At 34.7% G+C, this 57,671-nt stretch carries 61 protein-coding genes, 3 tRNA genes and 1 pseudogene (2 of these 65 cut by a window edge); 25 read left to right on the top strand and 40 right to left on the bottom strand.

What is annotated here, in order from left to right; all coding sequences use genetic code 11:
- The 8 genes from LPC15_RS04730 to LPC15_RS04765 all read right to left on the bottom strand — a co-directional run.
- Positions 1-1,736, bottom strand: partial view of a DNA-directed RNA polymerase subunit A' gene (locus LPC15_RS04730; RefSeq protein WP_229234230.1) — the 5' portion only. It extends 931 nt beyond the left edge of the window; only the first 1,736 of its 2,667 coding nucleotides appear in the window; it begins with the start codon at positions 1,734-1,736; its stop codon lies off the left edge, out of view.
- Positions 1,737-1,755: 19 nt separating this feature from the next.
- Positions 1,756-5,094 carry a DNA-directed RNA polymerase subunit B gene (locus LPC15_RS04735; RefSeq protein ID WP_267496975.1) on the bottom strand — a complete coding sequence of 1,113 codons (3,339 nt, stop codon included), beginning with the start codon at positions 5,092-5,094 and terminating at the stop codon, positions 1,756-1,758.
- 13 nt (positions 5,095-5,107) lie between these two features.
- A complete protein-coding gene (locus LPC15_RS04740) occupies positions 5,108-5,344 on the bottom strand; it encodes a DNA-directed RNA polymerase subunit H (RefSeq protein WP_420709503.1) in 237 nt (78 codons plus the stop codon).
- Positions 5,345-5,366: 22 nt separating this feature from the next.
- Positions 5,367-5,443: transfer RNA gene (locus LPC15_RS04745), tRNA-Lys, on the bottom strand.
- 130 nt (positions 5,444-5,573) lie between these two features.
- Positions 5,574-7,814 (bottom strand): anaerobic ribonucleoside-triphosphate reductase, encoded by a 2,241-nt coding sequence (gene nrdD, locus LPC15_RS04750; RefSeq protein ID WP_229234232.1) that lies wholly within the window; start codon positions 7,812-7,814, stop codon positions 5,574-5,576.
- A 49-nt stretch (positions 7,815-7,863) separates the two neighbouring features.
- Positions 7,864-8,133, bottom strand: coding sequence for a glutaredoxin family protein (locus LPC15_RS04755; RefSeq protein WP_229234233.1), 270 nt, complete (start codon positions 8,131-8,133; stop codon positions 7,864-7,866).
- Positions 8,134-8,168: 35 nt separating this feature from the next.
- Positions 8,169-8,411 carry a PRC-barrel domain-containing protein gene (locus tag LPC15_RS04760; RefSeq protein WP_229234234.1) on the bottom strand — a complete coding sequence of 81 codons (243 nt, stop codon included), beginning with the start codon at positions 8,409-8,411 and terminating at the stop codon, positions 8,169-8,171.
- 59 nt (positions 8,412-8,470) lie between these two features.
- On the bottom strand, positions 8,471-10,723 hold the full coding sequence (locus LPC15_RS04765) for a CDC48 family AAA ATPase (RefSeq protein ID WP_229234235.1): 2,253 nt from the start codon (positions 10,721-10,723) through the stop codon (positions 8,471-8,473).
- Positions 10,724-10,907: 184 nt separating this feature from the next.
- Between LPC15_RS04765 and larC the strand changes: the two genes are divergently transcribed.
- The 6 genes from larC (at position 10,908) to pspAA (ending at position 15,576) form a co-directional block, all read left to right on the top strand.
- Entirely contained in the window at positions 10,908-12,125 is a 1,218-nt protein-coding gene (larC, locus tag LPC15_RS04770) for a nickel pincer cofactor biosynthesis protein LarC (RefSeq protein ID WP_229234236.1), read from the top strand.
- A complete protein-coding gene (radB, locus tag LPC15_RS04775; RefSeq protein ID WP_229234237.1) occupies positions 12,122-12,775 on the top strand; it encodes a DNA repair and recombination protein RadB in 654 nt (217 codons plus the stop codon). Before larC ends, radB begins: the two co-directional genes overlap by 4 nt.
- A gap of 116 nt (positions 12,776-12,891) precedes the next feature.
- A complete protein-coding gene (radA, locus tag LPC15_RS04780) occupies positions 12,892-13,863 on the top strand; it encodes a DNA repair and recombination protein RadA (RefSeq protein WP_229234238.1) in 972 nt (323 codons plus the stop codon).
- A gap of 10 nt (positions 13,864-13,873) precedes the next feature.
- Positions 13,874-14,524 (top strand): phosphoglycolate phosphatase, encoded by a 651-nt coding sequence (locus tag LPC15_RS04785; protein ID WP_267496976.1) that lies wholly within the window; start codon positions 13,874-13,876, stop codon positions 14,522-14,524.
- 88 nt (positions 14,525-14,612) lie between these two features.
- Positions 14,613-15,311 (top strand): PspA/IM30 family protein, encoded by a 699-nt coding sequence (locus tag LPC15_RS04790; protein ID WP_229234239.1) that lies wholly within the window; start codon positions 14,613-14,615, stop codon positions 15,309-15,311.
- Positions 15,301-15,576, top strand: a complete 276-nt coding sequence (gene pspAA / locus LPC15_RS04795; RefSeq protein WP_229234240.1) for a PspA-associated protein PspAA — start codon at positions 15,301-15,303, stop codon at positions 15,574-15,576. Before LPC15_RS04790 ends, pspAA begins: the two co-directional genes overlap by 11 nt.
- Here the strand turns inward: pspAA and pspAB are convergent.
- The 4 genes and pseudogenes from pspAB to LPC15_RS07055 form a co-directional block, all read right to left on the bottom strand.
- A complete protein-coding gene (gene pspAB / locus LPC15_RS04800) occupies positions 15,573-16,115 on the bottom strand; it encodes a PspA-associated protein PspAB (RefSeq protein ID WP_229234241.1) in 543 nt (180 codons plus the stop codon). The genes pspAA and pspAB overlap by 4 nt on opposite strands.
- Positions 16,112-16,981 (bottom strand): zinc metalloprotease HtpX, encoded by an 870-nt coding sequence (gene htpX / locus LPC15_RS04805; protein WP_229234242.1) that lies wholly within the window; start codon positions 16,979-16,981, stop codon positions 16,112-16,114. The genes pspAB and htpX overlap by 4 nt, the downstream gene beginning before the upstream one ends.
- 98 nt (positions 16,982-17,079) lie before the next feature.
- Positions 17,080-17,442 (bottom strand): DUF4064 domain-containing protein, encoded by a 363-nt coding sequence (locus LPC15_RS04810; protein WP_229234243.1) that lies wholly within the window; start codon positions 17,440-17,442, stop codon positions 17,080-17,082.
- Positions 17,443-17,537: 95 nt separating this feature from the next.
- Positions 17,538-17,702: pseudogene (locus tag LPC15_RS07055) on the bottom strand (hypothetical protein); the annotation flags it as partial.
- A 123-nt stretch (positions 17,703-17,825) separates the two neighbouring features.
- On the opposite strand from LPC15_RS07055, the gene pyrB reads away from it, so the two are divergent.
- From pyrB to LPC15_RS04830, 4 genes are all read left to right on the top strand, one after another.
- Positions 17,826-18,746 (top strand): aspartate carbamoyltransferase, encoded by a 921-nt coding sequence (gene pyrB, locus LPC15_RS04815; RefSeq protein WP_229234244.1) that lies wholly within the window; start codon positions 17,826-17,828, stop codon positions 18,744-18,746.
- Positions 18,747-18,756: 10 nt separating this feature from the next.
- Entirely contained in the window at positions 18,757-19,197 is a 441-nt protein-coding gene (gene pyrI / locus LPC15_RS04820; RefSeq protein WP_229234245.1) for an aspartate carbamoyltransferase regulatory subunit, read from the top strand.
- A gap of 317 nt (positions 19,198-19,514) precedes the next feature.
- The gene (locus tag LPC15_RS04825) at positions 19,515-19,916 is read left to right on the top strand and encodes an MBL fold metallo-hydrolase (RefSeq protein ID WP_267496977.1); all 402 of its coding nucleotides are present in this window, start codon (positions 19,515-19,517) and stop codon (positions 19,914-19,916) included.
- Between the two features lie 90 nt (positions 19,917-20,006).
- Positions 20,007-20,285: a hypothetical protein gene (locus tag LPC15_RS04830; RefSeq protein WP_229234247.1), complete on the top strand. Its 279-nt coding sequence runs from the start codon at positions 20,007-20,009 to the stop codon at positions 20,283-20,285.
- Positions 20,286-20,324: 39 nt separating this feature from the next.
- Here LPC15_RS04830 and LPC15_RS04835 read toward each other — a convergent pair whose 3' ends face one another.
- On the bottom strand, positions 20,325-22,967 hold the full coding sequence (locus LPC15_RS04835) for a valine--tRNA ligase (protein WP_229234248.1): 2,643 nt from the start codon (positions 22,965-22,967) through the stop codon (positions 20,325-20,327).
- Positions 22,968-23,422: 455 nt separating this feature from the next.
- Between LPC15_RS04835 and LPC15_RS04840 the strand changes: the two genes are divergently transcribed.
- Genes LPC15_RS04840 through LPC15_RS04850 form a run of 3 tightly spaced genes read left to right on the top strand, consistent with a single transcriptional unit; the run spans position 23,423 to position 26,166 of the window.
- Complete coding sequence (locus tag LPC15_RS04840) at positions 23,423-24,343, top strand: ATP-binding cassette domain-containing protein (protein ID WP_229234249.1); 921 nt, start codon at positions 23,423-23,425, stop codon at positions 24,341-24,343.
- A 19-nt stretch (positions 24,344-24,362) separates the two neighbouring features.
- A complete protein-coding gene (locus LPC15_RS04845) occupies positions 24,363-25,325 on the top strand; it encodes an ATP-binding cassette domain-containing protein (RefSeq protein WP_229234250.1) in 963 nt (320 codons plus the stop codon).
- A 4-nt stretch (positions 25,326-25,329) separates the two neighbouring features.
- Positions 25,330-26,166 (top strand): ABC transporter permease, encoded by an 837-nt coding sequence (locus tag LPC15_RS04850; protein WP_229234251.1) that lies wholly within the window; start codon positions 25,330-25,332, stop codon positions 26,164-26,166.
- A 131-nt stretch (positions 26,167-26,297) separates the two neighbouring features.
- Here the strand turns inward: LPC15_RS04850 and LPC15_RS04855 are convergent, their stop codons facing one another.
- From LPC15_RS04855 to LPC15_RS04865, 3 genes are read right to left on the bottom strand one after another with little or no spacing between them, the layout of a single operon-like run.
- Positions 26,298-27,308 carry a hypothetical protein gene (locus LPC15_RS04855; RefSeq protein WP_229234252.1) on the bottom strand — a complete coding sequence of 337 codons (1,011 nt, stop codon included), beginning with the start codon at positions 27,306-27,308 and terminating at the stop codon, positions 26,298-26,300.
- Between the two features lie 10 nt (positions 27,309-27,318).
- Complete coding sequence (locus tag LPC15_RS04860) at positions 27,319-28,371, bottom strand: polyprenyl synthetase family protein (RefSeq protein ID WP_229234253.1); 1,053 nt, start codon at positions 28,369-28,371, stop codon at positions 27,319-27,321.
- 1 nt (position 28,372) lies between these two features.
- Entirely contained in the window at positions 28,373-28,621 is a 249-nt protein-coding gene (locus LPC15_RS04865) for a hypothetical protein (RefSeq protein ID WP_229234254.1), read from the bottom strand.
- A 182-nt stretch (positions 28,622-28,803) separates the two neighbouring features.
- Here LPC15_RS04865 and LPC15_RS04870 point away from each other — a divergent pair, with 182 nt between their 5' ends.
- The 3 genes from LPC15_RS04870 (at position 28,804) to LPC15_RS04880 (ending at position 32,569) form a co-directional block, all read left to right on the top strand.
- Entirely contained in the window at positions 28,804-29,364 is a 561-nt protein-coding gene (locus LPC15_RS04870; RefSeq protein WP_229234255.1) for a GMP synthase subunit A, read from the top strand.
- A 22-nt stretch (positions 29,365-29,386) separates the two neighbouring features.
- On the top strand, positions 29,387-31,168 hold the full coding sequence (locus LPC15_RS04875; protein ID WP_420709468.1) for an ATP-dependent DNA ligase: 1,782 nt from the start codon (positions 29,387-29,389) through the stop codon (positions 31,166-31,168).
- A 132-nt stretch (positions 31,169-31,300) separates the two neighbouring features.
- Positions 31,301-32,569, top strand: a complete 1,269-nt coding sequence (locus LPC15_RS04880; protein WP_229234257.1) for a YcaO-related McrA-glycine thioamidation protein — start codon at positions 31,301-31,303, stop codon at positions 32,567-32,569.
- A gap of 327 nt (positions 32,570-32,896) precedes the next feature.
- Here LPC15_RS04880 and LPC15_RS04885 read toward each other — a convergent pair whose 3' ends face one another.
- The 3 genes from LPC15_RS04885 to LPC15_RS04895 all read right to left on the bottom strand — a co-directional run bounded on the left by LPC15_RS04885 (position 32,897) and on the right by LPC15_RS04895 (position 36,337).
- Positions 32,897-35,743 (bottom strand): DNA polymerase domain-containing protein, encoded by a 2,847-nt coding sequence (locus tag LPC15_RS04885; RefSeq protein WP_229234258.1) that lies wholly within the window; start codon positions 35,741-35,743, stop codon positions 32,897-32,899.
- A gap of 14 nt (positions 35,744-35,757) precedes the next feature.
- Entirely contained in the window at positions 35,758-36,189 is a 432-nt protein-coding gene (gene tsaA / locus LPC15_RS04890) for a tRNA (N6-threonylcarbamoyladenosine(37)-N6)-methyltransferase TrmO (RefSeq protein ID WP_229234259.1), read from the bottom strand.
- A 63-nt stretch (positions 36,190-36,252) separates the two neighbouring features.
- A tRNA-Ser gene (locus LPC15_RS04895) sits at positions 36,253-36,337 on the bottom strand.
- Between the two features lie 72 nt (positions 36,338-36,409).
- On the opposite strand from LPC15_RS04895, the gene LPC15_RS04900 reads away from it, so the two are divergent.
- A complete protein-coding gene (locus LPC15_RS04900; protein WP_229234260.1) occupies positions 36,410-36,895 on the top strand; it encodes an HIT family protein in 486 nt (161 codons plus the stop codon).
- An 8-nt stretch (positions 36,896-36,903) separates the two neighbouring features.
- Here the strand turns inward: LPC15_RS04900 and LPC15_RS04905 are convergent, their stop codons facing one another.
- The 4 genes from LPC15_RS04905 to dph5 are packed head-to-tail and all read right to left on the bottom strand — an operon-like array spanning position 36,904 to position 39,044.
- A complete protein-coding gene (locus tag LPC15_RS04905; RefSeq protein WP_229234261.1) occupies positions 36,904-37,119 on the bottom strand; it encodes a hypothetical protein in 216 nt (71 codons plus the stop codon).
- A 13-nt stretch (positions 37,120-37,132) separates the two neighbouring features.
- Entirely contained in the window at positions 37,133-37,912 is a 780-nt protein-coding gene (locus LPC15_RS04910) for an ATP/GTP-binding protein (RefSeq protein ID WP_229234262.1), read from the bottom strand.
- A 24-nt stretch (positions 37,913-37,936) separates the two neighbouring features.
- Positions 37,937-38,224 carry a DUF357 domain-containing protein gene (locus LPC15_RS04915; RefSeq protein WP_229234263.1) on the bottom strand — a complete coding sequence of 96 codons (288 nt, stop codon included), beginning with the start codon at positions 38,222-38,224 and terminating at the stop codon, positions 37,937-37,939.
- Positions 38,225-38,261: 37 nt separating this feature from the next.
- On the bottom strand, positions 38,262-39,044 hold the full coding sequence (gene dph5, locus LPC15_RS04920; RefSeq protein ID WP_420709504.1) for a diphthine synthase: 783 nt from the start codon (positions 39,042-39,044) through the stop codon (positions 38,262-38,264).
- Between the two features lie 89 nt (positions 39,045-39,133).
- Between dph5 and hjc the strand changes: the two genes are divergently transcribed.
- From hjc to LPC15_RS04935, 3 genes are all read left to right on the top strand, one after another.
- Positions 39,134-39,553, top strand: a complete 420-nt coding sequence (gene hjc / locus LPC15_RS04925) for a Holliday junction resolvase Hjc (protein ID WP_229234265.1) — start codon at positions 39,134-39,136, stop codon at positions 39,551-39,553.
- A gap of 105 nt (positions 39,554-39,658) precedes the next feature.
- Complete coding sequence (locus LPC15_RS04930) at positions 39,659-39,895, top strand: hypothetical protein (protein WP_229234266.1); 237 nt, start codon at positions 39,659-39,661, stop codon at positions 39,893-39,895.
- Positions 39,896-39,923: 28 nt separating this feature from the next.
- Entirely contained in the window at positions 39,924-40,193 is a 270-nt protein-coding gene (locus LPC15_RS04935; RefSeq protein ID WP_229234267.1) for a hypothetical protein, read from the top strand.
- A 230-nt stretch (positions 40,194-40,423) separates the two neighbouring features.
- Here LPC15_RS04935 and LPC15_RS04940 read toward each other — a convergent pair whose 3' ends face one another.
- The 8 genes from LPC15_RS04940 to LPC15_RS04975 all read right to left on the bottom strand — a co-directional run bounded on the left by LPC15_RS04940 (position 40,424) and on the right by LPC15_RS04975 (position 46,500).
- The gene (locus LPC15_RS04940) at positions 40,424-41,290 is read right to left on the bottom strand and encodes a hypothetical protein (protein ID WP_229234268.1); all 867 of its coding nucleotides are present in this window, start codon (positions 41,288-41,290) and stop codon (positions 40,424-40,426) included.
- Positions 41,291-41,722: 432 nt separating this feature from the next.
- Positions 41,723-42,139 carry a 6,7-dimethyl-8-ribityllumazine synthase gene (ribH, locus tag LPC15_RS04945; RefSeq protein WP_229234269.1) on the bottom strand — a complete coding sequence of 139 codons (417 nt, stop codon included), beginning with the start codon at positions 42,137-42,139 and terminating at the stop codon, positions 41,723-41,725.
- Between the two features lie 27 nt (positions 42,140-42,166).
- Complete coding sequence (ribC, locus tag LPC15_RS04950) at positions 42,167-42,631, bottom strand: riboflavin synthase (RefSeq protein WP_229234270.1); 465 nt, start codon at positions 42,629-42,631, stop codon at positions 42,167-42,169.
- A 19-nt stretch (positions 42,632-42,650) separates the two neighbouring features.
- A complete protein-coding gene (locus LPC15_RS04955; RefSeq protein ID WP_229234271.1) occupies positions 42,651-43,799 on the bottom strand; it encodes a pyridoxal-phosphate-dependent aminotransferase family protein in 1,149 nt (382 codons plus the stop codon).
- A 6-nt stretch (positions 43,800-43,805) separates the two neighbouring features.
- Positions 43,806-44,123: a 50S ribosomal protein P1 gene (rpl12p, locus tag LPC15_RS04960; protein WP_229234272.1), complete on the bottom strand. Its 318-nt coding sequence runs from the start codon at positions 44,121-44,123 to the stop codon at positions 43,806-43,808.
- The gene (locus LPC15_RS04965; RefSeq protein WP_229234273.1) at positions 44,124-45,023 is read right to left on the bottom strand and encodes a 50S ribosomal protein L10; all 900 of its coding nucleotides are present in this window, start codon (positions 45,021-45,023) and stop codon (positions 44,124-44,126) included.
- Between the two features lie 13 nt (positions 45,024-45,036).
- A complete protein-coding gene (locus LPC15_RS04970) occupies positions 45,037-45,672 on the bottom strand; it encodes a 50S ribosomal protein L1 (protein ID WP_229234274.1) in 636 nt (211 codons plus the stop codon).
- Positions 45,673-45,720: 48 nt separating this feature from the next.
- Complete coding sequence (locus tag LPC15_RS04975) at positions 45,721-46,500, bottom strand: SAM hydrolase/SAM-dependent halogenase family protein (RefSeq protein WP_229234275.1); 780 nt, start codon at positions 46,498-46,500, stop codon at positions 45,721-45,723.
- A 45-nt stretch (positions 46,501-46,545) separates the two neighbouring features.
- Between LPC15_RS04975 and LPC15_RS04980 the strand changes: the two genes are divergently transcribed.
- From LPC15_RS04980 to LPC15_RS04990, 3 genes are all read left to right on the top strand, one after another.
- Positions 46,546-47,844, top strand: coding sequence for a dihydroorotase (locus tag LPC15_RS04980; protein ID WP_229234276.1), 1,299 nt, complete (start codon positions 46,546-46,548; stop codon positions 47,842-47,844).
- Between the two features lie 91 nt (positions 47,845-47,935).
- Complete coding sequence (locus LPC15_RS04985; protein WP_229234277.1) at positions 47,936-48,901, top strand: transcriptional regulator; 966 nt, start codon at positions 47,936-47,938, stop codon at positions 48,899-48,901.
- A gap of 18 nt (positions 48,902-48,919) precedes the next feature.
- Positions 48,920-49,933, top strand: coding sequence for a phosphoribosylaminoimidazolesuccinocarboxamide synthase (locus LPC15_RS04990; protein ID WP_229234278.1), 1,014 nt, complete (start codon positions 48,920-48,922; stop codon positions 49,931-49,933).
- Between the two features lie 82 nt (positions 49,934-50,015).
- On the opposite strand, the gene LPC15_RS04995 is transcribed toward LPC15_RS04990, so the two are convergent.
- From LPC15_RS04995 to LPC15_RS05020, 6 genes are all read right to left on the bottom strand, one after another.
- Positions 50,016-50,915: a carbohydrate kinase family protein gene (locus LPC15_RS04995; RefSeq protein WP_229234279.1), complete on the bottom strand. Its 900-nt coding sequence runs from the start codon at positions 50,913-50,915 to the stop codon at positions 50,016-50,018.
- 45 nt (positions 50,916-50,960) lie between these two features.
- On the bottom strand, positions 50,961-51,878 hold the full coding sequence (gene rnz / locus LPC15_RS05000) for a ribonuclease Z (RefSeq protein ID WP_229234280.1): 918 nt from the start codon (positions 51,876-51,878) through the stop codon (positions 50,961-50,963).
- 36 nt (positions 51,879-51,914) lie between these two features.
- Positions 51,915-51,989 (bottom strand) — tRNA-Ile (locus LPC15_RS05005).
- A gap of 66 nt (positions 51,990-52,055) precedes the next feature.
- Complete coding sequence (locus LPC15_RS05010; protein WP_229234281.1) at positions 52,056-52,757, bottom strand: acetate--CoA ligase family protein; 702 nt, start codon at positions 52,755-52,757, stop codon at positions 52,056-52,058.
- A gap of 22 nt (positions 52,758-52,779) precedes the next feature.
- The gene (locus LPC15_RS05015; RefSeq protein ID WP_229234282.1) at positions 52,780-53,073 is read right to left on the bottom strand and encodes a PRC-barrel domain-containing protein; all 294 of its coding nucleotides are present in this window, start codon (positions 53,071-53,073) and stop codon (positions 52,780-52,782) included.
- Positions 53,074-53,136: 63 nt separating this feature from the next.
- The gene (locus tag LPC15_RS05020) at positions 53,137-54,336 is read right to left on the bottom strand and encodes a phenylacetate--CoA ligase family protein (protein WP_229234283.1); all 1,200 of its coding nucleotides are present in this window, start codon (positions 54,334-54,336) and stop codon (positions 53,137-53,139) included.
- A gap of 395 nt (positions 54,337-54,731) precedes the next feature.
- Between LPC15_RS05020 and LPC15_RS05025 the strand changes: the two genes are divergently transcribed.
- Positions 54,732-55,436 carry a glucose-6-phosphate isomerase family protein gene (locus tag LPC15_RS05025; RefSeq protein ID WP_229234284.1) on the top strand — a complete coding sequence of 235 codons (705 nt, stop codon included), beginning with the start codon at positions 54,732-54,734 and terminating at the stop codon, positions 55,434-55,436.
- Here LPC15_RS05025 and LPC15_RS05030 read toward each other — a convergent pair.
- Positions 55,420-55,863, bottom strand: a complete 444-nt coding sequence (locus tag LPC15_RS05030) for a GNAT family N-acetyltransferase (RefSeq protein WP_229234285.1) — start codon at positions 55,861-55,863, stop codon at positions 55,420-55,422. The genes LPC15_RS05025 and LPC15_RS05030 overlap by 17 nt on opposite strands.
- Entirely contained in the window at positions 55,826-56,536 is a 711-nt protein-coding gene (locus LPC15_RS05035; protein ID WP_229234286.1) for a DUF434 domain-containing protein, read from the bottom strand. The genes LPC15_RS05030 and LPC15_RS05035 overlap by 38 nt, the downstream gene beginning before the upstream one ends.
- 172 nt (positions 56,537-56,708) lie before the next feature.
- Here LPC15_RS05035 and LPC15_RS05040 point away from each other — a divergent pair, with 172 nt between their 5' ends.
- Positions 56,709-57,341, top strand: coding sequence for a hypothetical protein (locus tag LPC15_RS05040; protein WP_229234287.1), 633 nt, complete (start codon positions 56,709-56,711; stop codon positions 57,339-57,341).
- Positions 57,342-57,369: 28 nt separating this feature from the next.
- Here LPC15_RS05040 and nadX read toward each other — a convergent pair whose 3' ends face one another.
- Positions 57,370-57,671: the 3' end of an aspartate dehydrogenase gene (gene nadX / locus LPC15_RS05045; RefSeq protein WP_229234288.1), read on the bottom strand. Its footprint extends 454 nt past the window's final position; 302 of the gene's 756 nt are visible here — the last part of the coding sequence; the start codon falls outside the window, past its right edge; its stop codon occupies positions 57,370-57,372.

Here is a 57,671-nt window from a genome sequence, read left to right on the forward strand (position 1 = left end):
CATACCCCAGCTCTATACTCTAAATTAATAGAATTAGGTAAGATTATGCTGAATATTTGTTTTCCGGTTATATACTCATCTTCATCATTATCGAAGAGGTTAATATTAATCTTTGATGAGTCGAAAAATTCATTTTGAGAGTCATCATAGAAAGTTATCCCTTTTAAAAGGAAAGAAGCGGCCTTTTTACTAATTTTTCGCTCTTTCTCTGTTAGAATAAAGATACCTGTAATATGATCATGAATACCGCCAATGATAGGACCACCAAACCTTGGCGAGATCATATTATTTTCTACACCCATTATAATCTCTGCCTCCGCTCTAGCCTCATCTGATTGTAAAACATGGAGATTCATCTCATCTCCATCAAAATCGGCATTGTATGGATGACATACTGCAGGATTTAATCTAAAAGTATTACCTGGAAAAACCTTGACCTTATGAGCCATCATACTCATTCTATGCAATGAGGGTTGCCTATTAAACAATACTAAATCCCCATCGATAAGATGTCTCTCTATAACCCAATAAAGATCGATTTCATCTGATAACTCATCTTTGGTCTTATCTGTAATTTTTATTCTCTCGCCATTTGGCTTTATTACATAATTTGTGCCTGGATACTCATCACCACGTAATAGAAATTTTTTGATCATCTCGATATTTAAATTGTTAACCACAACAGGAATAGTCAATTCTTTTGCTATTTTTAATGGAACACCTACCTCATTTATCTTTAAATTTGGATCTGGAGATATTACAGCTCTAGCAGAAAAATTTACCCGTTTACCAGAAAGATTACCTCTAAATCTTCCCTCCTTACCTTTTAATCGTTGAGATAGAGTCTTTAAAGCACGTCCACTTCGATGTCTTGCAGGAGGAATACCAGACGTCTCGTTATCGAAGAATGTTGTTACATGATATTGCAGAAGTTCCCAAAGATCTTCAATAATCAATTGCGGAGCACCTACCTCTTTATTTTCTTGAAAACGTTGATTTATTCTTATTATGTCTACTAACTTATGTGTTAAATCATCTTCCGACCTCTGACTGCTTTCAAGCGTTATTGAGGGTCTTACTGTTACTGGAGGAATTGGTAAAACCGTTAAAACCATCCACTCTGGTCTAACATTCTCCGAATCAATTCCTAACAACTCTAAATCTTCGTTAGGTATCCTTTCTAACCTATCTCTTACCTCCGCCGGTGATAATTTCTCTCCTTCTTGATTTTTCTCATCACTCTCCCTATAACTTGTAGGTTTTTCAAATTTTATAATTTTTTGTTCTTCGCCGCAATAAGGGCAGATCTTAGTATTGGAGGATTCTTTGAGAATATTTTTAATTATTTCTTCGTCATCTTGCCCTATCTCTTTGTATTGTTTCAGATTATCAAGAAAATCTTTTTTAGATTCTTCGGATAATAATAATCTACCACAATGTCTACAGGTACTTTTAAGTATCCTTGCAATCAAATTGGAAAATCCGACATGGATTACTGGTACGGACAGTTCTATATGACCAAAATGACCCTGGCATTCCCCAACTTTTCCACCACAAGTCTTACATATAAGACCTGGATCTATAACACCAAGATGTTGATCCATCAATCCTTTCTCTATAGGATATCCATCCTTGTCATACGTCTCTGCAGTTATAATCTTTACTGCACTCATCTTTCTTATTTCAGAGGGGGATAATATGCCAAATTTTATTTTTCCTATCTTTTTAATACTCATTATCCAAAACTCCTATCATCTAGACCTCATCTTCTAATACAAGCCTTGGAGCAATTCCTAAAGATTTCATCTCATCTAATAATAATTTAAAAGCATAACTCATCTCTACAGGATAAATATCGGCATCTTTGCCACAGATTGGACAAAAATTAGTATTTCTTCTCTTATCAAAGAAGGTTACCATACCACATCTATTACATACCAACACAGTAACTTTATCCGACTCGTCAAGGAGTCTATCCTTTAATACAAGTGCACTACCATAACCAATCAGCACATCTCGTTCCATCTCTCCAAATCTGAGACCACCTTCTCTCATTCTTCCTTCTGTCGGTTGTCTTGTCAAAATCTGCACGGGACCCCTCGATCTTGCATGTAGTTTTAAATTACTCAAATGATACAATCTTTGATAATATATAACTCCGACAAAGATGTCTGCCTCCATAATATCGCCGGTTATTCCATTGTACATTCGTTCCTTTCCGGTATGGGAAAAACCGTTCTCCATTAAAAGTTTTCGTAAATCTTTCTCTCTCTCACCATAAAAAGCCGTTCCATCGATAATTCTACCTTCTAAAGAACCGGCTTTTCCACCGATCATCTCCAAGATGTGACCTACCGTCATCCTGCTTGGCAATGCATGCGGGTTTATTATTAAATCTGGTGTGATACCATCTGTCGTGAATGGCATGCTCTCTTGAGGTATTATAAAACCTACAACACCCTTCTGACCATGTCTTGATGCGAATTTGTCTCCCAATTCAGGGATATATTGCTTTCTAACCTTTATCTTTGCAAGTTTAGCACCGTTTATACTCTCGGTTAATAAAACTGTATCGACCACTCCATCTTCATTATTTCTTACAGTAACAGATGCCTCTTTTCTTTTTTGTGTAGAAATTTCTGTAAAATCAGGAGATTCTTCTAAAAATCTTGGAGGACTTGTTTTGCCGATTAAAACATTGTTCTCTCTTACATCAATCTCAGGAAATATCAATCCATCCTCATCTAAAAAGGAATAAGCTTCTCTTTCCCGTACACCTCTTACTTCTGGATCAGGAATCTCGAATATCTCTTTTTGTCCACCAGGGTATCGATTTTCCTCACTTTCATAGCTCCTAAAGAAGTGTATTCTTGCTAATCCTCTTTCTATAGATCCTTTATTCAATATAATGGCATCTTCTATGTTATATTCATACGATAAAACAGCAACCACGAAATTCTGCCCTGCCGGTCTCTCGCTAAAACCGACATTATCAGAAATTTTTGTTTTGACGATCGGTAATTGTGAATAATGAAGATAATAACCACGTGTATCCAGCCTTAGTTTTAGATTTGCTGCTGGAAAGCCAAGAGATTGCTTCATCATAGCACAACCCATAGTATTTCGTGGAGAAGAGTTGTATTCTGGGAAAGGAATCATTCCAGTAAAGACTCCTAAAAACAGAGGTGTTGCCATCTCCAAGTGCGTATGTTCATCTGTTAAATCAGCCTCGTCGATTGCTATATATGCGTTCTCCTCCTCATCAGCATCAAGGTATTCTATCAACCCTGCTTTAATTAGATCATCGAATCTTTTCTTTTTATCCTCTAGATCTTTGATATCTTCATTGGTTAAAAGCGGCTTACCATCTTTTATGATTATTAATGGTCTTCTAACTCGTCCGTTATCTGTATTTATCACAACCTCTTCGTTAATAAAAGCGATATTTAATTCGGAAGAGATTATACCTTGTCGTCTAAGATCTTTAACCTTATCGATAAAATTTAAAGGATCGGTGCTAAAACCGATCATCTTCCCATTCAGAGATACGGCATAATTATTGTCTTTATTATATACGTTAGAGTATGTAATCGGCTCCAGTCCTAATGTAACTAATAATTCTTTTAAATTCTCTTCTTCCTCCTCGTTGATACCTATAGAAATTACAGCACTCTGTGAAAGGTTCTTGACTAGACCACAATTAGGCCCTTCAGGCGTCTCTATTGGACAAATTCTTCCCCAATGTGTACCATGAAGATCTCTTGCCTCAAAATGTGGTTGAGATCTTGTTAAAGGAGATAAAACTCTTCTAAGATGAGATATAGAAGAGATATAATTTGTTTTATCCAGTAACTGAGATACTCCGCTCCTATTACCTATCCAATTGCCAGTAGACATCGAATGAAATATTCTATCGCTCAATAAATCGGATCTTATTATAGTAGATAACCTCAAGTCTCTACCTCTTATCTTGGTCTTTTCTAGTTGATATTTAATGTCTTTTAACAATCTTGAGAAAGACGACCTAAACAGATCTTCTAACAAATCTCCAACCAGTTTTAACCTTTTGTTGGCGTAATGATCTTTATCATCCACGTTTTTTCTTCCTAAAGAAAGTTTAATGGACATATTTGCCATTTTCCCCAAAAAAAAGGCTTTTTTTATCCTATCATCTTCCAAATGTGGCAATATTCTATCAAGAACGTACTCCACCCTTTTAATCCTATATTCTTTCGGTTGTCCTGGAGCTAATCTTTTACCAATCTCGTCTATAGCCTCATCCTTTGTCTTTGATTCGTCCAAATTTTCAAGTACAACTTTAGTTGTCTCTGGGCTATCAGCTATCAAATTAACAATTTCTTCATCCGTCTCTATACCTAAAGCTTTTATAAAAGTAATAAAATTCTCTTTTTTTGGCAGAAAAGGTGATTTTATATATAATATAGATTTTTTATCTTTTTCTACAATAATCCTTGATCTATATCCTTTTTTTTGCGAAATAACTTCTGCATAATCTACAGTACCATTATCTGACACATCTTGGCCTAAAAATATTTTGTTTGGAGCAAGATCTTCCAACGTCATTACTACCCTTTCGATACCATTTATGATAAAATAACCACCGGGGTCGTTGGGATCCTCTCCCTTTTTTATAATTTCTTCATCGGTCAAATTGTGAAGATTGCAATAATCAGATCGTAACATAATTGGCATATAACCAATCTCAACGTCTTTTTTATCTAACATATCTCCATTATCAAACAGAGCCATTTCCAAATAAAGTGGTGCCGAATAAGATATTCCTCTTATACGACAATCCATAGGGTATAAATCGGTTATAGAGCCATCAACCTCCCTGAAAATGGGTTTTCCTATACGAATATTTCCTAATTTTACATATAATCCCTCTATCGCAGTATCAATCTCACCAAACTCGTTTACTACATCTTGCAGTCCTTCCTTAATGAATTTATTGAAAGATTCGATATGATGCGCACCTATTCTATCGCGTGTAAACCATTCTTTATATAAAACATCACGAGCTAAAGGCTCGTGAGCTTCAAATCTTTGATTTGAAACATCTCTATTTAAAATAGTAGATTCCTCCTTATATTACCAATCTAAAAAATTCCGATTGCCCAGCAGTCTCACTCTCACGTATTATCTTTATAATATCACCCGGTTTGGCACCTATCTCTCTTACTGCAGGATCGCTCATCTTGATTTTTGGCAACATTCTCTTATCTATATTGTAAGTTTTTAATACTTGTATAGCCTCTTCTTCGCTTAATAATATATGTTTTGGCACTAATTCGTGATTAAAAAGACTAAACTTCAAAATGATCTCCTCCTGTAGATGACAAAAATGGCGGGCTCGAGGGGAATTGAACCCCTGACCACCTGGTTAAAAGCCAGGTGCTCTGCCTAACTGAGCTACGAGCCCTTAAAGATATAAGAGTTAACATAGTATGCTAAGTATATAAAGATTTCTAAGATCAAAAATCTCCAATTTTTAGGATTTGAAAACAAATGTTACGAATCCTTGTCCATTGCAAATCGAAGATTCTGCTTTGTTATATGTTATACCTATGTCTGTTCCTTAATTCCTCTTTCTTTGCCTCGTTCCAGCCGCTTACAGCCTGAAGATAACCTGTAACTCGTGATAGATATTCGAGGTTTTTACCTCCACATACAGGGCAAGAATCCAATATCCCACCTGAAACGGTATAATCATCTAAACAGATCGTCATATCTTTTGTAAATGCAAAATAACCTATCGGTGTATTTTTGGCAATCTTTAATGTTAAACTTTTTAATCCTTTCGGATTAGGTGCTTTTTCTCCTAAGAAGATATGAAAGATGTTTCCACCATCAAGAATTGGGAAAAACTTCTCTTCTATTTTAATTTTTTTAAAAAGATCTATATTCGCACTCTCACTAACATGCGTACCATTCGTATAATATATAGGAAGATCTCTATTTTTAGGATCCTTTTTTAATAGATCCAATGCCTTACCGACGTCTCCTTTGAGGACAGAAAATATCGCAGATCCATACTTAATCAAATCAGATACTGCAAACCTCTGTGCACAAGTCTCTGCAGGAGTCCTTGCAAGAACTATCTCAAAACCATACTTTTTACTAAGCTCTTTACAATAAATCTTCATCTTATTCATCGTTAAAACAGCCAACCTAACCGCATCTTCCGACTCATGGAGCTGATAACCAGTATGATACTGCACCATCTCGTTTATCCCAACCACCCCGATGATACATACTAATTTATCAATATCTACAGCCATAGCACCACTCTTGTCCGGACGTTGTGTAGCAAAAGGCATCCTTCCTTTACTCACTATATCCCTTATCCAACTCCATTTAATCTTGAATATCTCTGCTGCCTTATCCATCAAACTATATAAATTATTGAAGAGGAGATTATCGTCGCCATTAGCATTGTAAGCTGCCCACGGACAGTTTAGAGAGATAACCTGTAGAGATCCAAGATTGAAATGTTTTCCATTCTCGAACCTAATCTTTTCATTGAATTCAGAATCTGTTTTTGCATTCGAATTAAACTGATACGCACAGCATTGATAACAACTTATACCTTCTCCTCCTCCCCTATACTCGGGTAATTGATTATCAAAATAAGGTGTGCCAAATTTTGCTGCTAATTGGAAGGACAGATCGTATAGATCATCATAAGTCGGAAGATCTGGATGATCCTTATCAAACTTCTTGACAAAATCATCAGGATCTAAAAACTGTTTTTCCAAAGAAATTTCAGGTTTTGGAAAATTAAACGGCTTACCCCAATAATCTCCTTCCAGCATTACTTCCATCAATGCTTTGAAGCTTAGTCTTACCTCTCTCTCAAAATTTTTATACTTTTTATCATGCCAGATCTTACCTTTATAAACAACGTCTACGTCTCTCCATATTTTTGGAACGCCTGGTGTAAGCTGCACGCTACTGAATACAATCTGACCACCTCTAGCAACCATCATTTGTGTCATCTCGTATGTAAACATCTGCATTAACTGTTTAATCTCGTCATATTCCAGATTTTCAAAATAAGGTGCTAAAAAAGTCAAGAAATTATAAAACCCTTGACCACCAGCAAAATTGGTTTGTGCGCTCCCTAATGCTTTTACTGCGTGTAAAACAGCCACTTCGGGGCGTTTAGCTGGACCAGCAACGGAAGATTTCGTTCCGACACCATCAGGCATAAGCCCGTAATATAAAAAGTATCTTAAGTCCCAATCTTGACAGAAAGCTCTCGTTCCAAAATATTCCAAGTCGTGGATATGTATATTCCCACTTAGATGAAGATCTGCCAATTCCTGTGGAATGGATAATAGATATTGCTCTTTACAAATCTTATCGGCTTTCTTTTTATGTGAAGTTTCTGCATTGTTCTGTAGATTAGCATTCTCCCTCGCCTCAAACCCGTTACCATAATCTATCTCATGCGCATCATAAACAGGCATTCCGACCCTAGTCAGTACGTTTCTCCATTCAGCCCGCCCTCTTTCGAGGAGGATAATATTGACAATCTCCCTGATCAACGGTCCGCTTAAAAATTTAAGCTGCATCTTTTTAATTCTTTTTTCCGCCTCAATAGCTATTTCTTCAGCCTCTTCTTTACTGCAAGGCTCAATTCCGTAAAATTCCTCGGCTAATTTCGTCTCACGCACCAATTGATCTACTATATTGGTTCTATCCCATTTCAAAATATGTCCATCGGTAGTTCTAACATCAGGCAGAACCAAGGTTCCTGCACCTCCTTGTGAAGAACATTTTGTTTTCATTATTATAAATCCTCTGAGCAATTTGTGATTTTACGAGTTGCTTAAAAAATCAAAGATTTTTAGTCCACGAATCGAAGATTCGTGATATTTCTTGAGAAAGATTATTCTGTTTATCAAAGATTTGATCATGCGTATAATATCTACCATCGATAAACAAGACAGGCCCCTCTTTTACATATACACCATCCATTATTAGATCGGTCATACAATCTGGATCTTCCATATCAAGCTCCTTAAATGGAATACCAACCGATCTTATCTTATCTTTAAGTATCTTACAATGAGGACAATTCGGCAGAGTAAATATTTTGATAACCATTACTACGAATCAAAGATTTTCAATGTAATAATTATCTATACTAACATCGTATCTACTATGATATACTCTTTAATCGACTTAACAGCTTTAAATGGGATCAAAATTAGATCTCCATCTACACGATATTTTTTTGTATTTAAAGTTTTATTCGGTTGAACGACAAGGTCTATTATATCACCGGTATCTGAATCTACCGTAAGGTTGTAAAGATGACCGATCATCCTTCCATCTTGACTAATAATCTCTTTATTAGATAGAGATTTTGCAAATATAATCATTTTTTAACCCCATTCACTTATTTAATATCTTTGATATCTCTTTTTCTCTCTTTAAAAAATTATCGATATCCAACATATAAAGATGCATCTTCTCTACTAATCCTACTTTTAAATTTCTTCTCAATTTCTAGATAATAATTCATAGTTGAATCATCTATACTCGGTTTTATTTTATCTAAAATAGCCAAAAAGTGACGTTTTTCAACTTTTTTAGATCGTATATTCTCTTTATTTGCAAATGTTTCTCTTATCACTAGAATAGCCGCCTCTCTACAGATAAGTTCTATATCAGATCCAACATAATTTTCGGTATATTCTGCAAGCTCATCTAAATCTACGTCGCTTGCGAGAGGCATATTTTTTGTATGTATCTTAAATATCTCTTTCCTTGCTGCCTTATCCGGCACTCCAATAAAGATAGATCGGTCAAATCTTCCTGGTCTTAAAATAGACGGATCTACAAGATGTGGCATATTGGTAGCGGCAATCACTACAACGTTCTCCATATTTTCCATTCCATCTAACTCAGTCAATAATTGATTTACTACTCTTTCAGATACTCTGCTATCCATGACCATTCCGCGTACTGGCGCTATGGCATCTATCTCATCAAAAAAGATCACACTTGGGGCAACCTGTCTTGCTTTTTTAAAAACCTCTCGTATAGCCTTCTCACTCTCACCAACCCATTTAGACAATAATTCTGGACCTTTTATGCATATAAAGTTTGCTCCGGACTCGGTAGCAACAGCCTTGGCAAGTAAAGTTTTACCAGTTCCCGGTGGACCGTATAAAAAGATATTTTTTATTGGTTTTATGCCCATATGTTCAAATACCTCAGGATTATTTAAAGGAAGTTCTACAGCTTCTTTAATCTCCATTTTAGCTATATCTAAGCCTCCGATATCACTCCATCTTATGTTAGGAATCTCAATTATTATCTCACGCAACGCACTCGGTTCTACCTCTTTTAAAGCCTCCTTTATATCATCTGCTGTAATTTCTATGTTATCCAATATCTCTGAAGGTATCTCTTTCTCATCAAGGTTCATCTGTGGTAAATATCGTCTTAAAGTAATCATTGCTGCCTCTTTCACTACTGCTTGTATATCTGCACCTACAAATCCATACATTTGATCGGCTATACTATCTAAGTTTATATCTTTAGCCAAAGGCATTTTTCTTGTGTGTATCTTTAAAATCTCTTTTCTACCGTTTTTATCCGGTACACCGATCTCAATTTCTCTATCAAACCGTCCTGGTCTTCTCAATGCGGGATCTATTGCTCCTATCCTGTTAGTTGCTCCTATAACAACAACGTTACCTCTCTCCTCAAGACCATCCAGCAAGCTTAACAATTGAGCAACAACTCGATGCTCTACCTCCCCCGTTACCTCTTCTCTTTTCGATGCGATAGAATCAAGCTCATCTATAAAGATGATGGATGGTGCATTCTTTCGTGCATCCTCAAATATCTTTCGAAGTTGTTTCTCACTCTCCCCATAATACTTGTTCATGATCTCCGGCCCTGCAATAGAGAAGAAATTTGCTCCGGACTCGGTAGCAACAGCCTTGGCAAGTAAAGTTTTACCAGTTCCCGGTGGACCATGTAGAAGAATACCTTTCGGTGGTTCAATACCAAGTTTAATAAAGACCTCAGGATGTTTGATAGGTAACTCTATCATCTCTCTTACTTTTTGTATATGTCTATCTAAACCTCCAATATCTTTATAAGTTATTTTTCTCTCTTTTATCAGAGCTTCATTACTCAATAATCTATCCATAAATATCAACTTTGTATCTTTTGTTATCAAGACTGCCTCATTGGGTGGTTTTGTAGAGACTACGATCAAAGATATTATCTTTCCTCCAACCATGAAACCAGAACTAATCATTCCTATAGAAGACACTACTATAGGAACTATATCGCCTGCTATTACAACCTTGCTTAAAAGCTGTCTTTTTACCACTTCTAAATACTCTGACGAGCTAAAATAGGTGTTTTCTGATATTTGGTTTGATAAAACGACCTCTTCTGCATTTTTAGCATCTATTTTTCTTATAGTTACTCTATCTTCAATACTTACATCGGCATTTTTTTGGATATACTCATCTATTCGTATTATCCCTTTACCCCAATCTTGTCCGGCTAATCTCCAAACTTTTGCTACGGTCCTCTTTCTTCCAATGATCTCTATAACATCTCCTGGAAAGAGATGCAATTCATCTAATGTTTGAGGATCCAATCTTGCAATACCTTTACCTATATCATTAGTGTATGCTTTAGAGACTATTAATTCTTTTTCATTCATGATACATCAACATAATCTTTATATTTGGCTTTGCATAATCGATTTAAAGATCTTCAATCTTTCAATTTAGATACGATCTTAATCAGTATATGTTTTTCTATAATATAATACAAGTATATTTTATATATAAAATCTTCTTTCCATTTAATAAAGTTATAAGATATATTTTAAGAGGCGTAGTTTAATGGACTTTATCTTGATAGATCCTTATTCAGGTGCATCAGGCGACATGATTGTTTCTGCTTTGATAGACCTGGGTGCAGATAAAAATTACGTTGAAGAGAAGATGAGAGAGATAAGTGATAAGATTGGTAATGTAACGATCGTCATAAATAAAAAGAAAAAATATGGAATTTGTGGCACAAAGATGGATGTAACAAGCAAAGATGAGCGAAAGAAATATAGCGAAGTGGTGACCTTGGTTAAAGATTCTTCTCTTTCAATAGACGAAAAAAACGATATTTTATCTATAATGGATATACTGATTACCGCAGAATCCAAAGTTCATGCCATCAAAAAAGATGATATTTTTAATTACGATTTGAGAGTAGCAGATACAATCATAGACATCGTTGGATCGGTATCTGCCTATTATTCTTTAGAAATGAATAAAAAGAAAGTATTATCGTTGCCTCCTTCAGTGGGTGGTGGAATAGCAGATATAGGCCATGGAGTGATGAGCGTTCCTGCTCCAGCAACCCTTGAGATCATAAAAAGGTACAATATACCGATAAAATACGGTCCAGTCGATTCGGAATTGTTGACTCCAACAGGTGCTGCAATTCTTGCATATTTTGTAGACGAGTTCATAAACTATTATTCAAATTTAAGAATCACAGAGATCGGCTATGGTTTTGGATCGAAAGATCTGGATATTATAAATGTTTTAAAAGTATTCTCTGGAAGAGTAGATAATAATTATATAGAAGACGAGATATCTATCTTAGAAACAAATATCGATGATACAACGGGAGAAGTGATAAGTAACCTGGTAGATAATCTTATGAAAGAGGGTGCACTGGATGTATCTGTCATACCTACCATGATGAAAAAAGGGAGATTGGGAAGTTTAATACGTGTTATATGTAGAATGAAGGATGCTCAATACTTTATAGATAAGATAATACAGGAAACAGGAACGTTAGGCGTGAGATATCAACCTTATATTCATAGAAGCGCTGCTATTCGTAATAATTATATCTTTTCAGTCGATTTTTATGGAATAGAAAGAGAGATCTCTGTTAAAATTGCCAAAGATAGAGAAGGGAATATTATAAGAGTATCTGCAGAGTACGAAGATGCAAAAAAAATAGCTGAAGAATTGAATATACCTATTAGAGATGTGATACTCATCACGGAATACGAAGTTATTAAGAGATATAAAGATAAGAGGGAACGATGAAACATCCTACAGGATTCGGACGATTGGATGATATGATCGGTGGTGGATTAGAGGCTGGTGCCCTTACACAAATATTCGGAGAGGGAGGTAGCGGAAAATCTAATTTATGTATTCTTATCGCAATAAATACGGTCAAAATTGGAAAAAAAGTTATATTTGTAGATACAGAAGGGCTCTCTATAGATAGGTTTGAACAGATGGCTGGAACTAATGCGAAGGAGATTGCAAAAGAGATTATACTCTATGAACCCACTAGCTTTAAAGAGCAACATTCTGTTATAAAAGACCTTGGTAAGATAACCAATGATATAGGTGTGATTATAGTAGACTCGGCTACTTCACTATATAGAGTCTCTCCTAAGTCAGATATGATGGGGCTTATCAGAGAATTAGGTAATCAGATGACATACTTAGTCGGTATTGCACGTAAACAGAACATACCAGTAGTCATAACCAATCAGGTTTATACAGATATAAACAAAGGAATAGATATGCCGATTGGAGGAAATATTTTATGCCATTTGTCAAAAACTATAATAAAGCTTGAAAAAATAGATAAAGGATTAAGAAGGGCTACACTTTTGAAACATAGGTCTCTTCCAGAGGGTGCATCCATCGATTTTAAGATTAAAAATAATGGTATAGAATAAAATTTAATTAATCGTTGATTTTGATCTAAGTAAATGTTATCTGTTTTACAATATGTTTATTATATGGTTTATCATAATAGTAATAACATTAAGATGAAAAATTAAAAGGAGATTAAATGGCTGAGAATCAAAAGATTTTATTCATAGATGATCTACCAGGGGTAGGGCCTGCTACAGCAGAAAAACTAAGAGAGGCAGGATTCGACTCAATAGAAGAGATTGCTATCGCTTCACCAGCAGAGCTTGCAGCTGCTACAGAGATGGGTGAAAATACCGCATCAAAGATTATAAATGCAGCTCGAAAAGCGGCTGATATTGGTAATTTTGAGAGAGGAGAAACGTTACTCGAGAGAAGAAAGAGTATAGAGAAGATTACTACGGGATCTAAAGCATTAGATGAATTGATCGGTGGAGGTATAGAGACACAATCAATAACAGAGGTTTATGGAGAGTTTGGGTGTGGCAAAACGCAGCTTGTGCATCAGTTATGTGTAAATACCCAGTTACTTAAGGAAGAAGGAGGACTGAACGGCTCTGTAATCATGATAGATACCGAGAACACATTTCGACCAGAAAGGATTAGCCAGATGGCGACATCATTAAAACTTGATGCGAACGATGTGTTAAAAAATATATATGTAGCACGGGCATACAATTCTAATCATCAGATTCTATTGATGGATAAAGCTATAGATCTTGCAAAAGAGATAAAAGATACGGATAAACCTGCAAGATTGCTTATTGTCGATTCTTTGACGGCTCATTTTAGGTCAGAATATGTAGGACGGGGTACTCTTGCCGATAGACAGCAAAAGCTCAACAAGTATATGCATAACCTCTTACAATTTGGAAACCTTTATAATGCCGCAATACTCGTGACAAACCAGGTTATGTCGAAACCTGATACATTTTTCGGCGATCCTACCCGTCCAATAGGAGGGCATATCGTTGGCCATACTGCGACGTTCAGGATATATATACGCAAGTCAAAAGGAGATAAGCGTATTGCACGGTTGGTGGACTCACCCAGTCTGCCAGAGGGAGAGGTAGTATTTAGAATAACACCTGAAGGGATTACAGACGAATAATATCGATTGTATAGCAATAGATATAGATGGAACACTTACAAACAAAGATAGAATATTAAATCCAAATGCATTAGATAAAATACAACGTCTCTCGATCCCTGTAGTTTTAGTGAGTGGTAACGTTGCGTGTTTTGTATCTGCTATATCCAGGCTTATAGATGCATCCGAAGAGATTGTAGCAGAGAACGGTGGTGTGGTGAAATTAAGTTACGATGGCGAAGAGATCATACTTGGGGATAAAAATCTCTGTATTAAAGCATACAATCATCTTAAAAATTTTTTAGATGTAAAACTGATCGATATGCGGTATAGACTCTCGGAAGTTACTATCAAGTCTGGAATAGATATAAAAATGGCAAATGATATTTTAAAAGAGTTTGATGTTGAGATAGTCGATTCTGGTTTTGCCATTCATATCAAAAAGCGTGGTATTAACAAGATGACAGGATTATCCTACTTGGCAGGTAAAAAAGGATGGAATATCGACAGAATGGTAGCAATAGGAGATTCAGAAAATGATCTCGAGATGATTAAAGGGGTTGGATTTGGAATAGCGGTTGGTAATTCAGATGAGGATTTAAAAATGCATGCAGATTACGTGACAAAAGGAAGATACGGAGATGGAGTAGTCGAGGCGTTAACGTATTTAAACCTCGTTTGAGGCGATAAAACTTCAAAACTTAAATATAGATAAGTACGTACTCCCAAGCAGTAAGTTTAATATAATAATAGATGATGGTGTTTTATATATGGGCATATTTAAACGGGCAAGTACTATCATAAAGGCTAAGATAGATAAGATTATAAATAATTTTGAAGACCCCAGAGAGATGCTCGATTATTCTTATCGTAAGCAATTGGAACTTCTTCAGCAGATCAAACGGAATATTGCAAGCATTATTACGGCAAGAAAAAGGCTCGAATTACAGAAGAATAAGATAGAAGAAGAGATTAAAAAGCTGGATAGACAGGCAAAAGACTCTTTAAAAGCAGGTAGAGAGGATTTGGCACGTTTGGCAATAAAAAGAAAGAAAGAATATGAGATTAGATTGGATGATCTCTCTAAACAGATAGAGATCTCCAAAAAAGAGGGGGAAAAATTAGTAGAGAGTGAGAAAAAATTATCTGCCAAGATTGAGACGTTTAGATCGGAGAAAGAGATAATAAAAGCAAAATATTCATCTGCTGAAGCAGAGATTCGTGTGAAAGAGGCGATTGGTGGAATATCTGAAGAGATGGCAGATGTAGGTTTTGCTATGGAGAGAGCAAGAGAGAAGACCGAGGAGATGGTTGGAAGATCTGAAGCATTGGACGAGATGGAGGAGATAGGCGTTATAGATATGGGGGAGAATGATATCGAGAGAGAGCTGAGAGAGACAAAAATTAGTACGGAAGTAGAAGAAGAGATGGAAAGACTTAAGAAGGAGGTGGACGGCGATGATCGTTAGAATAATGACAGATCATCAATACGAGGTGGATGATTCTCTCTTAGAAGAATTGAATGAGATAGACAATAGGATCGTATCGTTGGTTGAAAAGGATGACGAATCCTTCATAGATGATTTGAAAAAGCTTATCAAGATTGTCAAGGAGAGAGGAAAGATTTTGGATGATTCTTTGCTTAAAAATTCTGAGATAATAATTCCGCCTGAAGATATAAGGTTAGATGAGGCAAAGAAGATATTCATGGGAGAGGGTATATTCCCAGATTAAAGAGGCATATTCTTGATAGGATACCATCTTGTTATATCTTCCTCGATAGGTATCTCTTCCTTTAGCATTGACTTTATTTTAAATTCTAATTTATTATCCCTCTCATTATTTAATGGTGCAAAAGGATAGAATTTTCCACTTTTGTAATTATATATCAGATAAAAGCGATTAAAAGCAAAAACAGAGGATAATAATCTTTCTTCGAAACCTTTATCTATTAAAACCTCGCTGATTATATGAATATTAACGATCAGATCCTCAAAATCATCGTTCTTTAGAACAAACCATTCGTATCCGTAATCATCTTTTATAATAGAGTATTTTAAATCAGAAGTAGATAGATCGAGCAGAGATAATATATCATTCTTCGCATCTACGAAGGTTTTAGACTCCATAGGTTTAAAACAGATTCCTGCTATGCCCTTTGGATCGAAGCTATTATCTTTAAGCGTTAAATAAGCGGTGGATAAGGAGAAGAGACCATCGATATTCGGTTTTTTGATACGTGTTCGTCCTAACAAAATATCAAAAAATTTCATAACCTCTGCTCAATCTTTTCTAAAGCCTCTATTCTCTTCTCAATGGGTGGATGTGTGGAGAGTAATCCTAATATAGACTCACCAGAGAGCGCAGGGATGATATAAAAAGCGTTCATTCCTTCCGCTTTTCTAAGATCGTCTTTCGGAACCTGTTCCATCCTGCCGCTTATCTTGAGCAATGCCAAGATCAGATTTGATGGTTGTCCTGTAAGTATGGCAGATCCTCTATCTGCAGCAAATTCTCTGTATCTGGATAATGCTCTTATCAACAGAAAACTCAGTAACCAGACAATAACCGAAACGATCCATGCTATCATAATACCACCAGAATTTCGGTCTCTTCCTCCAAAGAATATTAAATATCTAACTAGGAAGAAGGCTATTGTAGAGAAAAAACCCGCTATAGTCAATACCAAGACATCCTTATTCTTGATATGGGACAACTCATGTGCTAATACTGCCTCCAGCTCACCTTTATTCAACTGTTTCATGAGTGCTGCCGTTACGGCAACCACTGCCCTTTTACTGTTTCTTCCAGTGGCAAAAGCGTTTGGAATAGATGATTGGACGATCGCTATCTTTGGTTTTGGTATATCTGCATTGATACATAATCTAGATACAATCTCATGCAACTCTGGCGCCTCTTCCTCGCTCACGATTTGGGCACCAGTACTCATCAAAACCAGCCTATCTGAAAAATAGTATTGGGCAAATAACATGACACCTGCCATAAAGACGAGCGGTATTATAGATACACCCAAAACGGACAAAACTGCTATGAATGCCAGATAAAGAGCTGCTAAAAAGAACATAGTTAAAAACATTCGTATAAACAGCCCTCTATCTTTTTCCCACTCTTTTTTCATTTGATTTTACACCTTTATATAAAAAGAAAGTTCTTGATATATAAAAGTTACTAAAAATATAAATAAAAATTATTCATTTAGATTTAGATAATTAAAAACTATCTATTAAAATATAAAAGAATTCCACCGATTACGCCCGGTATACCGATCAAACTAAAAGATGGAAGTATCGAAAAAATTATAACTAATATACCGCCTATCTTATTTCTATCCTTATAACCTAAGAATGCTCCAATCAGTATAAGGATACTCATAACTATGAAGGTAATACCTAGGGTAGGATAGCTTGCCACGATAAGATCTAATTCTTCTGCAATCATCTTGGGATACTGCTCTTGCAACGTTTGTAAATAAACCTCGGTCGGTGTGGTATACATAGATATTCCAAAGAACAGGATAATGATGCCTGCAATAATAGACAGTATAACTCCAATTTTGAAAGGCTTATTTTTTCTCTCCATTTTTATCCTCCTTTTATACGTATATAAAATGTGCTTCTATATATAAAGCCATCTTACTTATATTATATAAATTATGCTTTTTAAAATTATGCTTTTTAAATATAATAGAATAATATCTGACATACTCCCACCGCTAAAGCATGTTGGTTCTCAAACAGAGCTTCTTTAGGGGTATCAGTGCTTGTTGGTGCTCCACAATTCCTACAGTGGAACAGGTTTCCGTGACCACACTTGTTACATCTTTGGCTTGTGTATTGTGGTTCGAACTTTTTGGATTGTTGATAATATCATATAAATAAACTACTACTTAGAATAAATTTGTCTGAAACGCATAGAAGAAAAACAAATAAATACTGGAATAATGTATAGATAAAAAAAAGAAAATGTTCAAAAATAGAGACATCATATCTATGGCAGATTTTTCACGAGAAGAGATAGATCACATCTTAGATGTTGCAGAGATGGTAGAAAAAAATCCGACAGATTATAATAATCTCTTAAATAATAAGATAATGGCTCTACTCTTTTTTGAACCGAGTACAAGAACTCGGATGTCATTCGAATCTGCCATGTATAGATTCGGCGGTAAATGTATCGATCTGGGACCGATAGATGCCTCTTCTTTAAAAAAAGGCGAATCTTTTACAGATACTATTAAAGTAGTCTCAAGATATGCTGATTTAATGGTAATCAGGCATCCTGCAGATGGTGTTGCCAGATACGTGTCCGAGATTGTCGATATACCCATAATAAACGGAGGAGATGGAACAGGACAGCATCCTACTCAGACTCTACTTGACCTATTCACGTTAAAGAAAGAGAATAAATTAGAAAGAGTCAATATAGGTATTGTTGGAGATTTAAAATATAGTCGAACTGTTCATTCTCTGGTATACGCACTTACTTTGTATGATGTAGAGATGACTTTCATATATCCCCCTTCGTTGAGATTACCGGATGGGATTATAGAATACCTAGTAAAAAATAAGATCAAATATAAAGAATGTAACGATATAGAGGAAGTAATAGAGGATATAGATGTTCTTTATGTAACGAGGATTCAACAAGAGAGGTTTCCGGATGTTAGCGAGTATTATGCAGTATCGGATAGTTATAAGATAACCAAAAACCTATTAGAGAGCAAAGCAAAGGATGATCTAATATTGTTACACCCTTTACCAAAAAAGAATGAGATTGAGAAAGAGTTGGACGAGACACATTATGCAAAATATTTTTTACAGGTAGAATATGGGATTTATGTAAGGATGGCACTCCTTGGACTTATCATGGGTGCATTTGAGTGATTGAGATACTATGTTGAGAATAGAATCTATAAAAGATGGAACCGTAATAGACCATATTACTGCAGGACAGGCATTAAACGTTCTGAAAATTCTACATATAACTCCATATTCGAAAGAGACGGTAAGCATGGTGATGAATGTTTCAAGCAAGAAGATAAAGAGGAAAGATATCGTAAAGATCGAAAACAGAATGCTTAAAAAAGAGGAACTCAATAAGATCGCGCTGATAGCAACGAATGCCACGATAAACATTGTTAAAGATAATAAGATTGTAGAAAAGTATAAGGTAAAAATTCCTGATGTAGTGAGAGGAATCATTAAATGTAAGAATAGAAACTGCATCACCAATCTTGAAGAGATAGAGACAAAGTTCAAACTAGAGTCCAAAGATCCATTGATCCTTAAATGTGCCTATTGTGAGATGAGGTTAGATACTATAGAATTTTTGTAGAAGATTGTTAGTAAGTAATATCAATAATTAATATACCGCCTTCGATGAATCTTCCTCAAAACATGGACTTATAAACTTAACGATATTTTTAAAATTATGATAGAAAAGATTAGAATGAAAAATTATATAAACAAATAAATTATACTTTGTACGTTTTAATTGCTGATAAAACGATAAAAAGGAGATGTTCTGTTGAGTAATGGTTGTAAAATAGAAAAAGTATATCCAAATCTTTTTAAAATTAAAATACCGTTTGAAAGCAATCCATTGGGGCATATAAACACTTATTTTATAAACGATGGTAAAAAAAGCTCCTAATAGATACAGGATTCAATCTAAGCGGATCTTTAGACGGAATAAAAGATTCGTTAAGTAGGATAGATGTTGGTATCTCTGAGATAACCGATATTTTGCTGACACATCACCATATAGATCATGTTGGGCTGCTCTATAATATAAAAAAGAATGTTGACTGCAGTTTTAGTAAAAGTTATAGATTATTGACCAGGCCAGATATAATCTTGACCGATGGGGATAAAATTTCAACAGAAAATTATTCTTTCAAGATTATTCTTACACCAGGGCATTCTCCTGGTCACATCTGTTTGTATGAGACAAATTTTAAATTTTTGATAGCAGGAGACCATATTCTTCCAAAAATTACACCAAATATCATACCCTATAAAGAAGATAGTAATCCATTGTACGATTATTTTTAAAGTCTCGATAAGATAGATAATTACGATGTAAAAAAAGTGCTTCCAGGTCATCAAAATGTTTTCACAGGGTGTCATAGAAGGATTCAAGAATTGAGAGATCATCATTTGGACCGATGCAACGAGATATTACAAATTATATGGGAAGAAGAATTAAATGCGTATCAGATAGCCTCTCTACTTCATTGGAACGTCGATTGTACTTCATGGAATCAATTTGATCCGTTTCAAAAATGGATGGCAATAGGAGAGAAGATATCACATTTAAAATTTTTAGAGAGTGAAAGGTTTATAGATAGAGTTGAAAAAGACGAAAAGATATTTTATCTGGCAAAATTGCGAAATATTCCTTCTTTAAGAATCAACCGTTAACGATCATAACCAGAGTAATATCTTCGTTAGATATTAAATCTAAAGAAGAACCGCCACCGTTATCTTATCATTGATGAATAATAGTTTTATCTCGATCCCGTCCTCTGTAACATACTCCTCTTTAACCTGATAATAGCTATCATCGATCTCTATTTTTTGATCATCTACCTCTATGGCAACTTTGTTACCTTTTTCTAGCCTTCCTAACTCTTTTTCTTTTTTAATTAACTCTACAACACTTTTGGATCTCCCTTTAAACGTTTGTCCAATCTTCTTCATGTTTGGTATGACATCAACCACTTTTAAGCCAAAATTTGGTTTTTCTCGATATAATTTTATCTCCTTACAATTTACAGTCTTTTCTATATCATAGAGATCTTCATCTTTTAACAATCCTTCCTCGTCATATATCTTTAAGCTGGATATCTCTCTGTTTAATGGGATACCCGAATCTGATTTGTATCGCCTTACTTCTTTTATAACATCTTTTATTGCAGATCCTCTTTTATATGCATCTTTATCATAAAGAACCTCGTAAGGATGGGGATAGGGTTGTATATGGACACTCTCGCTTGATATATTAGAATAAATCTCTTCAGAAATAAAAGGGGCAAAAGGTGCTAATAATCTCGATACGATCTTTAATGTTGTTCTTATGGTATCTACTGCAGATTTATCGTTCTTATAGTATAGCCTGTGTTTAACCATCTCTATATAGTTATCCGCAAAAACACCCCATACAAACGATCTTATCTCTTTTACCACCTCATCAAATCTATACTTCTTCATATCTTCTTCTATATCTACTACTACTTCATGCAACTCGCTTAAAAGCCATAGATCTACCACGTTTTTACTCGCTATCTTTGTATCTTCCACAGAACAATTTTTTAAATGAGGTATACAGAATCTGAAGACGTTCCATAACTTTCTCAAAAATCTGGACGCTGCCTTTACATCGTCCCACCTAAATAGTATATCCGAACCGGGTCTCCCTGCAGATGCTGCCCATAATCTAAAAGTATCTGCTCCATAGTTTCCTATTATTTCTTCGGGAGATATTACGTTTCCACGGCTTTTACTCATTTTATACCCGTCTTCTCCTAAAACCATTCCGTTAATGAATATACTATTCCATGGTTTTTTTCCGGTCAATTCCATTGTTCTTAGAATAGTATAAAACGCCCACGTCCGTATTATATCATGCCCTTGCGGTCTTAATTCTAACGGTTTTAATCTATCTTCGTTGTATCCATCCCATCCAGCTACATTTACCGCAGATAATGAGCTATCCATCCATGTATCCAAGACATCCTCCTCACCGATAAACTCTGTCGATCCACATCTGGAACAAGGAGTCTTAGGCTTGCTGTTGGTCGGATCTAAGGGCAACCAGTCTAACTCACTAACTTTAATCTCACCACAATTTTTGCAGTACCATACAGGTAAAGGAGTCGCAAAGACTCTCTGTCTTGAGATACACCAATCCCATTCCATAGATTCTGCCCAGTTTTTAAGCCTGTATAACATGTATTCTGGTATCCACTCGATAGATTCTGCCATCTTCGATACTTTTTCACTCTCTACCTGCATAAACCATTGAACCTCTGAAAATATCTCTATGGGAGTATTACATCTCCAACAACAACCAATGCTTTGTTCAATCTTTCTCTCATCGACTAATAATCCTTCCTTCTTCAAATCGTTTATTATTGCCTTTCTACAATCTTCGATTGTCAATCCCTCATATTTTCCAGCAATCGCTGTCATTCTTCCATTTAAGTCTATTGCCCGCCTCAAATCCAAAGAGTGCTTTTTCCACCATCTCACATCATTTTTATCTCCAAAAGTACAGATCATAACTATCCCTGTCCCAAATTCTGGATCTACATCGTTATCGCCTATTACTTCTACCTTATGGCCAAACAAAGGAACTTTAACCTTTTTTCCAATCAAGTAATTATTTTTGTCATCGCTTGGATTTACAGCAACCGCAACACATGCCGATAAAAGTTCTGGTCTGGTAGTAGCGATTAATATATAGACGAGATCTTCTTTCTCGTCATCGATATCAAATTTTATAAAATTTAGTTTTGATTCTTGTGAGGTATATTCTACTTCTGCGAAAGCTATTGCAGTTCCACATCTAGGGCAATAATTGACAGGGTGTTCTTCTCTGTAGATTAGACCTTTATTGTACATCTTGACGAAAGATATCTGCGTTTTTTTGTAATACTTGGGAAACATTGTTATATACTCTTTACTCCAATCGATGGAATACCCCAATCTTATCATTGTTTTCTTCATTTGAGATATGTTCTTTAACGTAAGGTCTTCACATAATTGTCTGAACTTATCTCTTCCAACGTTTTTTTTTGTTATATTATACGTCTCTTCTACTTTAACTTCTGTTGGAAGACCATGACAATCCCAACCTTGAGGAAACATCACATTGAATCCGTTCATTCGTTTATATCTTGCAATAAAATCTATATAAGACCAATTTAAACCATTACCAATATGGAAATCTCCTGTTGGATACGGCGGTGGAGTATCTATTATAAAATTATCTTTCTTAGACGATTCATCAAAAAAGTACATCTTTTTATCCCAAGTATTCAGCCATTTCTCCTCTATCTCGTTGAATCTGTAATCTTTTGTGATATTTTGTCTCGCACTCATCTTTATTTCTCTTTTATGATATATTGCTTAAAAACAAATCTATTAAAAAGCTTTTTGTTTTAATACTGTGTCGAATATACAGTAAGTTTTAAAAGCCATCGTATTATATCAGGAAGAGATGCAATCCTACAAAAACAAAAAATAAATAATCACCATGGAATCATAATATTTTTTTACAGTATCTTCTGGGGATCTTCAATGTTATCTCAGAGGTATAAGGAATGGTTATAGGAGAAATTTAGATACTGATAAATAAACTTAAAAATTATTTTGTCAATATAGCAAAATTACTACAAGGTTTATATATAAGTTAGTTAATTACACATCTTGTTTAATCTTAATCCTATAAAAGCATTTTACAACCTATTTTTAAGCAAGTAGAAATTATCAGGAATCTAAAGATTAAAACTTTTACTAAGGATGATTTATAAATGTATGCAATATCTACTAAAGATTTGACAAAGAAATTTAAAAATACGTTAGCAGTGGACCATATTAATTTAGATGTTGAAGAAGGTGATATATTCGGATTTGTAGGTCTTAACGGTGCTGGAAAGACGACATTCATCCTTATGTTATCCACTTTATTAAACCCGACATCGGGTACTGCAAAAGTATGTGGGTATGATATTATAAAGAATAAAAAAGATGTTAGATCTTCTATAGGTCTTGTATTTGAAGAACAGGCGGTAGATATTTACTTGACAGGGAGACAAAATTTGGATTTTACTGCCAGAATGTATAATCTGCCAAAAAAAGAACGGATTGAGCGAATATCCCGTGTTTTAGAGTCAGTAGGGCTATCTGATCGGGCAGATGATAAAGTAAAAGATTATTCAGGTGGGATGTTACGCCGATTGGAGATAGCAAGAGGTATGTTAATTTATCCAAGAGTATTATTGTTGGACGAACCGACGATCGGGGTTGATGTACAGACGAGAAGATATCTATGGGATTATCTAAAAAAGGTCAATAAGGAGTACTGTATGACCATATTTTTAACAACTTCTTATATGGATGAGGCAGATTATCTATGTGATAAGGTTGCAATCATACATAAAGGTAGAATATTATCTATGGGTACACCTGAAAAGTTAAAATATGAATTAGGAGAAAATCTAATCTTTTTAAAAGTATCTAACAGTTTTGATGAATTTTCAGGGATTCTCTTTAAAGAGCCGTGGGTGGATAGAGTCGATATATTCGAGGATGAGGAAGGGGATAATTGGATAAGACTAAGTGTTAAAGGAGCCAATGTTAGAATACCAGATATTGTAAAGTTTGCAAAAGAAAAAGGATTCTCTATATTGTCTATCAAGATGCAAAAACCAAGTCTTAACGATGTTGTTCTACATCATATCGATAAAATAGGATAAACAAATAAGGAGAAGTAAGATGGAAGATGTCATAGTAGTCGAAGGATTAACTAAAAGGTTTGGTAATTTTGTTGCCGTAAATAATATCGATTTTACCGTAAAAGAAAGAGAAATTTTTGGCTTTTTAGGTCCAAACGGAGCAGGAAAAAGTACCACGATAAAGATACTGATCACTCTTTTACATCCAACATCGGGATCGGCAAAAATTTGTGGATACGATGTGGTCAAAGAGCCGTACAACGTTAGAAAGAAAATAGGTGTTGTTTTTCAGGATAGATCGAGCGATAGGGTATTAACCGGACGACAGAATCTTGATCTTCACGGCAGAATGTACACTATGAGTAAAGAAGAGAGAGAAAAAAAGATTAAAGAAGTTCTAAGATTGCTTGAACTTGAAGGAGTGGAAAACATCAGATTAAACTCTCTTCCAGAAGGAGTCAGGCGTAGGTTTGAGGTTGCCCGGGGGTTTATGACAAATCCGAAGGTTGTATTTCTGGATGAACCAACGATAGGATTTGATATAAAGGCTAGAAGAGATTTATGGAGCCAGATAAAAGATGCAAAAGAGAAAGAGGGTTCTGCTGTCTTATTAACTACCCATTATATCGAGGAGGCGGATTATTTATGTGATAGAGTTGCGATAATAGATCATGCTAAGATTGTAGCAATAGATACACCCGAAAATTTAAAAAAATCTGTAGGTACAATGCTTATATCCTTCCAGATAGGAGATAAGAATGGAAACAGTCTTTCTTATTTTATTAATAGAGTTAAAAGATTAGACTGGGTAATTGGTGTCTTAAAAGATAATAATCCTATTATTTTAAAGATAGAAAAAGGAGAAGGAAGAGTTCTAGACCTGATCGAGTTTGCTGACAAGATTGGATTTGAAATTATCTCTATAGACGAACGAGAGCCAAATCTGGAGGATGCGTTCCTGTATTATACTGGTAGGACTATAAGAGAAGCAGAGGGGGGATAAGAAAATGAATGAAAAGATAGAGTCTAAAAGAAAATTTACAGAGATTCAGCCTATATATAGTATGTGGTTGAGAGAGGTTATACGTTTTTTTAACATGAAACCCAGAGTTATAAGTACGATAGTGCAACCCGTCTTATTTCTGGCGTTGTTAGCATTACCTATGAGCAAGTTGTTTCATGGAACCCCTCCAGAGATGGAACAGACGATGTTTGGCGGATTAAACTTTTTTAGTTTCCTTGTACCGGGTATCGTTGGTATAGGACTACTTTTTGGTGGTACTATGTCAGGAGTTACGGTATTATGGGATAAAGATTTTGGGTTTTTGAAAGAGGTTATGGTCGCTCCTGTCCGACGCACCTCTCTCATGTTAGGACGTACCTTTGGAGGGTTGACGGTTGGCATGTTGCAAGCATTGATAACGATCGGAGTAGCCTCGGTCTTCGGTATATGGTATGGATTCAAAATTAGCAGCCTGAGCGGTTTTTTGTTGGCAATAGTATTCTGTGTGCTTACCTTCTTTATATTTTCATGCTTTGGTATAATCTTAGGCGGATTATTTGAAGGGACGGAAGGATTCATGGCATTCGTAAATCTTATACAGATGCCATTATTCTTCTTATCTGGTGCTATGATTCCTATAAGCCAACTAAAAGGAGTACCAGTATTATACCAAATACAGTTTATTAATCCACTGACGTATGGTGTGGATGGTTTGAGATCGGCACTTACAGGAAGTACGCCATTCTTCCCAATATGGATCGATATCATTGTCTTGATCGCTGTGGCAGTAGTATTTTTGTTGCTAGGCGCATATACCTTCTCTAAGATGGAGGTGGACTAATCTTTTTAATAATTTTTAAAAATTTCCATATTATATTAAGAGATATCTTGAAAAGCTCGGATAAATAATAAAAAAGACTTAAATATTAAATAAAAACATATTTATTTCCAAGTATTACGTATTACGCTTTGTTATAGCCCTCCTATAAACATCGTCTGTATTCCAGGAATATAATCAAAAAGTTGGGAAAATAATAACAACGGTTGTTCCAGATAAGGGGATGGATCTCCAAACTCCAAGCCAAGTTCCCCTATCGTCTCTTTTCTTGATTCGATCACCTCAGGACTGCCATTCATAATATACGAGAGATCGTACATTGGATCCAACTGGATGTAAGTCCCACTTATATCGTTACCGAGATAATCTTCCTCTAGTTGCATCGTTCCTATGCCCCATCCTTCATCTTTTAATAATACTACTGCATGGTATCCTCCGATTGGGTATGGTGGTAAAGGCGATGCCGGCATGAGGTAAAGTGCTACATCGTATCCCATCATCTTGTAAAGCGTTGCCAAAGCTATTCCTTGATTCCAACAGATCCCTTTCTGCATCGATATCGTCTCGCATGGAGACGCTAAGACGTGTGGTAATGCCATGGCGGCCATCTGATCTTCCGGGTTTTCTCCTGGGTTTGGAAAATAGATATAGTCTCTACAATAGTAGTATAACATCTCTGCGGTTACTAACCGGTCTAACGATTCTTTATCAAGATTTTTGTCCTTATGTTTATCTATAATATCTTCATAAGTTAAGATACTACCATCCTCTAATTTAAGAGCTTTATACTTTAAGATCGGATCTATCACATTATGCATTAAATATTGCTGAGCCATCTTTGATGTTTCTGTATTATAACTCCCTGAATCATGATATATTGCAAACTTGAGCCATTCAAACTCTTTATATGGGGAAAATATCGCAAAGTTTTTTATAACATATCCTAAATTATCAATCGGCGGACATCCACAATAAACTGAACTAATCCAACTATTGTTCTCTTCCCTTAAATCCCAATAATAATCGTTTAGTTCTTTAGGTAAAGGATTCGGTGGAGGAACAACTGTTATCCCCTGAACAGGCACTGTTGACAAAATAAAAACCAATATCACAAATATTGAAATTAGCGATCTATATTTTTTCATATTTGATCTATCATCTCAACTTATTTAAATTCTTTTTTATTAATGAATCGAATACAATATTTACCTCATCATCACTCATATCCTGTTTGAGATCTATGAACATCACTTTAAACGATCTTTCGATACCATTTTCACCTAATAATTTAAATAAATCTTCTACATCATCCCGTTTTAACAATATAGAACAAAACTTGTCCCAAAGAACGAAAACATCTCTCAAAAGTCTTGTATAATAGTTATCATCCAATTTATACGTCAAATTAATTCCTTCATCGGTCATAATTTTTATGCTGTCTTTTATATCGGCCAAGACACCAAACTCTCTGAGATCGTCCCAAATAGCCTCTTCATCTACACTCCCTTTCTTCTCCTTTAATAAAATAACAGGTAACGAAGTCTTGCCCTCTCTAATATCGTCTTCTAGATCGAGAAGATCGTCCAGTACCTGAGATAACACACCAACAAGCTCACTGCATGCGGTTACAGTATATCGCTCTTCTTCGGTTGCGTTGGTAAAGTTCGATGCGATGGACATAAACATTTTGGTGATCTCTCCGGCTTTCTCACTGCATAGCTTCCAATACTCGTCCTTAGTGAGTACATCTCTTCTATTCCTCTTTATATCTCTATACTCTCCTACCAACAAAGCATCTAAACTCTTTAAAGCGGAATACATTACGTTTTTATCCCCGCCTATTCGAATCAGTTCTTCTAATGATAGGTTAAGCAGGGAATGAATGGCAATTAACGTGCTGTTTATTCCATACTTTGCCCATGCTGCCGTTCTCCCCTCCCGCCTATCTGTTTTATCAATGACATCGTCCAAAACAAAAATTGCTTGCGTTATCAATCCTGTTACTACTGCAACACCCTCTGCAACATCTTTGGATCCTTTCAATGCTCGAACACCACAAATTTCCAGTGCAGCATCCCATCTTTTATCGAATATATGTAGTGTATCTGTTAGTATCTCTTGATACGGATATCCGCTCTTTGATATTACTTCTTTGATCTTTAAATTTATATTATCTGTTGCATCATTTACAAACCGTTCTATGTCCATCTTATACATCCTCCTTTTTATCTTTCTTTTGAGGAATATTAAGAGGTATAATTATAACTTGGACAAGATCCCCCTCTTTTACTCCAAGTGCTTCAACTTCCGCATCTGGTATAGTTATTCTATTCTGTTTACCAATTCTAACCTTGAACACCGAGTTTCTTCTGACGATGTCTGTAACTGTCTCCCATAACTCATTCCTGGCATCTCGTATAAATTGTGATATGCTTTGATTCAATAAACTTTTCTCCATAAACTCACCCAACATTAATATTAAATTCATCAATATATCATATTAATCTTGCTATTATGACAATAAATGACATCTATAGATATTTATAAACATTGTTTTCCTATAAAAGCCATTTAATGACAATAAGATCATTAATGGTAGAAGATGAAATTTATATACTGTAAAAACAAAAAATCTTGTAAATGATCTTTATAATAGATAATTATGGCCAATACTGTTATTTAATCCACCGATGTTTAGAGGATTTAAATATCGAGAATAAGATAATAAATAACAAAAGTAATCTTGAATATATTATAGATGAGTCTCCTATCGGGATTATATTAAGTGGAGGTCCCTCTCTCGATAGAATTGGAAATTGTCAAGTTTATCTGGAGAAGATAGATATACCATTTTTAGGGATATGTTTAGGGCATCAACTGATTGCAAAAAGTTTTGGAGGGAAGATAAAAGAAGGAATAGAAGAATATGCTATAACAGAGATAGAGATTAATGACGTTGATGATATCTTAATGGGTTTACCAAAAAAAATCAAAGTATGGTCATCGCACAAAGATGAGGTGTATGAAATCTCTTCAAATTTAAAAAGCCTGGCAAGATCTGATTACTGTAAATATGAGGCAATAAGACATATCAAAAGACCTATTTATGGTGTTCAATGGCATCCTGAAGTTTATCAAACAGAGGGGGGAATAACGATATTTAAAAATTTTGTCGAGATATGTAGAAGATTGAATCGTTAATATTAGATTTTTATAAACGGATGTGTTATTATTGGATGTACTATATAGGGAATTAGTAGATACATTTGAAAAAATAGAAAAAACAAGCAAACGGCTTGAGATTACCGATTATCTATCAAATCTTTTTAAAAAGATACCTTCTGATATTATTGATAAAGTAGTTTATCTGATAAAAGGAGGGCTTCATCCGGATTATTTGGGAATAGAGCTTGGTATTGCAGAAAAATTAACTATAAAATCGATCTCTGCTGCTACTTCTATTCCAGAAGAAGATATATTAAAAAAATGGCAAGAGATAGGAGATTTAGGAACTGTTACCGAGATTTTGATATCAAATCAGACAAAAGAGGAAGAGAGCAAAAAAAATTCTTATTCTATAAAAAAACCATTGACCATCGAGGCAGTATACATGGTTTTGGGTCATATTGCCAAATTAAGCGGTACGGGCTCTCAAAAAGCAAAAATACAGATTTTATCATATCTATTACAATATGCAGAGCCAGTAGAAGCAAAATATATAATAAAAACAGTTACTGGGAAACTAAGGCTTGGAGTAGGAGATATGTTAATAATAGATGCATTATCGATCGCATTTGCAAAAAAAACGGATAGAAACGTGATAGAAAGAGCATACAACATATATCCAGATCTTGGCATGATTGCAAAAGTACTTGCTAAGGAAGGATTGGATGGTGTCTTATCCATAAAAATAACACCAGGAATACCTATCAGACCTATGCTTGCAGAGCGTCTTTACAATATAAAAGAGATATTGGAAAAAATTCCGCTATCTGCCGTTGAAAACAAATATGATGGGATAAGAATGCAGTGCCATATTAAAGATGATATTATAAAATTATTCTCACGACGATTGGAAGATATAACCGATCAGTTTCCAGATATAAGAATGGATTTAAAAGAATCAAAGATTCGTGATGCCATTTTTGAGGGAGAATGTGTCGCTTTCAATCAAAATACCGGAGAAATTCTTCCTTTCCAAGAAATATCTCATCGAAGAGGGAGAAAACAAGGAATTATCCAAGCAATTGAGGACTATCCGGTATGTCTCTTTTTATTTGATTGTTTATATAAAGATGGTGAAGATTTAACGGTAAAGAGCTATCTTGAACGGAGAAAAATACTTGAATCAGTTATAAAACCGTTTGATAAGATCGATATATCTAACTATGAGATAATTGATAATATAAAAGATTTTGAAAAATTTTTTGATAGAGCTCTAGAGATTGGATGTGAAGGTATCATTGCAAAATCTCCCGATTCCAAATACATGGCGGGAGCAAGAGGATGGAACTGGATAAAGTATAAAAGGGAGTATAAATCAGAGCTAGTAGATACTGTTGACTTAGTGGCGGTCGGCGCCTTTAGTGGGAGAGGGCGGCGGGCGGGAACGTATGGTGCGTTGCTAATGGCAGCGTATAATCCGGATAAAGACTGTTTCGAGACGGTATGCAAGCTTGGTACAGGATTCGATGATGATACATTAATGAGATTACCCGCCAAATTTGAAGAATATAGACTCAAGGAAATAGATAAAAGCGTTGAATCAAGGATAGATGCAGATTACTGGTTTGTTCCTTCTGTTGTGATGGAGATTCTTGGTGCAGAGATAACTTTAAGTCCTATACATACGTGCGGGCTTGGATCTATAAAAGATGATTTTGGCCTTGCGATAAGGTTTCCGAGGTTTACCGGACGATGGAGAGATGATAAAAATCCTTTCGATGCAACGACTACGCCTGAGATAATAGAGATGTACAAATTACAATTAAAAAGATTTAAATAAGAATATTCAATGCTAGTCTCAATTTAAGCAACAAAATCAGCTAAATATATAACCAATTTAAATATGTAATAGATAAAGAAGAACTTATTAAAAATAAGTTTCTTATATAGAGATTATGGAGTATGTTAAAGAATGATGATTAAATCTTGTAAAAAGAGATATAAAAAAGATACTCATCGAGTGATATCACCCGAAGAAACTTTAAAGATGGTAGAACCCCTGGTTAACATAGCAGGTATAAAAAAAGTGATAGATATAACAAACATAGATCGTGTAGGAATACCTGTATTCTCAAGCATACGGTCGAAGGTAAAGTCTGGGACAATATCCGCATATAGCGGGAAAGGTATCTCACCGACCGAGGCAAAAGTCTCTGCCATAATGGAAGGATTTGAGAGGTACTCTGCAGAGGTTTGCGATAAACCGGACATATTAACAAGTTTTTCAAAATTATCCGATAAAGAGGTCGCATTAGATCCAAGAGATCTTATCCTACCTCAACAAATATCTAAATTGGATATAGATAACATGAATATACCTTGGATGAAAGGATACGATCTAATAAACGAGGAAAGTATATTTGTTCCGATGAATGCGGTAGTACATCCTTTAGATTTGCAATACAGATCTTTATTTCGTACTAATACCAATGGATTGGCATCAGGTAACGAATTAGAAGAAGCAATATTTCATGGATTAGCAGAGGTAGTAGAACGAGATGCTTGGTCTCTTGTGGAAGTAACAAACGATACTGGTGATGATATATTAATAGATAAAGAAATTTTAGAGCCTTTACTACCAAATAGCGCTATTTCAAGCATTTTAGATCTTATTGATAAATTTAATAGAGCGGGAATAGAGATCAAGATAAAAGATATAACCAGTGATGTAAATATTCCTACGTTTGCAGCGGCATCGGATGACACTATCCTAAAAGATCCTGCACTTCTTATGATAGGAGTGGGAACTCATACAAACGCAGAAGTAGCAATAATAAGAGCTTTAACAGAGACCGCACAAAGTAGAGCTACGCAGATTTATGGTGCAAGAGAAGATACGACGATAAACAGAGAGATAAGAGAAAAGATCGGATATGAGAGGATGAAGAAAATGAATAGCCATTGGTTCAAGCCCGCTTCAACAAAAAAAACCCTTAATGAAGTAACATCGCTCAATCATGATGATTTTTTAGACGATATAAACTATATAATAGGAAATTTAAAAAAAGTAGGTATAGAAAGAGTGATATTTGTAGATTTGACAAGAAAAGAGCTTAATATTCCAGTTGTAAGAGTAATAGTTCCGGGATTAGAAGAGTATGCAGTAGATTCGGAACGAATGGGAGATCGTTGTAAAAATGCAATAAATAATCATCTTATTAAGGATAAAATTAGGAGCTGAGACAGCAAAAAATTTTGTAAAATATCTTGATAGATATTCGGCAGATTACTGGAATTTAAGATTGGATCAAAGAGTACGGATATAAATAACACGGAGAATGTAATAAAGTGGTATTAAAGCGGTTTTAAAGAGAGAATTAATTGGATGAATTTATAGCGATCTCAAAAATACTCTTATGATGAGATCACAATTATGCTCCTGTGGGTTTGAGAACAGACGTTACAAAATGCAATAATAAAAAAACTGTCCAGCATAACGCTGGTAGGAGTGAGGTCTCAAATCAAAGATTCGAAAAGAGCCGAGGTTTTTCAATCTGTGAGTTTTTAATTACATGAAAAGATCCAAAGAAAGATTTTTTCCTTTATTTATATCTTCTCTCACATCTTCAAAACCAAACGCACCTTTTATATAATTTTTAACCATCTTTCTATACCAATCTATATCGATATCATTGTAATCAGATAGATAATCCACGGGATACATATATTGGATCGGTTTGATACTACTCTTAATAGGATTATCGATTCCAGGAAGAGGCGATCTTGTAACTACAAATCTGTATTTTGTAGATGTATTAATCCTCCCTACAATCTTCTCCAAAGCGGCAGATCTTTGACCAAAAATGTTCATAGAGCCATCTTTGTTTCTTGCATAACTATTAGGTGGAGAGACCGTCTGAGTCATTATTAAATCAGATATATCTACCTCATCCAAGTTTAAACTAGACACTATATCCTTTGTTATATCACGTATCGATCTTTTGACCCGTTCTTGCTCTTCGTTCTCATCATTCCAGGATAGATGATTCTTTAATACGTTATACATTATCTTTTCCAATATTTTAACTGCTAACTCTGCTTTATCGCTTGCTTTAAAGTTATTCCCTTTCGTCTTCATTACCAGGTTGCCATCTTCTATATCCCATACAAGATAATTTTTATGTTTGAGGAAAAACATCGCTGTATGACGTTCTGGCTCTAATTCAAAGTCAGGATAGTTTAATCGTTCTCTCCATACTTTGTTGCACTCTTCTATGACGTCAAAGATTTTTTCGGGAGGAGTGATAAACTCATAATCCGATAGATCCAAACCATCTTTTTTAATTCCTAAGATCTCATATACATCTCGTGGGGCTCTCTTTGAACAGGCTACATAGATACCATCTGTGTCACCATAAACAACCCGGATATCGTTATTTTTGAGCCTTTTTAAGACATCATCCAATATCTCCTGCCCTTTAGTAGTTATCGCAGCACCCGCCCAAAGGTTGAACTGCCTGCACGAGACGTTCGGTGCTGTCATTATACCATGTGTGCCTGCGTTCCTTATACCTTTTAATGAGTTATAAATCATCTGCATTCTTTTAATCTGTTCTTTATCTGTATTTTCAGTTTTTAAAATAGCAAGCTCTCTTTTTATATTGGATATCATCTTTAAGATACCCTTCATTGCCAGGTTGACCACTCCTTCATCCTTAGATTTTTTGATACCTATCAGATATCCGTTTGTCTCTTTCTCGATGTAAGCGATATCTTCTTCATCTAAAAACCTTTCAGGTATCTTTTTAATCCATACATAATCGTCAGGTGTATCCTCCCGTCTAGCCAATCTAATGGTATCTGCACCTATGTTATCGGCTCTCAGTATCGTTGGATACATAGCACCGACATCTGCCACAATCACGTCCCACCAAATCAAAAAATCAGATTTAACCTCGCTTGGTTTGATAGTTTTACCACCAGGAAAATGGTAATCCAAGTTTACATAAGGATACTCAACCCAATCTGGCATCTCTTCCCCGTATTTAATAACACGTAAGGATTCTTTCAGATCATCTTTATTTTTTTTGTCTCTCGCCTCTTTGAATATCTCTTCCTTACTCTTTCTTACCTTATTCAATCCAAAATCGTTTAAAAGTTGTCGAGAAACTGTTGATACTCTACATGTGGCAGGAAATATTTTTTTATATTTTGCCGCTCTTATCATTGCCATATGATCCCATATCTTGGTAGTACCGGCAGGAAGCAAAATTTCGAAGGGTAATCCTGTTAAAAAGGCTAAAGGAAGCGCCTGTTGTAATAACAGGAGAGTTATACCATTCTGTTCGGCGATATCATCTCTATTATACTTGAACGTTATCTCATTTAGCGCTATCTCATTGTGGTTTAAGTATGTTCTATCTTCGATCTTTATACCGAAAAACGGCGCTAGATATTTTAGACCATAAGAGTCAAGATTAGGAAAGAATTTTCTAACCGCGTAGTATGTATCGAAGGATGTCGGATATAGATTGACAGATCCTTGTATTGAGCCAAAATTAAATATTCGCTCTTTTCTCGCGTATTTTGTTAAAAAATCTATAAATAACTTTTTTTCGTCAGAGGATAAACCATCTTTGTTCTTATTATTAAGATATTCTGCCCTATTATAGATATTTATATTATCAAAATTTAGGATGTTATGACCGGCAATAATATCATGACTCATTATCTCTTTTAGAAAAATAACAAAATTTTCAAGTTCTTCGTCTTCGTTATTAGATATAAGCTGTTTTATCTCTAAACCTTCCCAATTATCTGGCATATCTGTTATATTAAAAAAGAAATCTTCATTTTCTAAATCTTTATCGGACTTAAAAGATATACCAAACTCAGAGTAGCCTATTATATCGATAGGTTGCATACCGGCTTGATCTTTACCATAGTTGCTTATCTCGATATCATAAACCAGAATATTCAATCTTTCTTCATGCCCTTTTGTATCAAACAACCAAAGGTTATCTACAGCAAAATCAACTAAAGCACGATTTACATAAGGAATATCATGCTCTGCGGTAGGAATTCCAAATTCTGAGAATATATAATTGCTAACCTCGGGTACCAGATAAGACTCGTAGGTCTCTACTTTAAATACGTTTTGCACTTTGGATGGATTCCAAAAACTTTTGTATTCTTCTAAATCTTTTATATCTTTTATGTTAGATAAGATATTCTCTTTGTTAGTTTTGTATCTATTCCAAAGATCCAAAATTTGCTTTCTCTCTTTTTCTCCGCCTAATACTAATAAGAAGGGAGAATGTAGCTTTGAAATATCTACAGGACCTGCTCTTAAAAAATAAGCAAAATCATGCGATACGCCGAGTAATACATCGTTCTTTAAATATTCATAAATCATAATAGTATAACACCCTATAAATTAATGCTATTTAAAGGTTCATTATCTTTTTTTAAAGGGATATACGGCTTGATATCCAAAATAGGAGTTCCATCTACCATATCTATATTTTTTACATGCAAAATGTTATCTTTAACACTTAATAGCCTAACTACCGATAGACCTATAGGATTTGGCCGGAGAGGAGAACAGATAGAGAATACTCCTCTCATTTTGTCGGACCACGGTGGCTTCTGTATTAGAGAATACTCTTTCGTTGATTTATGGAAGAAAAATATGACAACTATATAATCCAGATCTTCTATTCCTTGCAATCCTTCAGTATACTCCTCAAAAATCTCTATATCTCCTTCCAAACTAGATATCATCCATTGGAATGGTACCTCTTCCAATCGTGTTACTCTTGAATGAAGAACCCCGATAGGTTTTAATGTTATCATAGTCATAGATAATATACTATCCATATATTTTTATAATTTTAATCTCTTATAATTTTTGTCCTTAAAAAACGTCGGGAGGGGGATTCGAACCCCCGAGTTCGTATCGAACACAGGATTAGCAATCCTGCGCCTTACCGGGCTAGGCTATCCCGACAAAAAAAGGAGTATTACTTATATTTTATTATTTTATATATAAACATTTTGCAAAAAAGGAGGAAATGTTTTTATGAAACATCTATTTGCACCATGGAGGATGAAGTATATTGGAGGAGAAAAAGATGAAGGTTGTTTTTTATGCAACTTTCCAAAAGAGAAAAAAGACACAGAGAATTTAATCTTATTTAGAGGCACGAACTCTTTTATAATAATGAACAGATTTCCGTATAATCCTGGACACGTTATGATCGCACCTTATAAACATGTTAATTGCATAGATAAACTGGATAAAGAAGAGATCTATGAGATAATAGACCTATGCAATCGTTCTGTAAAAGCAATTAAAGAATGTATGACACCAGATGGGTTTAATATAGGAATGAACTTGGGAAAAACTGCCGGTGCGGGAGTAGCAGATCATATCCATCTTCATATAGTTCCAAGATGGGAAGGCGATATCAATTTTATGCCCGTCTTGGCGGATACAAAAGTAATACCGGAGGCGCTCGAAAAAACTTATAATAAACTTAAAGAGGCGATTAAAAAAGTTATTTGAGTATTTTATTATGGCTTATCTTTATCTTTTTCTTTTTTAATAGCTTTTTTTATTAGTTCATCCTTGTATCTACTACTTGATTCTATACCAAGGTATTTACGATGATATCTATCTTGTATAATCTGTTTCTCAAACTCTTTATTTAAAAGTTCCTCATCGGTATCCTTGGATAGATCATTCTTGTTTTTTGTTTTACTATCCTCATTATAATCTTTTTTACTCATTTAATAACCCCTTTTATTTATCTGTTATGTCTTCTCCGCCTTTAAAGAGCTGTATAATAAAGTTATATACATCATCCATCCCCTCCAAACTCTCAGATGATACCGAGATCAACGATCCTTGCATACCGATTACTTCTAACATCTTTAAAACTTCTATGCTTATCTCTTTTGAGATACCTTTCTGGTTTATCAGATCATTATAAAGGGTTTCTGGTGTATAATACCATTCCATAATTTTTTTTAATAAATCTTCGTCAATTACGTCCGATTTTGACAAGATATTAAGCTGAGGAAGGGAAAAGATAAACTGGGTAGATAAAGAAAGCATCTGTAATGATACAAACCCGTTCGCTCTTTTTGATATTATCGGATCAAAGAGAAAGAGTATTACTGAATTATCGACGCCTAATCTTTCTATAAGAATTTTTCCTGTCTCTCGATATGCGAACAATTCGATCTGACCTGGTGTATCTATTAATATGATATCTGCATCAAAAAAATTTATGCTGTCTTTTATTTCGTCTGCTTTGAGAGCTATCTCGTCTGAACATACAATCTGGGAACCGTTCGGCCCCAATTTGAACTTCTCCATTACATCGTAAAGATTGATCCAATCACGTATATCTACCTCCGGATCATACGGCAGGTTCATCTCACCCGGATCTAAATTCACCGTTACTACCTCTATATCTAATAGTTTAAGCCATTCTTGAAAAGATGCAGTAAAAGAGGTCTTTCCACTTCCTGCAGTACCTAACATATATACTTTAACTTGATTCAATCTTCTGCTCAATATTCACACCTCTTGAAAACCGTTTTATATCGAAAATAGTTTATAATCGTTACTACTGCTTTTGAATATTCCTAATCTCATACCAGCATCCAACCAGGCATGACCATAACTGAAACTTGCCAAAGCATCTTCGTAATTCTCTTTATTTAAAAAATATACCCCATCCTGATAGTAAGATTGTGCCATCCTCAAAAAATCGTCGGAAATCTTCATAAAGTAAGAATCCTTTCTGGGAGTTATTTCTATGCTAACCAATGCATCTTGTAGCATTTTTTTGTATTTATATGTCTTCTTTATAAGTTTATCCTGCATCCTCATCACGTTGGTATGTTAAGCATCTCTTTATATTCTACGTCTCCTTTGTTAATATCTCTTTAGGCGCTTTTGCAAACCTGATTAATGCTTCCTTCTCCATAAAATGAAGTTTTGCTGGAAGTATAAACGTATGAAGTGGCGGACCGAAATTGTAGTCTAAAATATCTTTGATAAAGTCTGCCTTGACCACAGGGTTGTCAGAACCTGCTCGAGCGATGCCTACACATAGATTATCCTTGAATTTATAATCTTTCCTCTTATCAGATATGTTTAAAAGTATTTTCAATCCTTCATTGATTGTCATCGGCTCGTCTGATATATCTAACAAGAATAAAGTATGCAGATTGTTATCTAAGTTGTTTTTGAATACATCGTATGGCGATTCGGCAATTATATTTTTATATGGACGAGGTATCGTTGTAGATCTACCAAATTTGTAATTTTGCAGACCGGATAACCCTATTACAGCAGTCTGTATCGATGATCCATGTATTATTCGTGTCTTTACACCAGCGTCCTCTGCCCTTATCCGCAGATCGATATGTGTTGTAGCGATCATAGGATCTCCGGCGCATAAAAAGGCGACATCTTTATTTCTTGCTGTCTCTATAATCTTATCAGGTCTGATCTCTATATCTTCTCTCCCAAGCAGTTCTATATCTTTCCCATAAAATTTTTCTAATCTATCGATGGTCGTACCCATCATTTTAGATGTATAAAATTCGACAAATACTTTTTTTGATCTTTTTATCGTTTCCAAACCTTTTATAGAGATGTCCATCTCATCGTACAATCCAAGACCGACAAATATTAACATATACAGATACTTCAATACATGTATCATATATACGTAATTCCACCGAGATTAAGTTTATAAATTAACTTTATAAATAAAGGATCATCAAGATGAAGCATAGAGGACGGAAAGGTACAGATTCTGAGAGAGAACTGGTTAATATGTTATGGAAGGCTGGATTTGCAGCTATCAGATCTCCTGCAAGTGGTGCTGCAACGAAAAATCCTTTACCAGATATTATAGCGGGTAATGGTAAGAGATATATAAGCATAGAGGTTAAATCGTCCTCAAAGGATAAAATTTATATAAAAAAGAAAGAGATAGAGGATTTAGCAGCTTTTTCTAAAAAGTTCGGTGCAGAACCGTACCTTGGAGTTAAATTTAACGGTGAAAGATGGGCATTTATCTGTGTTGAACGATTGGATAGTATCACAAAGGATGGCAATTATAGGATTGATCTAAGAGAGACAAGACAAACATGGATGGATTTCGATGAATTGTTAGGTAAAAGCAGACAGGTGCGATTATAATTTATATATTTTGTTCAATTTTTTAAGTATCGTAAATACAAAATTCTTTTTTCGATCATAAAATCTATTTAAAATATATAAATCTATATATCAAAAGATGAAAAAATGTTGAATATAAAAAAGATGTTAAAGGATGATGGCGGATTGGGTGTCATTCCTAGCTGGATAGGTGCACTTGCAAGTCTTACGGGATGCATGGTAACCATAGGCGATATATGTGGCACTCACATAATAGCTCCGTGTATTGATGCATTGATGATTGCTATAGAGACAGTAACAGGGTTAGAAGGTATGATTATGGAATGTGGGGCCGATACTCTCTTAAGATGTTTTGGTAAATAATTATATAAAATAAAAGGAGGATTTTAAAATGGTTGAATTAGTATCTACAATAAGTGAGACAGTTGTAAGCTGGATAGAGTTATGCAATATAGGAGTCAACCTTCTCGGTGCTATTGCCGAGCCGTTAGCAACGGTCTGTGGTAGTATAGTAGAAGGAATTTTCGGTAGTGCTATCGGAGGAATAGGAGGAGTTTGTGGTAGTATAACAGAAGGAATTTTCGGTAGTGCTATCGGAGGAATAGGAGGAATTTGTGGATCTATAATATCTGCATTTCCAGGAATGTTAGGCAAAGCATAATTTTTACAAGAAATAAAAAATTTAAGAGGTGGTACGCGATGAAATGGTTGGATTGTTGTGTAAAATGTAGCGACATCTGCTCGACATGGTATGGACTCTATATAAATACCGTATATAGATTTTTTATGAAATAAAAGAGGAGAATACCCTTAAAATTTTATTAATCCTTCTATTTTTGACTTTATTAAATCGTCCTCGTAATCTTTTTTCTAATTGCCAAATTTAACTACTCATATCTTATAACTCATCATTGCATAACTCATCTCCTTAACTCCATCTTCTCCAACAAACGATCTTACCATCTTTATCGGCGGCAAGTTCTCGGATACGATCGGTCCGGTATCAAACTCATCAACGTTTTTTAACAGAGGAAGAACGTTATAAACTCCCCAAACCATCTTAGCAGTACCGTATCCTTTTCCCCTCCTTTTTTCAACCTGTACTGTTCCACCAAACACGTATCTTCGTGATTTTCGTATTACAAATGGAAATTTAAGGAGTTTTATTCCCGGTATAAACCCTCTCTTTCCTTTGGTTAAATCGTTCAATATTGCGTTGTAATCTGGATGAATCGTCGTACAGGAGACCATCTCTCCGTTTTCAAATGTGTAGAGCGTTTTATAATTAATGAGACGGACAAAAAAGTTGTTTATATACATTTTTATACGGGAAGGGGCGATTCCTTCTTCTATACCTGATGTATCCCAGCCAAAAAAAGTGTGCAAACGATGCATTTTTTCATTATCTCGACTTTTTTTAACTTCGTCTATATTTGTTCTGTTTAACTCTCTTATCACCCGCCCTTCGTCATCGGTAATCTCTCTACCACTTTTTCCATCTATCTGTAATTCTGGCAATTTTATACGATAGTTTACAAATTTTCTTATTGTTTTAAACCCGTTTCGTTCAAAAATCTCAGCATACCATGGAAGATTATGCGGACAACCGAAAGATGGCAACTCTTCATAGCCGGCTATTTCAATAGCAGGAAAGAGCCCACCACGTACTATTATCTCTTCTGCACCCCTCTTCTTTAAAGAATCTATCAATCTTTGTACGAGAGTATCTATATCATCACGGTATTCTTTAACTACCATGAAATCTTCGACGAATCCGACCGTTCTTTTATCTTTACCCCAACTATTATCCAGTATTGCAATACCACGACCTACGTATTCTTCATTCGTATTAAAAACAAAAAACTCTCTCTGTGCCTTTCGTTAAAGATTGAAAATTAAACCCAAAAAAAATAATTCGGATCTTCATCCATAATTTTTTTCTCTATACCGTTCCATATCCTCCTTTCATGTCTTTTTAGAAGAGAGTCAAAAAATATAATTTTTTATCCATAATCTATATTTGTGAGTTATTTATATATAAAATCATTTGATAATATAAGATCTAATAAAAAAAGGTTTTAAAAATTTTATGAAATAAGATAGTTATAAAATAAGGTATATAATTTTAACAAAACAAACCGTCTTTTATATTTTTGTTCTTTTTAGATCTTATTTTGTGTTACTTCGCTATTAATCCAGCTCTTTCAATCTCTTAACCATCTTTACTGCGCTTTCTACAGCCCTTTTAGCATAATCAACTCGCTCGTATGCACCCAATCGTGTCATGCCTGGACCAGATATTCCTAAAGTAACAGGTTTGTCCAACTCTAGCGAGAGATCCATAATCTTTCTTGCTGCATGCTGAGCAACAATCTCATCATGTTCCGTATCACCCTCGATTACAGCACCTATTGCAACGATCGCATCTATCTCCTCACATCTTCCTAACTTTTTGATCATTATCGGCATATCGAAGACACCTGGAGTATAGACGATCTTCTCCACCTTTGCACCTAAAAAACTGGCATGTTCTTTTCCTACAATCTCCATCTGATACGTTATCTCCCTATTAAACTCGGCTACCACAAAACCCAATTTTACATCCATTAATAAAAACCTCGTTGAAATTTAGATTTATAATCTAACAGGTCCTACATCCTTATAACCTTCCCTCTTTCCTTTTCCTGCATCTTTTATAAGTTTTTCCGCTTCAAAAAGAAGTTTTACTGCATTTATGGCATGTTCCCTGCTTCTCATATCGGCAAGTCGAGCAAGTTCTACATCGTTCTCTGCCTCATCCTCATGGACGAAGACCTCCAATATATGTTTGTTCGTCATCAATTGAGCAAAAATCAATCCAAGAGATGCTTCATGTGCACATTGTTTATCTATCGGTTTAGGTCCGGGCATACCAAGAGCAATCACCAAATCACAATTTTTTTCACTCAACAGCTTTTTCGCCGCTATCGGAAGATCTTTAACTCCAGGCACAGTATAACGCTCAATTTTGACAGATACATACTTGTTTATCTCATTTATTGCAGATCTTGCCATATCATATCTTGCAAAGGTCGTATCCGCTATTCCAATCTTTACCATTTTGATAATAATTTATCTTTTAATTGAAAAGTATATCGTTCGCTCGGCTGACACCACTACCAATCGATATATCGCATTTAAGACTTTTTAACACAAATTCAAGGGCAGATATAGCGTTGATTATATCTTGCGAAGAGAGATAACCCATGGTTCCTATACGGAATATCTTGTTTTTCAATCGTTCCTGCCCACCAGATATTACTATGCCTCTGTCTTTCATCCCTTTCTTTAAATCGGTCTCGTTTATTCCTTCAGGCAATCTTATTGCATTAACCGTATTAGAGTAATTGCTATATTCGTTCAGCTTCGGAAATAATTCCAACCCTAACGATTTTATTGCTTCTCTTATTGCATCAGAGTATTTTTTATAACGTAGAATAATATTCTCTATTCCCTCCTCCAAAAATATCTTGATAGCCTCTTCTAAAGCAAAAAATAACGAAACAGCAGGAGTATATGGTGTCTGTGGTGGTTTTTTATTCAAACTTTTTCTGTATGCTTTTAGATCCGTATAGTATGGCCTATGTTTAGTCTTCTCTATCATATCCCATGCATCATCACTTACGGATATCATAGCAAGCCCAGGTGGTGCTGCCAGACATTTTTGAGAGCCTAATATGGCTATATCAACCCCCCAATCATCGACATTAACATAATTCCCACCTATAGAAGATACACCATCCATGACGAATACAGCACCGTTATCCTTCGCAATCTTGGAGACTTCTTTTGCAGGATTTATAATTCCGGTCGATGTTTCGTTATGGACAAGAGTTACCACCTTTATATCTTCATTCTCCTCAAAAACTTCCTTGATATTTTCGAGATTTACTGAGTCTCCCCATTCATAATTTAACGAGATACAATTGCCATAGATAGATCCGATTTCACTGAACCTCTCACCAAATTTCCCATTGACTATTGCTAAGATTTTATCGTCTTTATTCAGAAGATTTCCCAATGCACTCTCCATCGCAGATGTGCCAGATCCAGAGAGAATAAAAAGGTCATTTTTTGTTTTAAAAACTTTTTTCAACCCTTGAGTAGAGTATTCAAGGATCTCTCCAAACTTTTCACCTCGATGGTTGATTATCGGTCTTGACATTGCTTCTAAAACCCGTGGATTTATTGCCACAGGTCCAGGAAGCATTATTGTCTCTTTTTCCATTTAAACTCAACCAAATAAAGCACCAAGTCCTTCTAAAGCGCTTTCTTCCTCTTCTTCTTTCTCCTTCTCTTCTTCTTCCTTTTTTTCCTCTTTTTCCTTTTCTTCCTTTTTTTCCTCTTTTTTTATCTCTGGTGTAGCGGTTGGTATAACTGCTGCGCTTGATATAGCCTCATCTATATTTACCTCTTTTAATGCAGAGACCAAAGCTTTAATCCTCACTAAATCGGCATCTGCACCGGCTGTCTTAACTACGTTTGTAATATTCTCTTCTGTTATCTCCTTACCAAAACTGTGCAACATGAGTGCTGCATAAATATACTCCATTTATAAAACACCTCCAATATTTAATTTATCTTTCAAATCTTTATCTAAAGCATCTTCGTTGATTCTTGATGCTAAAGAAAGCATATTTCTCCAGCCTTTCAAGAGTAACATATCTATAACGGCAGGCTCATAAATATTTGCATTAAACACAAGGTTTTTAGCATCATTTACAGCCTTAGCGATCAAACTCGGAAGAACCTCTGGAATTGGATATGCTGTATTAAATGCAAGATTGTACGCACTATTTACGGCATTAATAACATCTGTTTTATACTTTTCGATGTCTATATAAAGATCAGATTTATAAAAGGTTTCTCCTTCCTCAAAAGCTACCTTAAGATCAAGTCCTAATCTCTTTGGATAAATCTTTAACAGATTTAATACTTCTGCAATTTTAGGCGATACTTCTTCTCCTGATTTTAATATTACCTTATCTTCTCTAATTATTACTTTTCCGCTCTCTATAGCAGCTGGAATTCCTACTCTTTGTAATTCTCCAACAATTGGACCTGGTTTAAACGGTGTGGGACCTTTTTTAATGATAATATCAGTAGGTGCCAGCTCTCCTGCTTTTAAAGGTGCAAAACTCTTTGAAGACTCTAATAACTTAAAAAGTTTAAAAGCATCTTTATTTGAAAATACAAGTGCAGTTTGATCTTTTATTTCATCAGATAACCTTTCTAATCCTTGTGAGGATAAGGCACGACGGATAAGCACATTTTTGCTCATTCTTATGAAGGCATCTCTTCTAAGCTTCTCTCTTATCTCCTGCATCTGCCTGGCTGGCACATCTTTCATTCCGACAATCCCGATTGTTTTGTATTTTGATATATCAGTACTTATCTCGTCTACAGTACTTTTTTTCCAATCGATCCCTCTATTTTTTGCTATGATGCTCATTTTATCATCTACGTTACTTTATTTTTTTAGATACGCCCATCGTCGTCTTTATAAAGACAGATTTAAGGTTAGATTCATCTTTTAATCTAGCAGTAACCCTATCTAGCACTGTCATCAAGTTTTTGGATAAACTATCAGATCCTAAAGTAGTTTTGCCAAGTGTTGCATGAAACGTAAGATTATCTTTCGTATTTATTCTTATACTCTTCTTGTATCGTGCAATCATATCTTCTATCGCCGAATCATCTACTATCGGTATCGGCATCTTTCCTCGCGGTCCCAGTATAGGACCAAACTTTTTACCGATCGATGCCATATATCGCGGTTCGGCAAGGAAGAAATCATATTTCGATGCCAATTTTTTTGCATCTCTCTTATTTTTTCCAATATCTTCTATATCTTCATCAGAAAAAACATCCGTACCTGCCTTTCTTGCTCTAGTTGCAAGATCTCCTTTTGCAAAAACGGCAATATTCCGCTCTACACCCAGCCCTTCCGGTAGCATGATCTCCTCTTTAATACGATTATTTGGATTTTTCATATCTATATTCTTCAAATTTATAGCGACATCTACACTTTCTACAAATTTCCTCTTGGGTGATTCTTCTATCACCTCTTTAATCTTTTTTTCCGGATCTACTATATTCATCTCCCTTACACCTATGCGATACAAAGTAATAAATATTGGTATATTAATTTAACTATATGCATTTATGACCTTTAAAGTTACTTTATCCTCTATATCTATACCCAAAAATTTTGCCGCATTTCCTGCATTCATAGCCAATTCTACTCTCCCATGACTTCCTTTGAGAACCAATAAATCTCCCTTTTTCACATCAGAATAGGTATCATAGATATTTATCTTTCTATCGTTAAATTCAACCGTCTTGATATCATTTATAAGATTGTTAGGAATACTTGTTATGATATCTCCAAAATCATCTATATATAAAACTTCTCCTATTATCTCCCTACTATTTATCTTCAAGAATATATCCAGTTTTTCAAACTTACTGCAAGTCTTACCTATTTCATCTATAGATACTCCTTTAGAGATATGAGCAGCGATCGGTGCGAATATATCTCGACCATGAAAGCTTCTTGAAACATCCTTTAAGAAGTATTTTTTATTGAATGCTTGATAAACCTTATAACTATCCATCTCAGCGATAGCAAGGCTTAGTATTCCGTTATCAGGACCTATAAGTATTTTAGGAGAATTGTCTATCTTTCCTTCAACGATAAGAATGTTTCTACGACTTCCTACTCCTGGATCTACTACCACAACAAATATTGTTCCATCTGGAAAATAATTGATACAGGATCTCAATAAAAATGCTCCCTCTTTTATCCTATTTACAGAATGGGTGATATCTATAATCTCTACATCTGGATTGATCTTAAAAATAACCCCTTTCATAATGGCAGGATAAAAAGTGCCGAAATCTGTTAGCAATGAGATTATTTTTTTCATAATCTTTATTATACATCTTGTTAATTTAAATATTATCAAATTAAAATGCAGATAATCAAAAATTGTAAAGTTCTGTTGAATAGAAGAATAGAGGAAGGAGTATCAATAGGGATAGATAACGGAATCATAAAAAAGATAGGTAAAGACTTGAAAGGAGAACTATTGATCGATGCTAAAAATTTGCTGGTCTTACCAGGCGGGATAGATGCCCACGTCCATTTCAGGGATCCTGGATTTACATATAAAGAAGACTGGATTAGTGGATCAAAATCTGCTCTAGCTGGCGGAATAACTTCGGTCATAGATCAACCAAATACTTATCCTATGGTTACATCTCCAGATATCCTGCTGAACAAGATAGAGATCGCCAAAAAAAAATCGCTTGTGGATTTTGGAGTAAATGCTGCAGTAACAAACAAGAATATCCATCTTATAAAAGACCTGGCAGGATATACGACTGCGTTTGGTGAAATTTTTCTGGGAGAAGATGATGAAGAAGATGTAATATCGTATGATATGTTGAATACTGCTTTGAAGATAATAAAAGATACTCATCTGCTTCCAACGATACATGCGGAAGATTATTCTTGTATAGCATCGAATAAAATAGCATATCAGATAAAATCATCACAATCTCATCTTTTTGCAAGACCTAACAGTTGTGAAGAGATTGCTACAGCTAAATTAGTAAAAATGGCTGAACAAGTTGGATGTAGGATGCATATATGCCATATATCTACTAAAGAGGCTATAAAAATAATAAAAACGGCAAGAGGAATAACATGCGAGGTGACTCCGCATCATCTCTTATTCTCGGCAGACGATTATAATCTTTTAAAGACAAAGATAAAGGTTAATCCACCGATAAGAGATAAAGCGGACAGAAATTTTTTATGGAATATGGTTAAATACGGTATGATTGATGTTATAGCATCTGATCATGCCCCACACAGTATTGAAGAGAAAGAGGGAGATATTTATAATGCCAAATCAGGAATTCCTGGTGTAGAAACGATGATTCCGCTTTTGCTTAACCTTGTTGCCAAGGATGAGATAAGCATTGGTAGGCTTGTAGAGTTAACATCTTATAATCCTGCTAAGATCTGGGGACTAAGACGAAAAGGATTTTTAAAAGAAGGATACGATGCCGATTTAGTATTGTATAATCTTAAAGATAAAAAAAGGATAGTGGCTGGTGATCTTCATACTCGATGTGGTTGGACTCCATACGAAGGATTTCAAGCGATATTTCCACAAACAACGATCATTCGTGGAGATATTGCGTTCAAAAATGGTGAGTTTTATGTTAAAGAAGGTTACGGCAACCTTATAAAGAGAGTATAATGATATTTAAAATTAACAAAACATTAATATATAGTATTATTAATTTTATAATTATATAAGTATATATTTGAATAAAAAAATACCAGATAAAATGATAAGCAGAAGAGAGGAACTTATAGGAAGGGTAATAGATATACTGCTGGATGCAGGTTTCATAGTTTCAGAAAAATGTACGATTACACCAAGATGTTTTGATATAGTTGCCAAAAGAGATGCACTATCTTTGATATTAAAAATTTTATTGAATATAGACAGCATTAAAGAAGATATAGTAAAAGAGATCAAAAAATTAGCCAGTAAAATATTTGCACATCCATTATTAATCGGCGAAAAAGCTGGTAATTTATATATGAAACAGGATGTTGTATATTGTAGATGGGGCATACCTGCCCTCAATATAGATACATTTCGCGATTGTGTTATAAATGGTATCTTTCCTATTGTCTACGCAGAGAGGGGAGGATACTATATCAAAATAGATGGAGAAAAACTTAGTCTTGCTCGTAAAGAAAGAAATATAAGCATTGGAAATTTTGCATCAATGTTGGGAGTATCTAGGAGAACTGTCAGCAAATATGAAGAAGGGATGAAGACTACAGTAGATATAGCCATCAACTTAGAAAAAATCTTAAAAGCAGAACTTATCAAAGAGATAAATATCTTTTCCGATGATATTATAGAATATAATCCTGAAGAAGATGATAAGGCTATTATCAAAGATAAAATTCCTATGTTGGAGAGAAAAATGATCAAACACCTGATAAATATGGGTCTCGATATCTCTTTGATTAATTATTCACCATTCAACGTATTATCCAAGATAAAAGATGAGATTATATTGACTGGAGTAACACATCTTGATAATATGGCATTAAAAAAAGCAAAACTTACTAGTAGTATCTCTTTCGTGATAGATCGCCCTGCAATGTTCATACTTGATAAAGAGCCGCCGATGAATAAGATCGATGATATAATCATGTTACATAAAGATGATATGAAATATATGAAAGATATAGAAGATCTCATAGAATTAATCTCGAACAGAAAAGCATCTTGATGATAAGAGGTAAGAAATTTGGGTAGCGTAAAGGATTTAAAGGTTATAAAAGAGCCAAAGAGAGACAAACTCGGCATTGGAATATTCTCTTTCTCAGATAGATACTCTATTTTTGACTGGGGTGAGATGCCCGATCATATACCCGATAAAGGTAAATCACTCTGTATCTTATCGGCTTTTTTCTTTGAAAGATTGGAGGAGGATGGTATAAAAACCCATTATAACGGTTTGGTCTATAAAGATAAGGTTTATAGATTGGATGAGCTTGATCTGCCCGTCAACAAGATGAAGATAAAATTAGTTAGGGTTATAAGACCAAAGTTTGAGCCTAACATGGGGTTATACGATTATTCTGTTTTTAATAGTATAGAGGGTAACTATCTGATACCTTTTGAATTTATATATAGAAATAAGATCGTATCGGAATCTTCTTTTTTTAAAAGGTTCATGGAAGGCGATATTGATCTTAATGAGGATGATATAAAAATCAATGAACGTCTAAATAAGCCAATATTGGATATAAGCACAAAATTAGAAGAGAGTGACAGGTATTTAAGGTGGCAAGAGGCAAAAGATTTGGTAAAATTAGATATTAAAGAGATAAAAAATCTTGTTTTATCTGTGGTTAAAGTTATAGATAGAGAAGTATCCGCTGTTGATATAGAGAATGTAGATGGTAAATTAGAACTTGCATATACAGAAGAAAAAGATTTGATGGTTGTGGATACCGTTGGAACATTGGATGAGTGCAGATTTGTCTATGACAAGATGAACTTGAGTAAAGAGGCGATAAGAAGTTATTACGCAAAGACAGATTGGAAGAAAGAGATAGATAGGGCGAAAAAAGAGGCAAGAGAGAAGAATATTGAAGATTGGAGGGGTCTCTGCCGTTTAAAACCAGAGAGGTTGGACTTGGTTTTTAAAGATATTATAAGCGATATGTATAAATCTGCTACTAACAAGATCATAAAAAGAAAAATATTTGATGTACCAGATTTAAAAGATGTAATAAGGCGTTTAAAGAATATTTAGAGAACAGAAAGGAGTTACGAATCGAAGATTCGTAGTCCACAAATTTTTAATTTGTGAAGATTTGATAATTGATAAACTTTATCTAAAAAAACCCTTTATCTTTTTGTTTGAATAATCCGCTGGTTGCCCCAAAGTCTCTAAGAGAGTAAGATGCCATCTTGTTTCCCATCTTTGCACAGTCTTCTAAGGATAAGCCTTCCATAATCCCATAGAGAAACCCGCCTGTAAATACATCTCCTGCACCGGTATCATCTATCACTTTTATTTTTTCTGTTGGCACCTGTTTTATCACCTTATCTGAACTAACGATACATCCTTTTCTTCCTAATGTAACAATTACGATCTTTATACCAAGTTTATTGAGCAATAATGCACCATCAACGACAGACAACCCTGTTAATACCTTTATCTCTCTCTCATTTAAAAAAATAAATTTACAATTAGGCAACATCTTTTTAATCTTTTTTAATCCGTTTTTAGCATATATCATTCCTATAGATAGGCTAATATCAGTATCTAACCTGGTTAGATGCTTTTGAATCTCAAATTGCTCAGGAATATCGAGATATTCCATATGGACGATTTTAAAATCTTCAAACCTCTTATAGTTCATATCTTCATCTTTTATATCCTTATTTACTCCGATATATGGATATATTACTCTCTTTCTCTTTGATTTCGGCAAAAATATTAAAGCTCTACCAGTAATGCCGTTTTTAATCGATATCTCTTCTATATTGATATTATTTTTTTTATAAAACTCTAATAGATACCTTCCAACATTATCAGTCCCAACTGCACCCGATAATGCTACTTTTTTATCCAATAGAGAAAGAGTTATTATTGTATTGGGAACCGATCCACCAGGATACATAAAAAATTTTTCCACCGGTATCACTTCACCTAAACTAGCCAATTTTCTAATAAGACAGATAAAATCAATATTAATTGCTCCAAACCCGATTAAATCTTTTTTTTTCATAATATCAATGACAAAGATCTAAAAATGTATCTTATAATGAGAAAACTAATCACAAAATGGGACATTTAATCTGAGAAAATCTTCCGATATAATCACATTGGTCATATCTTTTCTTATATCCGAATATAACATCTCTTTATTAGCAGAGTATCTTGGACTTGTATGAATCAAAATAATCTTTTTTGCACCCGCTTTTAATCCACATTCTATGCTTTCTTTGATAGTAGAATGTCCCGTCCGATCTGCCCAATCTTTTAAAGAGCTATCAAAAGTGCCATCCAATATAGCGACATCCGCATTTTTTACTGCATTAAAAAGTGTCTCACACGGTCTTGTATCTCCTGAATAAACTATCTTTCTGCCATCCCTGGGCGGTCCTATCACCATATCCGGTAGTATAATTCTACCATCGACTTCAACTGCCTTTCCTGATATAAGTTTAGAATATAATGGTCCTGGTTTAAGACCCAAGGAGATTGCAGCATCAACGTTAAATCTTCCAGCCCTCTTATTTTCTTGAAATATGTATCCAAGGCTGGGAACGTTATGATCTGTATCGAATGCAGTAATACTGTAACCGTCGCCTTCTATACGGTCGCCGTTTCTCAATTCATAACCGATTATATCAAAATTAAATTTACAGTAACCCATATCTTTTACCGTTGTTAAAAATTTTTTAGTATGTCTCGGACCGTATACGAATAGATCCTCCTTCCTACCATTGAAATTCATCGTCTGAATAAGTCCAGGTAGTCCTATAAAATGGTCTCCATGAAAATGAGATATGAATATCTGATTAAGTCCCTTATTTATTCCAGTTTTAGCGATAGCCATCTGTCTCTGTGTTCCTTCTCCACAATCAAATAGAATTTTATTACCACCATATTTAATCATCACAGCAGCGGTATTTTTTTTAGGAGTAGGAATTGCACCACCGGTCCCTAAAAATATAATCTCTAACATATAACTCAACTATCTAATATTAAATAAAAAAGCGTATGGGCCCGGCCGGATTTGAACCGGCGACCTCACGGTTATCAGCCGTGCGCTCCAACCAAGCTAAGCTACGAGCCCAATTAAAGATCAAACTAGTTAGTATCGAGATAAAGTATCAATAAACCTTGCTTATTTTTAGTCTTATTATCTCAACAGTATCAATGAATCGACTGCCGCGGCCCCTTTCTCCATTGCAAAAAGAGGATTTATATCCATCTCTTTTAACTCCTCTTCAAGGTCCAAACTTAATTCTGATAGTTTTAGAATACAATCTATCAAAGCATTCATATCCGAGACTACTCCTCCTCGTGCCCCCTCCAGAATAGGATATGCTTTTATCTCTTTTATCATATCTTCTGCATCTCGCCTAGTTAACGGTGGTATCTTGAATGATACATCTTTCAATACTTCGACGAACACTCCACCCAGACCGAACATTATTACAGGACCAAACTGTGGATCTTGAGTCATACCAAGTATCACCTCGTTTCCTTTTCGTAGCATCTCTTGCACTAAAACTCCGTGTATGTTAGCATCCTTGACTCTATCTTTTATCCTCATCAAGTCAGTATAAGCCTCTTCCAACTCTTTTTGAGATTTTATACCTATTTTAACTCCGCCTAAATCCGTTTTATGAGTAATATCAGGTGAAACAATCTTTAAGACCACAGGATAACCGATCTCTTCTGCAAATTTTATAGATTCGTCAAGATCCTTAGCAAGTTTTTCTCTGGTTATAGGAATCCCATATACTGAAAGAATCTTTTTACTCTCGTATTCTGTAAGAACCTTCCTTCCTTCCTCTCTTACTTTCTTTATTATCTTTATTGTATCTTCCTTAGACAATTTTAACACCTCTTTTTAATCTCTAATCTTTTTTAACTTTTTCTTTATCCGTCTCTTCTTTTGCAACATCTTTATGCATCTCAGAATTGATCGGCCATTTGATTATGATTATCTCTCCCATATTCGATATCCATCTAAAAGGTATCAAAAGCCCACGTTTGGAAGGATCTCTAAACTCCTCCCGAACATCCGTCAATGCAAGCTGTTTTATTCTACCGTCATCAGTATCTATAACAACGTCTTCTACCCTCGCCATCTTTATGCCCTTGTCCGTATAAACATCGAGCCCAATAAAATCAGTTATATCTCTTTGCATATTTATCTATTAAAGTCAGATACTTTGTGTAATATATATTTTTCTCCATCTAGTAATAATATGTTATATTGATCGAAAATCTACAATTCTTTTTGTTTTCCCAGGCCCATCAGGTATAGATTGGGGTTCAACAAGTTCAACGGTAGTTTTTAAATTAAGTACCGTTCTTAACTCATTTTCTGCTCTATTTTTTAAAGCTAACAGAGTAAAAGGTTCATCATTAAAAATATCTTTTGTCACTTCCACTTTTATGATTAACTCGTCCATTACATCTCTATTTATAATAATCTGGTAATTATCTCTTATTCCAGGAATCTTTAATAATACATCCTCTATCTGGGATAGAAAGACGTTTGTCCCTCTAACCACAATCATATCGTCCGTTCTGCCAAGTAATCTCGATATCCTCGGATGTTTTATTCCACAAGAACATTCTTCATCTGCTAAAATGGTTATATCTCTTGTTCTATACCTGATAAGAGGCATTGCTTCCTTGCATAAAGTTGTTAAAACCAGTTCTCCTTTTTCACCATCCTCTAATCTTTCTCCACTCACTGGATCTATAATTTCAGCTAAAAAATAATCTGACCATAGATGAAGCCCACCTTTACATTCGCATTCTACCGCTACATCTGGACCCGACATCTCAGATAAACCATAGTTATCATATGCATTTATTCCAAAAACATCTTCTAATCTATCTCTTATAGAATTAGACCAAGGTTCTGCTCCAAAAATGCCTTTTTTTAAATATAAATCTTGTATAGGGTCTATATTCATCTCAGAACATACATCGGCTATATGGAACATATACGATGGGATTGCATGAACCGCTGTAACTTTAAAATCTTTAAACATTTTTACCTGTCGTCTAGTATTACCTGAACCAGCAGGAATGACCGTTGCATTTAGTAATTCTGCACCATAATGGTATCCAAGCCCACCAGTAAACATATGGTATCCGATCATATTCTGAAACACATCGTTCTCATTTACACCGATGGTAGATAAGCATCTTGCGGTCAGTCTTGCCCAATTTTCCAAATCTTTTTTTGTATAAGCCAGAACTATAGGGTTACCGGTTGTACCTGATGATGTGTGCAATCGTACAACATCTTTCATAGGGACCGCCAACATTCCGAATGGGTAATTATTACGTAGATTATCTTTTGTAGTAAATGGAAGTTTCGTTAAATCATCTATATCTTTAATGTCTTCAGGTCTCAGCCCAACATCTTTAAACTTTTTTATATAGATCAACATTGCTGTATGCATAATTTATAATCTTTTTAAGTCTTTTTTCTTGCAATATTACGAGTCTATCTGCCGGAATTCTCTTAACCTTTTCAAACATAATTATACAACCATCATAAAATCGTTATCTTATGATCAAGCTTTAAATAAACGGCTATCTATCGATCGTTTACCAAAACAAAGATAAAAGAGATAATGATATATAAAATTATCCATTAAAAATAATTATTTTTGCGAAATATATGCTTTTTATACGGTTAAACACAAAAATAATGCATAAGTCCTTTTTATATGAATATTCTTTAATATTTTGTTATAACATCTTAATATTCTATATTTTAATATCAGTGAGTTAAAAAGTAGTTAATTTAATATTATATTAAACAAATAAAGGATAAGCAAAAATGGATCTTATTTTTGGCACAAAAAGATATAGACCTGAAATTAGAATGCTTTATGATATAAAAGACCTTATATATTGTAAAGATTGGCTAAAAAAGACCGAGAATATCCCTCTTTATTATATCTATAGAGATCTTTCGCTTACAGAGCATGATAGAAAGAAGATTCTATCTAATTGTTTAAGATATGATATTACGATAATACCACCGAGAACTCTCGGAATAGAGTATACAAAAACGGCAGGGCATTATCATCCCCACCATTACACAGAAGTATATGAGGTGATAGAAGGAGAGGCACACTTTTTATTTCAGAAAGGTATAGACAGATTGGAAGATGTCGTGTTGATTAAGGCAAAAGAAAGAGACAAGGTTATAATACCCCCCGGTTATGGCCATATAACAATAAATCCATCAAAAAATGTGTTAAAACTGGCAAATTGGGTTTCAAGAAATTTTATAGCCATATACGATCCTATTAAAAAAAGGAAAGGCGGGGCATATTATGAAACGGTGGATGATATCATCAGGAATGAAAATTATGAGGAGGTTCCGGAATTAAGGGTTATAAAACCGAGAGAATATCCTGAATTTGGATTGACAAATAGGATCGATCTCTACCAATTGGTGAATAATTTAGAGTTATTAAAATTTTTAAACCATCCTGAAGAGTTCGAAGATATCTATAGCTTTAGATCAATTCTTTAATATATAACAAGGCATCTTTTGTACCATAGTACCTCGGTTTTTTTCCGATACGGACAAAGTTATTCTTCTCATAAAATGATATTGCATTATAATTGTCCTCTTTAACCTCTAACGTCATCTTTTTGAAATTTTCCTGTCTAAATTTATTTTCTAATACATTAATCAATTTTTGGCCGACACCATGCCGTCTATATAGCTCTTCTACATAAATAGCGCTTAAATGACCACGAATATCGTTTTTAATACTTCCTGCGGCGAATCCTATCGGATTATTATCCAACCCTGCAATGTAGATATATCTTCTAAACATCAGATAAAATATCAAGATATCTTGATAATTGTTACTCGGTTCGAGTTTTTTCCACATTTTTTCAATATAAGGTAACTCTTTAACAGACGCCAATCTCACTTTGATTATATCGACCATATCTAGCCCTTGTAGGTATGTAGTAATTATATTTAAACTCATTGGCAATATAAATAGGTATATCTATTACCTTTTCTACGTTATCGATAATTATTCCATCGCTTGTGGCTACTATTTCTTTTTTACTATTTTCTATTATATCTTTATCAGTATTTTTAGATATAAAAACAAAACAGTTATCTTTATTAAAAATATCTCTTGTTAACTTTGAGAGCTCTCCACTCTTGCTTATTTGAGAATCGAATATTATTAAAATCTCTTTTGGATTATACTTTGATGTTATCGTCTCTATCTTATAGAGTGCTTCTCTAGTCATAAGTCCCATCTTATATCTATGAAATAAAGATCTTACATCTTTTAATATTCCATCATCACATAGAAAGACAGGATATCCAAGAATTAAACTTTCTACTGTAATAAGAACATTAAATCCGTCGATAAACAATTTTTTATTATATATAGATTCTATAGAAACGACTTTTCTCTTTCGATCGTCTGCAACATCTTTTTTACATGCAATCCGAGCCAAGATATTTCGATCGTCTTTTGTTAAACCGTAATGGTTGGATACATAGGTTATAACTGATTTTTTAGGATATTTTCTATCCAAAAGATAACGTACATCTAAAATAGGGTCTTCCAGACGTGTCAGTATTCTGTTGATATCTATCATTAAAATTCAAATGGGATCGAGTTATTATATATATTTTGATATAATATACTTTAAGACCTACCTGTTAATAAACTTTCGAAAATCCTTGATCTTTAATATACCAAAGATTATTTAATAAAAGCAATAACTTTATAGCCACTATTATTAAAATTTTTTAATAGAGGTGGATACGATGGAAGAAATAAGAATAGAAAAACCAACGGTTGACGAGTATAAAGGAAGGAGGAAGATTATTTATATCCCTCTAATACATACATGGGAAGATGCACCCATTGAGTATACAGAATTGGTGAAAGGGTATTGGAATGAGGTCAGAGAACAGTTAAAGAAGTTAACAGCTAAACTGGGCGGAGTTGATAAGATATATCATGAATTTTTTTATTCGCAAGGAGAGAACGAACTAAGTTCGTTAAAAGAGATAAATGAGAATAGCTATGATATTATCAAAAAATTCGTAATAACTGGTGCAAAATTGATACAAACAGAGGATAAAGATATATCAGAAGCTTGTATCGATTGGGAAAGATGCTTGACTATAGGATTGATAAACAATGAAGTCAGATCAAAAGTATCTGAATTTTATATAGAGACTAGTAACAAGAGATATAGATTTGTTGCAGAGATGATAGATAAGACTCTTGGCGAGGATGAGATCGGGATCATCTTTTTCGGTGAAAATCATCGAATACCGTTTTCTGAAGAGATAGAAGTATTCAATCTAACACCACGTAAGTTAGACGACATTCACAACTGGTTCCGTGATAATCTATCGAAGATGCAATCCTTGTTCAATACAAAAAAATAATCTCGAACGATTTATCATTCTTAGCCTATCAACCTATTTTAATAGGTTCTTTTATGGATTTAATCATCCCTAAAATAGATAAAGCGGCTAAATAACTTGTTTTTGGATTTTTTGGAAAAGTTACGTTGTTTATATCTATTTTTATAGACCCAAATACGCCGTTTGCCCTTATTTGATGAATATTTTCAGTAACCTTGCTATCCGCAATAATCTCCACATCTATATCTTTACCAGTTGCAAGAGAGAGTGTTGCAGCGACATTGATATTGTAAGGGAACTCTTTTACCGCCTTGCTGGCTTTACCTTTAAAAACTGTTTTTCTACCATTAA

The organism is Candidatus Methanoliparum sp. LAM-1, from assembly GCF_020885915.1.
Taxonomy (GTDB): Archaea; Halobacteriota; Methanoliparia; order Methanoliparales; family Methanoliparaceae; genus Methanoliparum; species Methanoliparum thermophilum.

What these genes read in the sequence shown, in the direction of transcription:
- radB (WP_229234237.1), top strand. Translation starts at nt 12,122, where the DNA reads ATGAAACATCCTACAGGATTCGGACGATTGGATGATATGATCGGTGGT.
- pspAA (WP_229234240.1), top strand. Translation starts at nt 15,301, where the DNA reads ATGATCGTTAGAATAATGACAGATCATCAATACGAGGTGGATGATTCT.
- LPC15_RS04810 (WP_229234243.1), bottom strand. Translation starts at nt 17,442, where the DNA reads ATGGAGAGAAAAAATAAGCCTTTCAAAATTGGAGTTATACTGTCTATT.
- LPC15_RS04845 (WP_229234250.1), top strand. Translation starts at nt 24,363, where the DNA reads ATGGAAGATGTCATAGTAGTCGAAGGATTAACTAAAAGGTTTGGTAAT.
- ribH (WP_229234269.1), bottom strand. Translation starts at nt 42,139, where the DNA reads ATGGATGTAAAATTGGGTTTTGTGGTAGCCGAGTTTAATAGGGAGATA.
- LPC15_RS04970 (WP_229234274.1), bottom strand. Translation starts at nt 45,672, where the DNA reads ATGAATATAGTAGATCCGGAAAAAAAGATTAAAGAGGTGATAGAAGAA.
- ribC (WP_229234270.1), bottom strand. Translation starts at nt 42,631, where the DNA reads ATGGTAAAGATTGGAATAGCGGATACGACCTTTGCAAGATATGATATG.
- LPC15_RS05015 (WP_229234282.1), bottom strand. Translation starts at nt 53,073, where the DNA reads ATGCAAAGAGATATAACTGATTTTATTGGGCTCGATGTTTATACGGAC.
- LPC15_RS04965 (WP_229234273.1), bottom strand. Translation starts at nt 45,023, where the DNA reads ATGAGCATCATAGCAAAAAATAGAGGGATCGATTGGAAAAAAAGTACT.
- LPC15_RS04865 (WP_229234254.1), bottom strand. Translation starts at nt 28,621, where the DNA reads ATGGAGAAAAGTTTATTGAATCAAAGCATATCACAATTTATACGAGAT.
- LPC15_RS04880 (WP_229234257.1), top strand. Translation starts at nt 31,301, where the DNA reads ATGATGATTAAATCTTGTAAAAAGAGATATAAAAAAGATACTCATCGA.
- LPC15_RS04930 (WP_229234266.1), top strand. Translation starts at nt 39,659, where the DNA reads ATGTTGAATATAAAAAAGATGTTAAAGGATGATGGCGGATTGGGTGTC.
- LPC15_RS04885 (WP_229234258.1), bottom strand. Translation starts at nt 35,743, where the DNA reads ATGATTTATGAATATTTAAAGAACGATGTATTACTCGGCGTATCGCAT.
- LPC15_RS04870 (WP_229234255.1), top strand. Translation starts at nt 28,804, where the DNA reads ATGATCTTTATAATAGATAATTATGGCCAATACTGTTATTTAATCCAC.
- LPC15_RS04975 (WP_229234275.1), bottom strand. Translation starts at nt 46,500, where the DNA reads ATGAAAAAAATAATCTCATTGCTAACAGATTTCGGCACTTTTTATCCT.
- pspAB (WP_229234241.1), bottom strand. Translation starts at nt 16,115, where the DNA reads ATGAAATTTTTTGATATTTTGTTAGGACGAACACGTATCAAAAAACCG.
- nrdD (WP_229234232.1), bottom strand. Translation starts at nt 7,814, where the DNA reads ATGAAAACAAAATGTTCTTCACAAGGAGGTGCAGGAACCTTGGTTCTG.
- LPC15_RS04860 (WP_229234253.1), bottom strand. Translation starts at nt 28,371, where the DNA reads ATGGACATAGAACGGTTTGTAAATGATGCAACAGATAATATAAATTTA.
- pyrB (WP_229234244.1), top strand. Translation starts at nt 17,826, where the DNA reads ATGTTCAAAAATAGAGACATCATATCTATGGCAGATTTTTCACGAGAA.
- LPC15_RS05020 (WP_229234283.1), bottom strand. Translation starts at nt 54,336, where the DNA reads ATGTTGATCTATATAAAAAAGTTTAAAGATGTTGGGCTGAGACCTGAA.
- LPC15_RS04760 (WP_229234234.1), bottom strand. Translation starts at nt 8,411, where the DNA reads ATGATTATATTTGCAAAATCTCTATCTAATAAAGAGATTATTAGTCAA.
- LPC15_RS04765 (WP_229234235.1), bottom strand. Translation starts at nt 10,723, where the DNA reads ATGAATGAAAAAGAATTAATAGTCTCTAAAGCATACACTAATGATATA.
- LPC15_RS04905 (WP_229234261.1), bottom strand. Translation starts at nt 37,119, where the DNA reads ATGAGTAAAAAAGATTATAATGAGGATAGTAAAACAAAAAACAAGAAT.
- radA (WP_229234238.1), top strand. Translation starts at nt 12,892, where the DNA reads ATGGCTGAGAATCAAAAGATTTTATTCATAGATGATCTACCAGGGGTA.
- LPC15_RS04915 (WP_229234263.1), bottom strand. Translation starts at nt 38,224, where the DNA reads ATGCAGGATAAACTTATAAAGAAGACATATAAATACAAAAAAATGCTA.
- pyrI (WP_229234245.1), top strand. Translation starts at nt 18,757, where the DNA reads ATGTTGAGAATAGAATCTATAAAAGATGGAACCGTAATAGACCATATT.
- LPC15_RS04955 (WP_229234271.1), bottom strand. Translation starts at nt 43,799, where the DNA reads ATGGAAAAAGAGACAATAATGCTTCCTGGACCTGTGGCAATAAATCCA.
- LPC15_RS04940 (WP_229234268.1), bottom strand. Translation starts at nt 41,290, where the DNA reads ATGGTAGTTAAAGAATACCGTGATGATATAGATACTCTCGTACAAAGA.
- larC (WP_229234236.1), top strand. Translation starts at nt 10,908, where the DNA reads ATGGACTTTATCTTGATAGATCCTTATTCAGGTGCATCAGGCGACATG.
- LPC15_RS05035 (WP_229234286.1), bottom strand. Translation starts at nt 56,536, where the DNA reads ATGATAGATATCAACAGAATACTGACACGTCTGGAAGACCCTATTTTA.
- htpX (WP_229234242.1), bottom strand. Translation starts at nt 16,981, where the DNA reads ATGAAAAAAGAGTGGGAAAAAGATAGAGGGCTGTTTATACGAATGTTT.
- LPC15_RS04985 (WP_229234277.1), top strand. Translation starts at nt 47,936, where the DNA reads ATGATAAGCAGAAGAGAGGAACTTATAGGAAGGGTAATAGATATACTG.
- LPC15_RS04835 (WP_229234248.1), bottom strand. Translation starts at nt 22,967, where the DNA reads ATGAGTGCGAGACAAAATATCACAAAAGATTACAGATTCAACGAGATA.
- LPC15_RS05025 (WP_229234284.1), top strand. Translation starts at nt 54,732, where the DNA reads ATGGATCTTATTTTTGGCACAAAAAGATATAGACCTGAAATTAGAATG.
- tsaA (WP_229234259.1), bottom strand. Translation starts at nt 36,189, where the DNA reads ATGACTATGATAACATTAAAACCTATCGGGGTTCTTCATTCAAGAGTA.
- LPC15_RS04900 (WP_229234260.1), top strand. Translation starts at nt 36,410, where the DNA reads ATGAAACATCTATTTGCACCATGGAGGATGAAGTATATTGGAGGAGAA.
- LPC15_RS04995 (WP_229234279.1), bottom strand. Translation starts at nt 50,915, where the DNA reads ATGAAAAAAAAAGATTTAATCGGGTTTGGAGCAATTAATATTGATTTT.
- rnz (WP_229234280.1), bottom strand. Translation starts at nt 51,878, where the DNA reads ATGTTAGAGATTATATTTTTAGGGACCGGTGGTGCAATTCCTACTCCT.
- LPC15_RS04850 (WP_229234251.1), top strand. Translation starts at nt 25,330, where the DNA reads ATGAATGAAAAGATAGAGTCTAAAAGAAAATTTACAGAGATTCAGCCT.
- dph5 (WP_420709504.1), bottom strand. Translation starts at nt 39,044, where the DNA reads ATGTTAATATTTGTCGGTCTTGGATTGTACGATGAGATGGACATCTCT.
- LPC15_RS04935 (WP_229234267.1), top strand. Translation starts at nt 39,924, where the DNA reads ATGGTTGAATTAGTATCTACAATAAGTGAGACAGTTGTAAGCTGGATA.
- rpl12p (WP_229234272.1), bottom strand. Translation starts at nt 44,123, where the DNA reads ATGGAGTATATTTATGCAGCACTCATGTTGCACAGTTTTGGTAAGGAG.
- LPC15_RS05030 (WP_229234285.1), bottom strand. Translation starts at nt 55,863, where the DNA reads ATGGTCGATATAATCAAAGTGAGATTGGCGTCTGTTAAAGAGTTACCT.
- LPC15_RS04755 (WP_229234233.1), bottom strand. Translation starts at nt 8,133, where the DNA reads ATGGTTATCAAAATATTTACTCTGCCGAATTGTCCTCATTGTAAGATA.
- LPC15_RS05040 (WP_229234287.1), top strand. Translation starts at nt 56,709, where the DNA reads ATGGAAGAAATAAGAATAGAAAAACCAACGGTTGACGAGTATAAAGGA.
- hjc (WP_229234265.1), top strand. Translation starts at nt 39,134, where the DNA reads ATGAAGCATAGAGGACGGAAAGGTACAGATTCTGAGAGAGAACTGGTT.
- LPC15_RS04790 (WP_229234239.1), top strand. Translation starts at nt 14,613, where the DNA reads ATGGGCATATTTAAACGGGCAAGTACTATCATAAAGGCTAAGATAGAT.
- LPC15_RS04855 (WP_229234252.1), bottom strand. Translation starts at nt 27,308, where the DNA reads ATGAAAAAATATAGATCGCTAATTTCAATATTTGTGATATTGGTTTTT.
- LPC15_RS04980 (WP_229234276.1), top strand. Translation starts at nt 46,546, where the DNA reads ATGCAGATAATCAAAAATTGTAAAGTTCTGTTGAATAGAAGAATAGAG.